Source organism: Streptomyces sp. NPDC043685, assembly GCF_056436585.1.
The window spans coordinates 331,667-373,273 of the sequence record NZ_JBWKCH010000009.1; the positions used below are offsets into that span (position 1 = coordinate 331,667).

A 41,607-nucleotide genomic window follows, 5' to 3' on the forward strand; every position below is an offset into this window, starting at 1 on the left:
GGGCGACGAACTGCGCGGCGAGGGCGCGTACGAGCAGGCCCTCGCCGAGTACGACCGGGCCGTCGCACTGGACCCGGAGTCGGCCGTCGCCCACCGGAACCGGTCGGGCATCCGGGGAGACCTGGGCGACCACGACGGGGCGATCGCCGACCTGGACCGGGCCGTCGCGCTGGAACCCGGCAACGCCTGGTACGTCGCCCTGCGCGGCGAACACCAACGGATCGCCGGACGCGACGCGGAGGCGCTGCGGGACCTGACCGAAGCCGTCCGCCTCGACCCCTCGCTCGCCTTCGCCTGGGCCTCCCGGGGCGCCACCCACGAGCGCGCCGGAGACCACGACCAAGCCCTCGCCGACCTCGGGCGGGCCCTCGACCTCGACCCGGACTACGCCTGGGCGCTCGCCCGCCGCGCCCGGGTCTGGCGCGCCAGGGGAGAGGGCGGTCGTCAACTGGCCGACCTCGACCGCGCCCTCACCCTGCGCCCCGACTGGCCCTGGGCCCGCTGCGAACGGGGCGACGCGCTGCGCGGCGCCGGCCGCGACGAGGAGGCGGTCGCCGACCTGGACATCGCCCTCACCCTGGACCCCGCGTACGCGTCGGCGTACGCGAGCCGGGGCGCGTCCCTGGCCCGCCTCGGCCGCCACGTGGAGGCGCTGGCCGACCTGAACCGGGCGGTGGAGATGCGGCCGGGTTACGTCTGGGCGTTGTGCCGCCGGGCCGTGCTGCACGCGGCCATGGGGCGGCCGCAGGAGGCCCGGGCCGATGAGGAACGCGTGCGGGAACTCGACCCCGGGGCGGCGGCGGCGCTGGTCAGCGAGCTGTCGTGAACTCCAGGAACTCGGACCAGGCGCCGCCGGTGAACGCCAGTCGGGCGCCGTCCTTGTTCTTGGAGTCGCGGATGTGGATGGGGCCCTGAGCGGGGGATATGGCGACCTCGACGCAATCGGGCCCGTCGTTGCTGCTGTAGCTGCTCTTGAACCAGGCGAGTTCAGTGGTCACGTCTCGTCTCCCAGAACTTTCTCAATGAAGGCCAGGGACTCTCGGGGTGAGAGGGCCTGCGCCCGGATCATTCCATAGCGCATGTCGAGGATCTGGGCGTCCCGAGGCTCGCTGATCACGCGGCTGTGCAACTGGGCTTCGGAGTGCCCCAGCACCTTGCCGTCCTGGAATTTCAGGAGCCGAAACGGACCTGCCATGCCCGCGTGGTCCTCCCGATCCGTAGGCATGATCTGGATGGACACGTGCCTCAACCCGGCTACGTCCAAGAGGTGTTGGAGCTGTCGGCGCAGTACCATTCTGCCCCCGACCGGCCGCCGCAGGGTCGTCTCTTCCTGGACAAAGGTGATGAGCGGGCGTGGTACGCGGTCGAAGACGGCCTTCCGCGCCATGCGCGCTGCGACGTGCCGTTCGATCTCGTCCTCCGTGTAGGCGGGACTGCGCATGGCGTACAACGCCTGGGCGTACTCCGGTGTCTGGAGCATCCCGTTGATCTGGTGGGTGTCGTAAGCCCCGAGTTCGAGGGCCTCGTCCTCCAGCTTGGCCAGGTCCCGCACGGTCTTCGGATACCGCGCCCTCTCCACGTCCTCCTTCATCACGGAGATCTTGCCGCCCGCGCCCAGGACCTCATCGGCCTTGTCGAGAAAGTCCGGCTTGGGGATGCGCCGCGCGCGTTCGACGGACGACACCATCTCCTCCCCGTAGCCGATGGCCGAGCCCAGCTCCGCCTGCTTGAGGCCCGCCGCCTCGCGCCACATCTTGATCTGCCGCCCGACCGCCCTGAGTACGGCCGCCGCTTCCTCGTCCTCCACGCCTTCCCCTCCTGACGTACGAGCCGTACGACCCCGTGAGGCGTCCGGACAGTCACGCTCCGTACCGAGGTCGTCGCTGTTCAGAGTAGGGACGGACGGCCACGCTGGGTGACATGAGTCAGAAATCCCTCGCTGAGATCGGCGCCCCCGTACGTCACTTCACGCTCCAGTTGTCCGCCACTCGAAGAGGCGCTCGACTGGCCCGCCTGCTCACCGAACGCCAGCTCGACGAGTGGGGCGAGCCCTGCGACGCCGCCGCGCAGGTGGTGGCGGAGCTGGCGTCGAACGCGGTGCTGCACGGACGCGTCCGGGGCAGGGACTTCCGGCTGGCCCTGAAGCTGCGTGCCGACCGTTCGCTCCGTGTCGAGGTCACCGACGCCCGGGGCGACCGGCCCCCGCGGCTCACCGGCCCGGCCCCGGACGACGCGGACGGCGGGCGCGGGCTGCGGATCGTCTCGGCGTACGCGCAGCGCTGGGGTGTGGTGGAGGCACCGGCGCACGGCAAGACGGTCTGGGCCGAACTGTCGTTGGGAGGGCGGCACTTGCCGGGGCGCGCGGTCTAGGGTGATCCGATGGACGTGGGGGCGGTGGTGATCGCCGTGGCCGGTGTGGCGGGGACGCTCGGGGGCGCCCTGCTCACCCAGCGCGGCGCCGAGAAGGCCAAGCGGCGCGAGCTGGAGATGGCGCGCGACCTTCAGGAGGCGCGGGAGAGCCGCGAGTTGCGGCGGAGCTGCTACACGGCGCTGCATCGCGACGCCCGGCAGTTCTGCACGGCGCTCAGCAGGCACCTCTACGTCCTGCGCGACCGGACGCCCGGCGACGAGGACGTCCAGGCGCTGGAAGTCGCGAAGGACACCTACCGCGACCGCTGGTCCGAGGCCCTGATGATCGCGCCGGACGGTGTGATCGCCCCGGCCCGGGAGGCGAACGGGGCCCTGAACCGGGTCTACGGCCAGGTCAAGCGCCTGGAGCAGGGGAACCCCCGGCCGGGCGAGACCCTGCGGTCGGCGGCCGAGGCGCAGCACGGCGTCTGGCCGCTGATCGGCGCCACGCGTGAGGCGATGCGCCGGGACCTGGGTGTGACGGAGACCTCGGCGGCCGACCCCGCGCCGCGGACGTCCTCCTCCTACAGTGACCTCACCGCCCTGCTCCGCGACTTCGAGGAGCCGGACCGCACCCCGTGACGGAGATCGGCATGAGCGATGAGCGCGAGGCGTACGAGGAGACCGGTGAGGTCCGCGCGTTCTGGGGCCGGCTCGGTCTGCCGGGGCTGATCGACGTCCACACGCACTTCATGCCCGAGCGGGTCCTGCGCAAGGTGTGGGAGTACTTCGACACCAACGGGCCGCTGATCGGCGGGCTCGAGTGGCCGATCACCTACCGGAAGGAGGAGGCCGAGAGGGCCGCGCTGCTGCGGGACTTCGGCGTCCGGGCCTTCACGTCGATGCTCTACCCGCACAAGCCGGGCATGGCCGGGTGGCTGAACGGCTGGGCGGTGGACTTCGCCCGCCGCACCCCCGACTGCCTGCACACCGCCACCCTCTACCCCGAGCCGGAGGTGGAGAGTTACGTGCGCGAGGCCCTGGAAGCGGGGGCGCGCGTGTTCAAGGCGCATGTGCAGGTGGGCGCCTACGATCCGGCCGACGAGCGTCTCGACCCGGCGTGGGGCCTGCTGGCCGAGGCGGGCACCCCGGTGGTGATCCACTGCGGCTCCGGGCCGGCGCCCGGCACGCACACCGGCCCCGAACCCGTCGCGCGGGTGCTGGCACGGCACCCGCGACTGCGGCTGATCGTCGCCCACATGGGCATGCCCGAGTACGAGGAGTTCCTCGACCTCGCGGAGCGGTACGACGAGGTGCGGCTGGACACGACGATGGCGTTCACCGACTTCACCGAGGGCTTCATGCCGTTCCCGCGCCGGGCCCTGCCCCGGTTCGCCGCGCTCGGCGACCGCATCCTGTTCGGCTCCGACTTCCCCAACATTCCCTACCCGTACCTGCACCAGCTCCACGCGCTGGAGCGGCTGGGCCTCGGCGACGACTGGCTCCGGGCCGTGTGCCACGACAACGCGGCCGCTCTGTTCAGCCGGTGAGCCGCTCGCGCACCCACGCCGGATCGGGGTTGGTGTGCGCCCGGCCCGCCACCACGACGGTCGGCACCGTCTCGTCGCCCTGGTTGGCCGCGCGCACCGCCGCGGCCCCGGCCGGATCCCGCCAGATGTCGACCCAGTGCACCCGGCGGGCGTCCCGGCCCAGCCGGACGCGCAGCCGCAGGCAGTACTGGCAGCCCGGCCGCCAGTAGACGACCGGCCGGCCGTCGGCCGCGCTGCGCCGCTGTGCCTCCCGCGCGTCGAGGGACCGGGGGAAGACCAGCGGTGAGTGCGTGCCCGCGAGGAGGAGGAAGAACAGGAGCGTGGCCGCGGACCAGCCGGTGCTCCCCGTGAGGAACAGCCCCGCGGCACCGGCCGCGCCGGAGAGCACCAGCAGCATCGGCAAGGTCCATGCGCGCTTCATGCAAGCGAAGGGTAGCCGCCGGGCGGGTGTCGGCCTCAGCGCAGCCGGTCCACGTACGTGTCCGTGCCCGGCACCGTCGGGACGAACGGGGCCACCAGCTCCACTCTCCCGAGGCCCGGCTCCGCCACCGCCGCGTCGAGGTCCGTGAACCAGGGGTCCCAGCACTCCCGCGGGTCCGTCTGGAGGAACCACAGCAGCGTCAGGCGGGTGCCGACGCCCTCGACCTGTTTCACGTAGGTCATGCGGTCGCCGGGCAGGGGCGTCGGGCTGAAGACCGTCACCAGCGCGGCCGGGGAGCCCGCCAGACGCCCGGGCAGGTGGCGGGTGCGCAGCCACTCCAGGAGCGCGGCGCGCCGCTGCGGGCCGTCCGCCTCGACGACCTGGAGGACCAGGCCCGCGTAGGGGTGGTCGAGGGCGTGGACGTCACGGGGACCGGCCGCCCCGTCGCGGTACACCGTCGCCTCGTGGTGCTGGAACGCCGTGAAGACGTGCGTGCGGTCATGGTAGACGCGGGCGTCCCGGTTGAGGCGCTTGTTGATGGCGACCGTCCAGCGCATGTGGTCGTCGTAGCGGCCCGCGGTGATCCAGTACGTGGAGAGGTAGCAGCCGGCGGTGACCGGCCGGGCGATCGCCGACTTCGCGGGGTAGCGCAGGAGTTGCAGGTCCCGGGTCGCCACCCAGCGGCGGCCCGCGTACATCCAGGGCATGGCCATCGCCCCGGCGTAGTAGTGGTCGTCCTCGTACCAGCGGTTGTACGCGTACTCGTGGCCGGGATGCGGCTCGACCATGGTGATGAGGGCGTGCCCGGGGTGGGTGCCGTAGGGGCCGACGGCGGCCAGTTCGGCGTACAGCTCGCTGCGGGTGTCCTCGCTCATGCCTTCCCCTTCGTCGGCGGCTCGCCCATACTCTGACGCTCCGTCAGATAGAACGCCAGGGTTCCGGTCCGGGGAGGTCCTGCCATGTCACTGCTCGCGGGGAAGACGGTCGTGGTGTCGGGGGTCGGGGCCGGGCTCGGGCGGCAGGTCGCGGCGGCGGTCGTACGGGACGGCGGGCGTGCCGTGCTCGGCGCCCGGACGCGGGCGAGCCTGGCGAAGACGGCCGCCGAGATCGACCCGGGCGGGACGCGCACCGCGTTCCTGGCCACGGACATCTGCGACGAGGCGCAGTGCGAGGCGCTGGCGGAGGAGGCGCGGGAGCGGTTCGGCGGGATCGACGCCGTGGTGCACGTGGCCGCGCTCGACAGTTGCTTCGGCGGTCTCGAGGACGCCGACTTCGCGTCCTGGCGGACCGTGCTGGAGGTGAACCTGCTGGGCACGCTGCGCATGACACGGGCCTGTCTGCCGTCGCTCAAAGTGCGGGGCGGGTCCGTGGTGTTCGTGGGGACGCAGTCGGCGGTGGCGGCCCCCTCGCAGGTGCGGCAGGCGGCGTACGCGGCGTCGAAGGGGGCGCTGACGAGCGCGATGTACTCGCTCGCGCGGGAGCTCGGGCCGTACCGGATCCGGGTCAACACCGTGCTGCCGGGCTGGATGTGGGGGCCGCCGGTGCGGGCGTACGTGCGGTCCGCGGCTCAGTCCGAAGGGGTGCCGGAGGCGACCGTCCTGGAGCGGCTGACCGGGCGGATGGCGCTGCCCGAACTGGCCTCGGATGCCGATGTGGCCGACGCGGCGGTGTTCCTGGCGTCGGACCGGGCGCGGTCGATCACCGGACAGTCGTTGCTGGTCAACGCCGGGGAGCTGATGCGTTGAGTTCATATGGATGAACCAAGGCCATCACGCCGAACATTTTTACCTCCCCTTGACCTTACGCTCACTTGTCGTGTTCACGCGGTAGCGCCCACGATGAGCGCCGGGCTGATCCCTGGGAGGGCGCACATGAACGGTCTCGACTGGGCCGTGCTCATCGGCTACTTCGCCGTGATGGTCGCGATCGGCGTCTGGTCGCACAAACGCGTCGACAACGTCAGCGACTTCTTCACCGCCGGCGGCAAGATGCCCTGGTGGCTCTCCGGCATCTCGCACCACATGTCGGGCTACAGCGCGGTGATGTTCACCGGGTACGCGGGCATCGCCTACACCTACGGCGTCACGTCCTTCGTCACCTGGTCCTTCCCCATCGCCCTCGGCATCGCCATCGGGTCGAAGCTGTTCGCCCCGCGCATCAACCGGCTGCGCTCCCGGCTCCATGTGGCCTCCCCGCTGGAGTACCTGAAGAACCGCTACGACCTCAAGACACAGCAGGCGCTGGCCTGGTCCGGGATGCTGCTGAAGATCGTGGACGTGGGCGCGAAGTGGGCGGCGATCGCCACGCTGCTGTCCGTCTTCACCGGCATCTCCCTCAACCAGGGCATCCTCATCACCGGCGCCATCACGGCGATCTACTGCACGATCGGCGGCCTGTGGGCGGACGCGCTGACCGAACTCGGCCAGTTCGTCATCCAGTTGCTGGCCGGCGTCGCGATGTTCGTCGCGGTCGTCGTACGCCTCGACGACCACGGCGGCTTCTTCGGCGTCTGGGACTCGCCCGAGCTCCAGGGCCACGAGAAACCGCTGGTCGGGCCGTACGGCACGGTGTTCCTGCTCGCCTTCCTCTTCATCAAGCTCTTCGAGTACAACGGCGGCATGCTCAACCAGGCCCAGCGCTACATGGCCACGCCGAACGCCAAGCAGGCCGAGCGGTCGGCCCGGCTGTCGGCGATCCTCTGGCTGGTCTGGCCGCTGGTCCTGTTCTTCCCCATGTGGATGTCGCCGCTGCTGGTCGAGTCACAGAAGCCGGACGGCTCCGACTCCTACGCCCTGATGACCGAACAGCTCCTGCCGCACGGCCTGCTGGGCCTGGTCATCGTCGGCTTCTTCTCGCACACGATGGCCATGTGCTCCTCCGACGCCAACGCCATCGCGGCCGTCTTCACCCGGGACTGCGCGCCGGTGATCTGGGCGCGGGCCCGGACCTGGAACCAGAGCCAGGGCCTGCGGGTCGCCCGGATCGCCACGGTCGTCTTCCTCGGTCTGTCCATGGCGGCGGCCACCCAGGTCAACTCGCCCGCGTTCAAGGACATCATCACGGTCGTCATCAAGTGGGTGGCCGGCCTGATGGGCCCGATGGCGATCCCGATGATGCTGGGCCTGCTGCGCGCGTTCCGCCGCTCCGGCCCGACCGCGGCCCTGGTCAGCTGGTCGATGGGCCTGCTCGCCTTCTGGCTGGTGAACTACCCGATCAACTGGAACGTCGAGGGCGGCGTGCCCCTCCAGTACCAGGTCTCGATCCCGCTGGCGGTCTCACTGGTCCTGTACATCCTCGTCGGCTTCCTCAGGCCGGAGGACACACCGGAGCGGCTGGCGATCATCGAACGCATCAACACCGACGACGACGGATCGGCCGCGGCCAGCATTCCCGCCCCGCCGTCCCCCACGGACGAGGTGGTCCGCACCGCCAAGGACTGACCCCCTGCCACGACCGGGCGGTACACCCCGCACGAGGGGGTGTACCGCCCGGCGCACGCGCGCGTGGGTCCGTCGGGTCAGGCCCTCGGGTAGCGGGCCAGCCAGCCGGGGGAGGAGCCCGCCGGGCCGTGCAGGGCCGGGCCCTGGGTCATCTCCATGGCGAAGTCGTCGGCCAGTTCCAGAATGGTGGGCCGACCCTCCAGCTCGGCCAGCCAGCCCGGCGGCAGGGCCGTCTCGCCGTGCAGGGCACCGAGCAGGCCGCCGGTCAGCGCGGCGGTCGTGGCGGACCGGCCGTCGTGGTTCACCGCGAGACACAGCCCGTGCCGGACGTCGGCCGCGACCAGCGCGCAGTACACCGCGGCGGCGACGAGCCCCTCCGCCGTGCCCGCCCCGGCGAGCTCCGCCACGCGTTCGGGACCGGGCATCCCCTGCCGCACCGCGCCCAGCGCATGCTGCAACGCCTCCGACACCGGCTGGTGCCCCGGCCGCGCGGCCAGCAGCCCGAAGGCCCGCTGCACGGCACCGTCGAGGCTCTCGCCCAGCGCCAGCGCGTGCACGATCACGGCGTACGCGCCCGCCGCGAGAGAGGCCGTGGGATGACCGTGGGTCTGCGCCGCGCACTCGACGGCCAGCTGGGCCACCAGCTGCGGCTCCCAGCCCACGAGCAGCCCGAAGGGAGCGGACCGGGCCGCCGCCTCGGGCCCGGCCTCACCGGGGTTCTTCGGCGCCTCCGGCGTCCCCATGGTCGGATCGCCGAGCCCCAGCAGCAGGGCGCGGCTGGGGTCCCGCCGCGCGTACAGCCACTCCTCCCGCGCCAGCCACCCGTCCTCCTTGCGGCGCTCGTCGGGCCCCCAGTCGCGCTGGGTGGCGGCCCAGCGCAGATACGCCCGGTGCAGATCGGTCGGCGGATGCCAGGCACCGGTGTCCCGCCTGACCTGCGCCCGGATCAGCCCGTCGACGGAGAACAGCGTGAGCTGGGTGAGGTGCGTGATTGCGCCGCGTCTGCCGTAGGCGGGGGCCAGGTCCACCAGGCCCTCCGCCCCGTGCGCCTCCCTGATCCCGTCGAGGGTCAGCCCGTCGACCGGCGCCCCCAGCGCGTCGCCCACGGCCACGCCGAGCAGGGTCCCCCGCACCCGGCTGCGGAAGTCCTGCTGCTCTGTACGGCCCCAGACGGCGCCGGCAGTCGCACCCACCCAGACCTCCCCGGGGACCGTCCATACGTACGACAGCTCAGCACTGTAATCGAACGGGAACGAGGGGTTCGGAGGGGCGCGATCCGGCGGACCGCGCACCGGTCAGCGCAGCTCCTCCGGGCAGGGCGTGCCCCGCGGGAACTGGTACGGCGCCGCCAGGCGATACGTCCCGGCCTTGGGAGCCAGCAGCTCCGTCCACTTGTCGCCCTGCGCGTCCTCCTCCGTCTCCGCCAGGCAGCCGTTGACGTTCACGTACGTCTTCGGCTCGTCCTCGGGACGGTTCGCGGACTCCTCCGTCTCCTGCGGCGGCTTCAGGCTCTTGCCCTCCGCGTCGACGATGCTCAGCCACGGCGAGTACGGGATGCGGACCAGGATCCGGCCCGCCTTCTTCACCTGGAGGACCATCTCGCCCTGCTCGGCCCGCTCGACCACCGCGTTCGGCTCGGCCAGCGGGGTGGGCGCGGTCACCTTGAACAGCTGCCAGGTGTCGTTGCCCCAGATCTGCGTCAGATACGGCAGCCCGCGCCGCACCAGCGCCCGCTCCCGCTGCCCCCCGTCACCGTCGGGCTCGCCCTTCGGCAGCACGACGTAGTGCACGGCCCAGCGCTTCAGCCACTCGTGGTAGTTCGCCGAGTTGAGGGTGTCGTCGTAGAAGAGGGGGTTGCGCTCCATGTCGGCCTGCCGGTTCCAGCCGCGGGCCAGATTGACGTACGGGGCGAGCGCGGAGGCCTCACGGTGGGAACGGGCGGGGACGACCTCGACCCGGCCCTTCTCGGCACCGACCTGCTGCAACTCGTTGACCAGCGGCGCCAGCTCGCGCGACCAGGACGCCGCCGGGGCCGTGTGCACGATGTCGTCGACCGTCTTGAAGCCGATCCACACCCCGAAACCGCACAGCGCCACCACGGCCGCGTACCACTTGCGGCTGCGCGGCACCGTGAACGGCAGCGCGGCGACCAGCGTGACCCCGGCGAACAGCATCGCGAGACGCGTGATGTTCGAACCGATCTGGGAGCTGATCAGCCACACCAGCACGACCCCCAGGCCGTACACCGCGGCCGTGAGCCGGACCGTCTTCCACTCCTGCGGGACCAGCACACAGGTGAGGACCGAGAACGCGAGCGGCAGCAGCACCGAGCCGATCATCATCGGCTGCGTCCCCGAGAACGGGAACAGCCACGCCGACAGCGCCACCACCGCCGTGGGCGCCAGCCCCAGCGCCCACGCGCCCGGCCGCCGCTTCTGCAGGAACAGCGCCACCGCCACCAGGCCCAGGAAGAGGCCCGCGACCGGCGACGCCATGGTGGCCAGCGCGGCCAGCGGCGCCGCGCTCAGGGCCTTCGCCCAGCGCTTGTACCGCCACCGGTAAGGCCAGCAGAACACGACGGCGACCGCGCCGAGCGCGAACATCATGCCGAGACCGAACGTCACCCGCCCGGACACCGCGTTGCAGAAGAGCCCGAACACGCCCGCCAGCGACGCCCACAGCGGATTGCGGACCGAGCGGCTGCGCAGCAGGAGCAGCGTCAGCAGCCCCGCCGAGACCGTCCCCGCGATCATCATCGTCGTCCGCACGCCCAGCACGGACATCAGATACGGCGACACCACGCTGTACGACACCGGGTGCATGCCGCCGTACCAGGCGAGGTTGTACGCCGAGTCCGGATGCCGGCCGACGAACTCCGCCCAGGCGTCCTGCGCGGCCAGATCGCCACCGCTGTTCGCGAACGTGAAGAACCAGAGGATGTGCAGCACCGCGGCGAGGCCCGTGATGGACAGGACCGGGTGCCGCAGCATGCGCTCACGCAGCGCCAGCACGGAGGCGGGCCACTCGAACCGGTCCCCGCCGCCCTCAGGCGTTCCGTCTGTCCCGGGGGTCTCGGCGGTCCCGGTGGTCTCGCCGGTCCCGGTGGTCTCGGGAGTCTCTGCTGTTTCAGATGTCTCAGGCTTTTCGGGCAGGCGTATTCGCGGGCCCGATACCGAGCCCGGATCGGCGTCGTCTGCGCGTGTCGGCTCCGCAGTGGCCACTCGAAGGCACTCCCCGTGTCCCGTCTTCTGTTCTCGGCTTCGCCGCCGCGCCGCCGCGAACGGCGACCTGTCCCGATTCGGGACGCTAGCACGCACCCCGCCGGGCGGCGCCCGGACGGGCCGTTACCGGCGGGGTGCGGTGGTGCGGGCTCGCGCCCCGGGTCAGCCCAGTCGCGTGAGCTTCGCCGTGAACCCGGGCTCCACCAGGTCCTTCTTCAGGGCGACCGGCACCTTGACGGCACTGGTGGTGCCGTCGCCGACGGTGAGCGTGCCCACCTTCGCCCCGGCCTTGGCCGTGTGCGGCAGGTCGTCCCCGGCGAACGTCAGCTTGACGGACAGGCCCGCCCAGCCGACGGCCGTGACGTCCTCGGTGACGGCGACCGGGGTGCGGCCGCCGAGACCGTCGTCGGCGTACCCCACGACGTCGCCCTTCTTCAGGATCGTCGCCGACTCCAGCGCGCCCTGCGCGGCCCGGATCAGCTTGTCGCCCTCGTGCAGCGCGGCGCCCAGGATCGTGTTGTCCGGGCCGCCGGCGGGCTGGCGCACGACCGCGCCGATGATCCGGTGCGTCTCGCCGTTCACGTCCTTCCTGGCCGCGAAGACGAGGTTGCCGAGCGCCGAGGTGGTGGTGCCGGTCTTGATGCCGGTGACGTCGTTGTAACCGACCAGGCGGTTCCAGTTGTCGTGCTTCTTCCCCTTGTAGTCGACGTACGACATCATCGTCGCGACCTCGCGGAAGGCGGGCTGCTGCATGGCGGCCCTGGCGAGCTTCACCTGGTCCACGGCCGTGGAGACGGTCGTGTTGTTCAGGCCCGACGGGTCGGTGTACGTCGTGTTCTTCATGCCGAGGTCCTTGGCGGCGTCGTTCATCTTCTGCACGAACGCCTTCTCGGACCCCGCGTCCCAGCGGGCGAGCAGCCGCGCCACGTTGTTCGCGGACGCGATCAGGATGCTCTCCAGGGCCTCCCGCTGGGTGATCTTGTCGCCCTTGGTGACGTCGACGGTGGACTCCTGTCCGGCGTCGGACTGGTCCTGGGCGGCCTGGTCGATCGGGATCTTCGGACCGTCCTCGCCGCTCTTGAGCGGGTGATCGCGCAGGACGAGGTAGGCGGTCATGACCTTGGCGACGCTCGCGATCGGCACGGGCTTCTGCTCGCCGGAGGACCCGAACGTGCCGATGCCCTGCACGTCCAGCGCGGCCTGGCCCTGGGTGGGCCAGGGGATGTCGACCTTGCCGCCCTTGAAGGTGTAGCTGTCCTCGGCGGTGAGTTCGAGGGTCGGTGAGGGCAGCGGGCGCACACTCTGCACGACCGCGAAGACCACCACGAGCAGCAGCACCAGCGGCGTCCAGATCTTCACCCGCCGGGCCGCCGTCCGCAGCGGGGTCTCCGGGGGCGGCGGGGTGTTCGTCAGCTCGGCCAGCAGGTCCAGCGGCGGCTTCGGCGGCAGCGGCTGCTGCGTCGTCCGCTCGGGGCCGACGGTGGGCACGGGCGCGGTGGCCTCGGCCGGGGCCGGGGCCGGCTTCCTGGCCGCCGGTTCGTCCAAGGGCTTGAGCGCGACGAACTTGCTGGTCCGCTCGGCGTCCTTCTCCGGAACGTCCGTCTTCGGAGCGTCCGTCTTCGGGAGGTCCGACTTGGGGAGATCCTTGGCCCCGGCCCCGAGCTTCAGCATGGTGGTGGGCTGATCGACGGGAGGCCGCAGAGCCTTGAAGACGGCGGTGGGCTGATCGACGGGCCGTTCGGCGGCGGCCTTCGGCGCGCCCTCGGCTTCTTCGGAGGCACCGGCGGCGGCAGACTTCCGCCCGGGCTCGGCACTGCTGGAAGCCCGGGGATCAACCGGCTTGGACGCCTTGGTGGAGGTCTTCGCGTCGGCGTCGGTCGTGGCGGCGGCGCCCTTGGCGGAACGGTCCGCCTCCGGCTCGTCGGCGTCCTTCACGGCCTCCCGGGCCACCTCGGCCCGCCCGACCGCACGGCGCCCCGCAGCACCGCCGTCCTCGCCACCTTCGACGCCCTCACCGCTCCCGGCAGACTCGTCCACCGGCTCGGCGGCCTCGGCGGCCTTCCCGGAGGGGGCGGCCTTCCCTGCCTGGGTGGTCTTCCCGGCTTCGGTGGTCTGCCCGGCGGGGGTGGCTTTCCCGGCCTGGGTGGTCTTCCCGGCCTCGGTGGTCTTCCCGGCCTGGGCGGTCTTGTCGGCCTGCCCGGCGGGCTCGCCGCCCTTGACGGACCCTCCCGCCTCTGCGCCGGTCTTCCGGGCCCGGGCGGGCTCGTCCGCCGCCGCGCCGGTCTTCCCGGCCTCGGCGGGCTCGTCCGCCGCCGCGCCGGTCTTGCCGGTCACGGCGGGTTTGTTCGCCTGTCCGGTGGTCTTCCGGGCCCCCGTGGGCTCGGCTGCCTCCGTGGCGGGCTTTCCGGCCCCGGCGGGCTCGTTCGCCTCCGTGGCGGTCTTGCCGGTCTCGGTGGGCGCGTCCGCCTGCTCGGCGGTCTTGCCGCCCCTGGCGGGCTTCCCCGCCTCTGCGGTGCTCTTGCGGGCCCCTGTGGGCTCGTCTACCTCCGCGGTGGTCTCCCGGGCCCCCTTGGGCTCGTTCGCCGCTGCGGTGGTGGTCTTCCCGGCCTCGGCGGGCTCGTCCGCCTGCCCGGCGCTCTTGCCGGCCCCAGCGGGCTTCCCCGCCTCTGCGGTGCTCTTCCGGACCCCGGTGGGTCCGTCCGCCTCCACGGTCGTCTTCCGGGCCCCCGTGGGCTCGTTCGCCGCTGCGGTGGTCTTCCCGGCCTCGGCGGACTCATTCGCCTGCCCGGCGGTCTTGCCGACCCCCGCGGGCTTCTCCGCCTCTGCGGTGCTCTCCCGGGTCTCGGCGGGCTCCCCCGCCTCCCCGGTCGCGGCCCCGGCCTCGGTGGGCTCGGTGGGCTCGTCCGTGCGCCCGGTGGCCCCCTGGCCGCCCCGGCCGCCCTTGGCGTCCACGTCGGCAGGTTCTCCGTCCGCCGAAGCGACCCACGCGGCCACGGCGTCCCGCAGCCGCCCGTCACCACCCCCCGCGTCGGAGGACCCGGCGTCGGAGGACTCCGCGTCGGAGGACCCCCCGTCGGACGACCCGGCGTCAGCCGCCGCGTCCCCGGGGTCCGAGTCGTCCGCGGAGCGCCCGGTGTTGCCCGGGTCCTTCGCCGAACGGCTGGACAGCACGCGGGTCGCCGTGTCGGCAGCACCCCGCGTCGAGGACTTCTCCGCGTCCCGGGACACCGCGAGCCGCGGGTCGGCGGATTCGCTCCTGGCCTCCGGAACCGGACTCGCGCTCCCCGACGTCCTTCGTGCCGACGACTCGCGCTGCTTCGACCTGTCGGGGGACTCGCCCGCCACCGATGCCTCCTCCTCGCGCCGCACTCCCCGCGTGCGCGTACCGAACCGTGAACCGCCGCCCGTGACACCGCTCGGCGCTGTCCGAACCATGTACCAGTGTCCTGTGTGCGGGCCAAACCCATCCGGTAGACGAGAACGACATACCTACTGGTTCCACTACGAACCGGTCACGCACCCTCGACAGACCAATGTGAGAGGGGTCACCCTGTCTTTCATCCACGCGGGGAGGCATGGATGGGCAGGAGCCGCAGAACACTTCCGGAGGAGCTTCTGCTGCTGGCGTTGGACCCGACCACGGGTACCACCGCACAGCCGCAGTCGCTCGACCTCGGTCTGGCCGGAGCACAGCTAGTAGAGCTGGCGCTGGCCGGACGGATAGCCCCAGACGGGGATCGTATCGCCGTGGTGGCACCACGGCCGACTGGAGATCCGACGTTGGACTGCGCGTTGGAGTTGCTGCGAAGGCGTGGCGCTCCCGTGCGGGCAGTGAACTGGATTGGCGGGCCGCGACTGGGGCTGCGCCAGACCTACCTCTCGCATCTGGAGCGGTGCGGCATGGTGCATGCCGTGGCCGGCCAGATGTGCGGAGTGCTGCCGACGACTCGCTACCAGGCGACGGACACCGAGATCAGCCGGGAGATCAGGGCCCGGCTGGACTCCGCGATCCGCACCGGCGTACCGCCGGACCCGCGGACCGCGGCCCTCGCCGCACTCGCTCACGCGGTCGGTCTCGGCAAGCACCTGTACCCGGGCAACGAGGGGCGTTCCTCTCGATCCCGGCTGCGGGACCTGATCAGGCACGACCCCATGGGCGGTCTCGTCGCGCACGCGGTGATGGACGTCCAGAACGGCGTCGCGGCCCAGCCGCGCCGCAACCCGGCTCCGCCCGGCCGTCAGGCCGCGGGCGGAGCCAGGCCCGCACCGGAACCCGCCCGCGGCGTTCCGATGCAACCGCGCCACGGATCCATGGCGCGCGCCGTGGCCCACTGAGCCGCGCCGCGCCCGCACGGCCCACGACCGGTGCACGCACCACGGGACCCACGAACCCGGTCACGGGAGCCGCTGTCCGAGCGGGGCGAAGAGAGCGCAGACTCTCTTCGCCCCGCTCGGCGTGCCGTGCCCGAACTGGCGTGTACCCGTCGCATATCCACCGTTTCCCAGCGGTAGTAAGCACCTTGGTGGCAGTCTGCTCAACAGCAGATACGCAAAGTAGAGGCACGCAGCCGGAGGTGCACGTCCCGTGGCGTCCAATGTCAATCCCACCGTCAGGCGGCGCCGGCTCGGCCAGGAGCTCCGCAGGCTCCGCGAGCTCAAGGGCATGACGGCCGAAGAGGTGGCCGAGCGGCTGCTGGTGTCGCAGTCGAAGATCAGCCGGCTGGAGAACGGGCGGCGCAGCATCAGCCAGCGCGACGTCCGCGACCTGTGCGGGGTCTACGAGGTCGAGGACCAGCGCATCGTCGACTCGCTGATGCAGATGGCCAAGGACTCCCGGCAACAGGGCTGGTGGCACGCCTTCGGGGACATCCCCTACAGCGTCTACATCGGCCTGGAGACCGACGCCGAGTCGCTCAGAGTGTACGAACCCCAGATCATCACCGGCCTGTTGCAGACCAGGGCGTACGCCGAGGCCATCATCCGCGGCGGTTCGCCCGAGGCGTCGGAGGCGGACAACGACAAGCGCGTCGAGGTCAGGCTGCGCCGGCAGGGACGTATCACCGCCGAGACGGAGCCGCTGCGGCTGTGGGTGGTGCTGGACGAGGCGTCGCTGCACCGGGTCGTCGGCAGCCGCCAGGTGATGCGCGAACAGCTGGAGCACCTCATCGAGATGTCGCAACTGCCCCACATCACCGTGCAGGTGCTGCCGTTCGAGGTCGGCGCGCACGCGGGCATCAACGGCCAGTACTCCATCCTGGAGTTCGCCGACGCGGCCGACTCCAGCGTGGTCTACATCGAGGGCGTCACCAGCGACCTGTACCTGGAGAAGCCGCTCGACGTGCAGAAGTACACGGTGATGTACGAGCACCTGCGCGCCCAGTCGCTGAACGTGGACCAGTCCCGGCAGCTCATCGAGAACGTGGCGAAGGAGTACGCGCGCTGAGCCGCCACCGGAGGACGACCTTCCGCCGGGCAAAACGCGGGATGCTACCCCGTGACACGCCTGGCTGGAAGACTCCCCTGGAATATGCCATCCGGTCGAGTGAATGACTGCTCCGAACGAGGATGTGGGCGAGTAGCGTCGATCACGCCAACCACCAGCACGGGTTGGCGTAAACGCAACTCGCAACGGAGCGATCATGGCAATTCGTCTGGGCGCCACGGAAACGTGGACGACGTCCTCCTACACCAACAACAACGGTGCGTGCGTGATGGTCAGGTCGACCGTCGACGAGGCCCTGGAGCTCGGGGACACCAAGATCCCCGAGGGCCCCAAGCTGGCGTTTCCCGCCGACGCGTGGAGCGCCTTCGTGGCCTCGGTCAAGGCCTGACCACCGACCGACAGCACCACGAGCATCACCGGCAGAGCCCTCTCGACCAGCATCGCCGTCCTTGCCGAGAGGGCTCCGTCTGTGCCCGGAGACAGATTTCCGGGACAGCTCAGCTCACCGGGAACGCCACGTCACACACCGGGTCCTCGGGGCCGGCCGCCGCCCAGTCCGCGAAGTAGAGCTCCCGGCAGGGGCCGGTCGCCGTCAGTCCCCGCGCCGCCATCCACTCCTCCACCGCCTCGAACGCGGCCAGGATCTGCGGGTACGCCACCTGCGCCTTGGTGATCCTGGTGAACGCCAGCCGCCGGGCCGGTTCCACCCGTACCGCCGTCTCCCACGCCCTGCCCCGCCGCTGCGCCCAGGCCCGGGCCGCGGCCTCGTCGGCCACCGGCACGCACGCCTCAGCGGGGCCGTCGCTCTCCATCGACACCTCCGAGTGGTAGGCGACATACGGCACCCCGGTCATGCCTCCGCACTCCCGGGCCGCCTCCTCCAGCCGTCCCAGCGCCGCCCCGATCCACGCCGGCAGCTCGGCCGCCAGCGTGTGCCGCTTCTCGGAGACCACCACGTGGGCGGGCACCTCCACCGTCTCGACCGTGAACGTCCCGTACATCTCGGAGCTCCTCCCCGACAGTCGTCCACGGAGGTATGCGGCGAGCGTCCGCTGTCCCGCCACCCGCGCCTCGACGTCCGCCCAGTACATGCCGAGCAGCTCGGCGGCCGTCGGCCCGTCGCCCGCCGCGACCACCTCGGCGATCCGGGCGAGCGGCATGTCCAACTGCCGCAACAAGGCCACGAGCCGGGCCTGTTCGGCCTGGCCCGCGTGGTAGTAGCGGTAGCCGGTGCTCGCGTCGACGTGCGCCGGGGCCAGCAGGCCCAGCCGGTCGTACAGTCGCAGGGCCTTCGCCGACAGGCGGGCGCGCGCGGCGAACGCCCCGATGGTGAGCAGTTCCAGGTCCCGTTCCGGTCCGTCCACCACGGCATCCTCCGTCACCGGGCGGCTCTTCCGCCCGACGACGAGGACACTCGGGCCTGCCCCAGGGGCAAGGTCAACGCCCCGCAGGCCCCCTTTCAGGCCAGCTGGGCCTCGATCGCCGCGACCACCTCCGCCGCGTCCGGCTCGGTCTGCGGCGAGAAGCGGGCGACCACCTGGCCGTCCCGGCCGATGAGGAACTTCTCGAAGTTCCAGCGGATGTCCCCGCTGTGCCCCTCGGCGTCGGCGAAACCGGTCAGGCGCTGGTACAGCGGGTGCCGCCCCTCGCCGTTGACCTCGACCTTCTCGGTCATCGGGAAGGTCACGCCGTACGTCGCCGAGCAGAACTCGGCGATCTCGTCGGCGCTGCCGGGCTCCTGCCCGAGGAACTGGTTGCAGGGCACGCCGAGGACGGAGAAGCCGCGCCCGGCGTACTGCTCGTGGAGCTTCTCGAGGCCCGTGTACTGCGGGGTCAGGCCGCACTTGGAGGCGACGTTCACCACGAGCACGGCCTTGCCCGCGTACTGGGACAGGTCGGCGGAGCCGCCCTGCAGCGCACCGATCTCGACGTCGAGGGGAGAGGAACCGTTGGTAGTCGTCATGAGCAGACCCTAGCTCCGCCGGGTGCCGGGCCTCCGCGGGGCCTCGGTGGCCTCCACCAGCACCTGCCCCGCCGCCGTCCGCGAGTACAGCACCGACCTGCCCGCCCGCCGCCGCTCCACCAGACCGGCGTCCAGCAGCACCCGCAGATGCCGCCCGACGGAACCGAGGCCCTGCCCGGTCACCGCGACCAGCTGGCTGGTGCTCAGCGGCGAGCCGAGCCGGACCAGCACACCGGCGCGGGCCGTGCCGAGCAGCGCGCCGAGGCTCGCGGGCACCGGCCTGCCGCCGGGGTCGGCCAGCGCCCCGGCGCACGGGTAGACCAGCGCGTACCGGTCCGTGCCCTCCCACGCCACCCAGCCGATGCGCTGCGTCGTGATGGGCACGAACACCAGCTCGGCACCGGACAGCTCGCGCGGCGGGTACTCGTGCGCGTTGACCTGGAGCCGGTTCTCCCCGAGCCACTGCGTCCCCGGCCGCAGCGTGTCCAGCGCCGACGCCCAGCCGCCCCGGCTGACCTGCGCGGTCCGCGCGACCACATCGGCCTCCAGAATGCGCCGGCGCTGGGGCCAGTAGGGCTGGACCGCCGTCGTCCAGACGTACGTCAGGAGGTCGGCGGCGCGCTCCGGGAGGTCGTCGCGGTGCAGCGGAGGCGGGACCGGGCCGCGCAGCGAGACGGTGAGGTCCGTGCGGGCCGCCACCGGGTCGGCCGCCCGCACCCGCGCCACGCCCCGCTCGAAGGTCTCCCCGTCGCGCGGGGCGGGGGACAGGAAGTCGGCCGTCCACTCCCGCCCGATCCCCGCGCTGATCAGCTGCGCGGTCACCGGGTCCCGGGCCAGCCGCCGCCGGTAGGCCGGCAGATGGGCGTCGAGCCACCGCCGCTCGCCGGGGTGCGCCGCCTTCGCCGAGTGCAGCAGGCGCAGACTCGCGAAGGCCTCGGCGAACGGCGAGATCACGAACCGGCTCCGGGCCAGGGTGTCGGCGTTGATCTGCCACCAGCCCACGGAGCACCCCCTCCCCGAGGTTTCGCGCCTGCGCGAAACAATAACCACGCGGGCGTGGGCGTCGAAGACTCCGCCCATGCGCAGTTACCGCGAACTGTTCCGCACACCCGAGTTCACCCCGTTCTTCCTGGCCGCGTCGGCGCAGACGGTCGCCCAGACGATGGGCAACCTGGCCCTGGGCACCCTGGTGTACCGGGCGACCGGGTCACCGCTGCTGTCCGCGGTGAGCATGTTCGGCTCCTCACTGGTGCAGGTGCTGGGCGCGACCTTCCTGCTCTCCGCCGCCGACCGGCTGCCCCCGCGCGCGGCCCTGACGGCCCTGTCCCTGCTCTTCGCCGCGGCCACGGCCGCACTGGCCCTGCCCGGTCTGGACGTCTGGGCGGTCCTCGCGATCGTCGTCGCCAAGGGGCTGGTGGAATCGGTGGGCGGGGGAGTGCGCTGGGGCCTGCTGAACGAGATCGCCTCCACGGACGGCTATCTGCTCGGCCGCTCGGTGTTCAACATGATGAGCGGCCTCATGCAGATCACCGGCTACGCGACCGGCGGCGCGCTCGTGGCCCTGCTGTCCCCCCGGCTGTCCCTGCTGGTGGCCGCCGCCCTCTACGTGACGGCGGCCGCGGTCGTACGCCTCGGACTGACCCGCCGCCCGCCGCGTACGACGGGCCGCCCCTCGGTGTCGGCGACCTGGCGCGCCAACGCCCTGCTCTGGTCCTCCCCGCCCCGACGGCAGGTCTACCTGGCCCTGTGGATCCCCAACGGCCTGGTCGTCGGCTGCGAATCCCTCTACGTCTCCTACGCACCCGCATCCGCCGGCACCCTCTTCGCCTGCGCCGCGTTCGGCATGCTGGCCGGGGACGTACTGGTCGGCCGGGTGCTGCCACCCGGCCCGCGTTCCCGCCTCGGCTTCCCGCTCCTGCTGCTCCTGGCCCTGCCGTACGTGCCGTTCTTCCTGCACCCGGCGCTTCCGCTCGCGGGGGCCGCGGTCAGCCTGGCCTCCGTGGGGTTCGGCGCGGGCCTCGTGCAGCAGGAGCGACTGGTGGCCCTGACGCCCGACGACCTCACGGGCCACGCCCTGGGACTGCACTCGGCCGGGATGCTTACGATGCAGGGGGTGGCGGCGGCACTGGCGGGGTCACTCGCCCAACTGACCTCCCCGGCTTGGGCGATGACGGCGATGGCCGGGGGCTCGGTGGGCGTGACGTTGCTGCTGAGGGGCGCGGCGGGGAGAGCGGAGCTGAAGTCGGTGACTTGCTGAGGGAGTTCCGCGGGCGGCTGCTGCCGGAAGGTCGGGTCGCGAGTCGGCGAGTCGGCGAGTTGGCGAGTCGGTCAGCCGGTCATCCGGTCAGTCGTTCAGCCGGCGCCGGGTCCCGGGCCCCTCGCGGCCTCCACGAACACCTCGGGGACCTCGTTGTCCACCACGACCCGGGACAGCAGGACGGCCAACCGGTCCCGCTCGGCGCCACTCAGCCCGGACGGCAGGGCCTCCATCCGGCGGCAGGTCTCGGCGTAGAACTTCCCGGCGAGCGCGGCCCCTTCGTCGGTCAGCCCGACCCGCACGGCCCGCCCGTCGCGCGGGTCGGGCTCCCGCCGTACCAGTCCGCGCCGGACCGTCCGGTCCACCAGCCCGGTCAGACTCGACTTCGCCAGCCCGAGCGTCTCGCCGAGCTCGCTCATCCCGTACGGCTGTGCCATCAGCACGCACAGCAACTGCCCCTGCTGCGGCGTCAGTCCGTACGCACGGCTGGCCTCCGCGTACACACCGTCGACCAGGAACGCCGCGCGCACCAGCGCGGCGACGACTCCCACCTGCCCGGTTGCCCCGTTCCCCATCGGGTCAGGGTACCGACCGGTCACTCCTCGTCCGGGGCCTCGCCCTCGATGAGGCGTTCGGCGATGTCGTCGGCCCACTCCTGCGCCCAGCGGCGCAGCCCGGGCACGGACGCCGGGTCGAGACCGTGGACGGTGAACGCCCTGTCGTCGAGCCAGTCCGTGCCGGTCAGCCGGGCCTGGAGGTCGGTGAGGTCGAAGGTGCCGGGGGCGTGGCGGCGGCCGAGTTCCTCCAGTTCGGGGTGGCTCCAGCGGGCCGAGGCGGCGTGCACGTCGACCAGGTCGCGTGCCAGTCCGCGGTCGGCCAGGTCCCGCACCCGGGTGCCGATCAGGTCGTCCAGGGCGAGCGCCGGACCGAGCTCCGTCTCCACGGGCGGGCGCCACAGCATCTCCTTGCGGACAGCGACCTCGCACTCCGTGCCGCTCGCCGCGTCCGTCACCAGGAACTGGGCGGTCAGCGGCTCGGTCTCCAGGGTCCGCACGAGCCAGCCGCGCCCCACCAGGCCGGACCGGACGGCACCGGCGATGACGTCCATCGCGGCCGGGTGCTCGGTCGCCACGTCCACGTCCGGCCCGGCCCGCTCGACGAGCCCGTGCGCCAGCACCCCGTAGCCGCCGCCGAGAACGAGAGAGTAGGCCTCACCCACCCCCAACAGATCCCCGAGAAGCCGACCGACGGGCTCGGGCACGGGGGGAGGGACGAACATGCCCCGATTATCCCGTGCCACCGACCCAGATCTCTCGGGACGCGCTCTGTGACGGCCCGCCGGGTCGAGGCTCCTTCTCAGGGGCGCGGGGAACTGCGCGCCCGGCCCCCACGGCGCCGCACGTTCTCGGGGACGCGGGGAGATCGCGTCGGACCGCCGGGTCGAGGCTCCTTCTTGGGGGCGCGGGGAACTGCGCGACCAGCCCCCACGGCGCCGCACCCGCTCAAACAGGGGCGCGGGGAACTGCGCGACCGCTCCCCAAACCCTCCGCACGGGACGACATGCCTACACCTTGCGCCCCACCCCGCAATACGCATCCACGGCGACGCCACCGAAACCGGCCTCACCGGAACCCTCCGGCCGCCACTCGGGAACCCGAACCACACCGGGCTCCACCAGCTCCAGCCCCTCGAAAAACCCGGCGATCTCCGCGACGCCACGGACGTGATACGGCACCGCCCCACTGGAGTTGTACGCCTCGGACGCGGCGATCATGCCCTCACTGGTCGCGGTGCTGTCACTGATCACCAGGTGGCTGCCGGCCGGCAACCCGGCCATGAGCCGCCGCACCAGATCGCGCGCCTGCTCGTAGTCGCCGACATGACCGAGGGTGTTGAGGATCATCAGACCGACCGGCCGGGAGAGGTCGAGCGTGCCGGCGGCGGCCTTCAGGACGGCCTCGGGGTCGTAGAGGTCGGCGTCCAGATACGCGGTCCTGCCCTCGGCGGTACTGGTGAGCAGGGCGTTCGCGTGCGCCAGCACGATGGGGTCGTTGTCGACGTACACGATCCGGGCATCGGGAGCGACGCGCTGCGCGACCTCGTGGGTGTTGTCGGCCGTGGGCAGACCGGTACCGACGTCCAGGAACTGCCGTACCCCCTGCTCACCGGCCAGATACCCGACGGCCCGGCCCAGGAACCGGCGGCTGGTGACCGCCACGTCGACGAGCCCCGGGAAGATCGACTTGATCTGGTCCCCGATCTCGCGGTCGACCTCGTAGTTGTCCTTGCCGCCGACGAAGTAGTTCCAGAAGCGGGCCGAGTGCGGCTTGGAGGTGTCGATACGTGCGCGCAGCCTGTCATCGGACACGGCGTGGCCTCCTGGGGGGTGGGAAGGGCGGACCGGCCCACCAACCTAGGTGAACCCACCGCCGCGCTCGCGGAGTTGGCCTCCCCGCCTCCGGCCTGCCGTGGAGTTTCGGCCACGGCCCGCCCGCTACACCCCGCGGGAGGCGAAACCGCCCAGGTCCGCGCCGCCCTCGTGCCCGTGGTGCCGGGTGACCAGCCAGAACGCCCACGCCAGGGACCACAGCAGCAGCCCGGCGGCGATCGGCGTACCGAAGATGACCAGCAGCCCGGCTCCGATGTTGGCCCCGATGCCCCCCGCGGTCAGGATCCGCCACCCCACCCCGGCCATGAGCCCGAGCACCACCAGCGGCCCGAGCACCCCCCACCACCGCCGGTCCAGCGCCCCCCGCAGCGAGGCCCGCACGAGCACCCCCGCACCGGCCGCCGCAAGCGCCAGCGCGAGCCCCCCGGCGACCGCGGCCACACCGTCCGCGATGTCCCACGGCTGGAACGCGTAGTCCAGCTCACTGGCCGGCAGCCCGTCGTAGTTCTGCTGCCCCATCAACCCCCAGGCGGCCACGGGCACCCCACCGACGAGCGCGACCCCGGCCCCGAACAATCCCCGTTTCGTCATACGTCCAGGATCGACGGTCAGGGGAGGGACGTCATGAGCACGCGTACTCAAGTACGACACGCGCCGACGGCCGACTGTGAACCGTCGGCACCGCGCCCGGCGGCCCGCGCCCGCCGACCCCGCGCCCGTGGCGCGACGGCGGGTGTGCCGTCGCGCCGGGCACTCAGGACGGGGCCACCGCGCGGCCCGTCTGAGGGGAGATCGCTCCCGCGCACAGGCCTCGGGAGGCCAGGCCCTGGGCGATGCGCGGGATGGCCGCCAGGGTGTTGGCCGGCCAGTCGTGCATCAGGATGATCTGCCCGTTGGTGAGGCGGGCGGTGGACTGGACGATCGCGTCGGTGCTCGCGCCGTTCCAGTCCTGGGAGTCGACGTTCCAGATGATCTCGGTCAGGCCGTACCGGGACGCGACCGACTTCACCGTCGCGTTCGTTTCGCCGTACGGGGGCCGGAACAGTTTCGGCGTGCCGCCGCCCGCGTCGGTGATGGCCTGCTGGGTGCGGGAGATCTCGGAGTCGATCTGCGCCTGGCTCAGCCGGGTCAGGTGCGGGTGGGTGTAGCTGTGGTTGGCGACCCACATGCCGGCGCTCACCTGGGCCCGGACCAGGGCCGGGTCGGCGGCCGCGTTGCGGCCCTGGTTGAACATGGTGGCCCGCAGGCCGTTCTGCCGGAGCGCGCCGAGCAGTCGCGTCGTGGTGCCGGACGGGCCGTCGTCGAAGGTAAGTCCGACGTAGCCGGCACCGCAGGCGGCCGCCCGTGCCGGGGTGGCGGTCGAGGCCGTGGTGGCCGTGACCACGAGGGGCCGCGGCCGCCGCGACGACGATCGGCACGCGCTTCGCCGTCACGGCCCCACCCGGATGCTGGAGCTGCCGCTGCTCCGGTATCCCTCGGTCGCCATGATCATGTAGTACTTGAAGTTGCCCAGGGGCATCCCGGCCCGGGCCCACGCGTCGAAGTGGTTGCCGGCGGTGATGGTGCCGCCGGTCCGCTTCGACTGCCGCACGCTCCAGTACTGGTCGAAGGTGCGCACGCCCTCGACGGACGGGGCGTTGTACCGCGTCGTCTTGTAGATGTCGTACGTGCCGCCGTCGCTGGTGACGGTGCCCTTGTACGTGCCCGTGGGCCGGTAGGTGCCCCAGTTGTCGACGATGTAGTACTCGACGAGCGGGTTCGCGGTCCAGCCGTAGAGCGTCAGGTACGCGTTCCCGGACGGGTTGAACGAGCCCGAGTAGGTCACCGTGCGGCGGGCGCCGGTGCTCCAGCCCTTGCCGGCGACGAAGTTCCCGGTGTTGCGCCATGAGGTGCTGTAACTGCCGCCGGAGGACAGGGTCATGGAGACCGTGCCCGGCGCGTCCGTCCAGAACGAGTAGTAGTAGCCGTTGTTGGTGCCCGTCTGGTTCGTGGTGACGACGCTGTCGGCGTGCGCGGTGGCCGGCATCGTGAGGGCCGCGACCGCGACCATCAGCATCGTGAAGACGCCGCTGAGGAGCAGCCGCAAGCGGCCGGATGACTGGTTCATGGGGTGCTTCCTCCATGTCCTCGTGGGGTGGGTCTATGGGGGAGCTCTGTTATCCGGGAGTGTTGGCCTGCCCCTGTCAACTGTCAATGGTTTCGGCATTCATCGCGAAAGGTTCGGCGCCGTCCGGGAGAGCTGAAAGGCGAATAGCCGCTGCTCACGCGGTAGTTGCCGTCTCGATGTCGTCAGGCATCCAACGTCTTCGGACTCCGTAGGGGCGGAGGGCCAGGCTCCGCTCGTCGAATGTTTCGGTGGTCTTCCGGAGCGAGACTGCTCCCCGGACGGGCCGGGTCCCGGGCCGAGTAGGCAGACCCTCCCCGCCCCGGGACCCTTCCGGTCAGCCCCCGGTCCGCGGCAGAAGGGAGACGATCGTCCTGCCGTTCCGCACGTTCAGCACGTCCTGGTAGGCGAGGAGTTGGGGGCGAGTCCACGACGCCGGGCCCGGGCTCGCCGAGGTCGGCCTGGAAGGGCTGGAGAAGTACCTGGCGGCGGCCGTGTCCCTTGCCGCCGCCTGCCTTGCCGCGACCAGGACCAACCGGCCCTTCGAGGTGCCGAGAAGCTGCCGCCTGCCGGAGAGGGTCGTGACCTTCGGAACTACCCGTCTAGGGCAGGTCGCGGCGGACCAAGGCCCGGGCGAAGGGTTCTCCGGTGGCCCGCGCGTAGGCCATCCGCTCGCGCACCTCGACGAGGGTGCGAGGGCGGTAACCGGGGCCGCCGCAGCAGCTCTTGTGGAAGCGCACACCGGCGTGCAGCAGCACCGAGAGGGTCCGCCAGGCGGCGGTGTCCCGCCTCCTGGGTGCCGCGAAGGCGGAGCCCACGTGGATCAGCGGTCCGGCGCAGCGCGGACAGACCCGGCCGGAGTCGTGCCGGCCGGGGTGGGGCTGCTTGTACGAGGCCCGGCAGGGCAGGCAGACGTACGAGGTCTTTCCATGGGCCATGCGGCAAGGGTAGAGCCGCAGCGGCGCCGGGCTCGACGCATTTCCGGCGGTCAGGCCCCTGCCGACGGCGCACCCACCCCCAGGACGTCGAGCATCGCCCGGGTGGCCGGGCTGGGGTTGAAGCGGCTCCACACCAGGTACTCGGTCCGACGCGGTCCGTCGGCCACCGGGACCAGCGCCAGCCCGGGGTCTCCGGCGGCCCGGGGCCGGATGAACGCCGACGGCAGAAGCGCGATGCCGAGCCCGCGCGTGATCAACTGGGTGATCAGCTCGACGACTCCGGCCTCGTACGCGACCTCACGTGCCAGGCCCGCCGCGGCGAAGGCCTGATCGGACTGGGCCCGGGCGGGCGTACCGCTCACGAAGTCCACGAACGTCTCCTCGGCGATGTCCCCCAGCGTGACCCGGCCGGATTCCGCCAGCCGGTGCCCGGCCGGCACCACCAGCACATGCTGGTCGTGACCGAGCACGACGGCCTCCACACCGACCGGCGGTTCGCCCTCCGGCACGCCGAGGAAGGCGATGTCGAGCTCGCCCCCGCGGACCGCCGCCGCCAGGTCGTCACTGCGTCCGGACCGGAGGGCGACGCGGACGTCCGGATGCCGCGCGCGGTACCGCTGAAGCAGCTCGGGCACGTCGACGGCGGCCGTCGTCACGATCACCCCGACGGCGAGCCGGCCGCGCACCACGCCGGTCGCGGCGGCGGCGTCGGCGGCCGCGCGGTCGGCGGCGGCCAGACACTCGCGTGCGCCGGCGACGAACGCCGTCCCGGCGGGCGTCAGTTCGACTCGTCGGCTGGACCGGGCGAACAGCTTGACCCCGAGCTCCCGTTCGAGGGCGGCGATCCGGTGACTGAGCGACGACTGCACCACGAAGCAGCGTTCCGCAGCGCGGGTGAAGTTGCGGGTTTCGGCCACGGCGACGACGTAGCGCATCTGCTGGAGGTCCACCCATCCATCGTTCTGGCTCATGGCTGCGATGACAAGCATGTGTTGGACACATGGAAGGGTGTTTCTGAGACTTCATCACATGCAGACCCCGCCCACGTCGACCGCGCCGGTGCCCGGCAGCCCGGGCACCTCCCACGCCCCGCGGCCGGCCACCACCGCCGCCCTGACCGCGCTCACCGCGCTCGCCCCCGCGTCCTGGGGCACCACGTACGTCGTCACCACGCAACTGCTCCCGCCGGGCCATCCGCTCTTCGCGGGGATGCTCCGCGCCCTGCCCGGCGGGCTGCTCGCGCTGGCGATCACCCGCGTTCTCCCGCGTGGCTCCTGGTGGTGGAAGGCCGCCGTCCTCGGCGCGCTCAACATCGGCGCCCTGTACCCCCTCCTGTTCGTCGCGGCCGAACGCCTTCCCGGCGGTGTCGCCGCCACCCTCAGCGCGACCCAGCCGCTGATGGTCGCCGGGCTGGCCGTGGCGCTGCTCCAGGTCCGGCCGACGGTCTGGCGCCTGACCTGGGGTGTCCTCGGCGTGGTCGGCGTGGGACTCGTCGTGCTGGGGCCACAGGCCCGGCTGGACGCGGTCGGCGTCCTGGCGGGCCTCGGCGGTACGGCCGCCATGGCCGCCGGGATCGTCCTCACCAAGCGGTGGGGACTCCCCGCCGGGGTCGGTCCGCTCACCCTGACCGGCTGGCAACTGACCGCGGGAGGGCTGCTGTTGCTTCCCCTCGTCGCGATCGAAGGGAAGCCGCCGCACATCGACGCCGGAGCCGCCGGCGGATACCTGTGGCTCGGCAGCGTGGGCGGACTGATCGCCTCCACGCTGTGGTTCCGCGGTGTCGGACGACTGCCCGTCGGCGCCTCCGCACCGCTGGTGCTGCTGTCCCCGCTGGTCGCGGCGGTGATCGGCGCGGCGCTGGGCGAGTCACTGAGCCCTCCCCAGGCCCTCGGCTTCGTCCTCGCCCTGGCCGCGTTGCTCGCGGCGCAACTCGATTCACCACGCCTGCCGGGCCGCACGGCACGCCCGGGGCGGAGAGAACCACAACCCCGGAACACCGGCTCGCACCACGACCGCACACGAGAGGGACGGACCCGATGAGGACAACGACAGACCACGGCATGACGATCGCCGTGGTGGGCGCCACCGGCATGGTCGGCAGCCGGGTGACCGACGAGGCCGGCGCCCGGGGACACCGGGTGCTAGCCCTGTCCCGGAAACCGGCGGACACGCCCACGGGGAACGCGAACGTGACGCCGCTCGCGGTGGACACGACCGACGCTGACGCGTTGCACGAGGCACTCGCGGGCTCCGCTTCCCACCGTGCCGCGGACGCCGTCGTCCTGGCGGTGCGCACCGTGCCGGCCGACGAGCGGTTCCTGGTCGGCGCCACCCGAACGGTGCTGGACACGGCGGCGCGGCTCGGCATCCGCGTCCTGGTCGTCGGCGGCGCCGGCGCACTGCGCAGCCCCGACGACCGCGACCTGCTGGTGGCGGACAACCCGGCGTACGTGCCGCCCGACATCAAGGCCGTAGCCGCCGCCGGGGTCGCCCAGCTGCGGACCTGCCGTTCCCACACCGACGCCGACCACGTCTACCTGAGCCCACCGGCCCTGCTGGAACCCGGCATACGAACGGGCCGCTACCGACGCGGCACCGACACCCTGCTCCTCGCCGCGGACGGCCGCTCCTGGATCAGCGCCGAGGACCTGGCGGTGGCGGTGATCGACGAACTCGAGACCCCGGGTGCCGACCTCTTGATCACGGTCGTCCACGACGGTCGACGCGGTCCGGCATGAACGGGGCGGGGCGTCGGACACGGCCCGGCCGGGCCGACTCGGAGAGGGCCGGGCAAGCGGCGTGCCCTGGTACGCGGCAGTTCCGGTGACAGAGCTGCTCGCTAGCCTGTTCGCGTGACCCCTACCGATGATCGGGAGTTCCCCGAGGCCCTCGCCGCCGCTCTGGCACTTCCCTTCGACTACGGCGACGGTGACGGCGTCGACTTCGAGGCGTTTCCGGCCTTCCTGTCCGCCGAGGAGACCACCGACTGGTTCCGCGCCTGGACGGGCAACGGCGAACTGGACGGCGACAGCTTCCGCGTGTTCGGCCAGGACGGGTCGGGGGGTCATGCGGCGTTCTGGCTCGTCCACGCCGACCGCCCGCTCGTCGAGCAGCCTGTGGTCTTCCTCGGTTCCGAGGGCGAGACCGGGGTCCTGGCGCGCGACCTGGGGGCGTTCCTGTGGCTGCTGGCCGGCGGATACGGGCCCTGGGAGGCGGCCACCTCGTACGAGCCCGACTGGACTCCGCACCCCGACCAACGGCTGACGGCCGTAGCCGAACGGTTCGCCGCCGACCACAGACAGTCGGTGGCTGACGTCATCGAAGAGGCGACCCGGGAGTACCCGGACTTCGACGACACCATCATGGAGCTCTGCCGCTGAAAGGGTCCCCGCCGCCCGCGCGGACCCGCTCTGCTCAGCAGACCCGCTCTGCTCGGCCTTCGGGCCGCCGCCGGGACGGCACTGCGTCGGACTGCCGTCCCGGGGGTGCCCTCGGCGCGCCGCTGGCTAGTCTGCACACGTGATGACCGAGTTGGCCTTGCTGTCCCAAGTCGCCTGGCACGGGCGGGAGATCACCGCGCCGCGGCTGCGGGGACTGTTGGCGTTGCTCGCCGAGGATCTGCGCGCCGGCTGTAGCACCGGCCGGCTGGTGGAAGGGCTGTGGGCCGACGAGCTGCCCGAGCGGCCGGGCAAGGCGGTGCAGGTCCTGGTGTCGCGGCTCCGGGCCCAGCTGGGTGCCGATCTGGTCGTGAGCACGCCGACGGGGTACCGGCTGGTCCTGGACGAGGCGCAGGTCGACAGTTCCGCGTTGCTGCTGCGCGAGGCCGCCAGTGCCGAGCGCGCGCGGGCGGGCGATCACGAAGGCGCCTTGCGGCAGGCCGAGTCGGGCCTGGCCCTGTGGGACGGGAGCGTGGGCGCCGCCGCGGGAGAGGACCTGCGCGATCCCGTGGTGGCCCTGCGCACCGCTCGGGTACGGGCGTTCCGCTCGCTGGTCCGCTCCCGGGCCCTCGCACTCGCCCGGCTGGGGCGGCGGGAGGAGGCAGCGGCACCGCTGGCCGAGCTGGCCGGTGAACTGCCGCGCGACGAGGAGGTGCTGGCGGAGCTGTTGCGCTGTGAGGCCACCACGACGGGGCGGGCCGCCGCGCTGACCCGCTACGACACCTATCGCCGCGAACTGCGCGACGAGCTGGGCACCGATCCGGGCCCCAGGCTCAGATCCGTGTACCAGGAGTTGCTGCGCGCGGACGTGCCGCCGGTCCGTCACGGCGTCACACACGAGCCGAACCCCCTGCTGGGCCGGGACGCCGACATCGCTGCCGTGGCCGCGCTGCTGCGTGACGCCCGGGTGGTCACCGTCGTCGGTCCCGGCGGGCTGGGCAAGACCCGCCTCGCCCATGCGGTGAGCCGCGCGGCCGAGCAGCCGGTGGTCCACTTCGTCACGCTGGCCGGTGTCATCGCCGGCGACGACGTGGCCGGTGAGGTGGCCTCCGCCGTCGGCACCGCGGAAGGGAGGCAGTTCGCCGGCGGCGGGGACGCGGTGAGCGGCATCGTCGCCGCGCTGGGATCGGGGCCGGTCCTGCTCGTCCTGGACAACTGCGAGCAGGTGATCCAGGGCGTGGCCGATCTCGTACAGGCGCTGGTGTCGCGGTCGAAGGGGCTGCGGATCCTGGCCACCAGCCGGGCCCCGCTGGGGCTGACCTCGGAGTCCGTGTACGCGCTGCCGGAGCTTTCCCTGGCGACCTCGGTCGAGTTGTTCGAGCAGCGCGCCCGGGCGGCCAGACCCGGCGTGGAACTGCCCACCGGCCCGGTCACCGAGATCTGCCGCCACCTGGACGGGCTGCCGCTGGCCGTGGAACTCGCCGCCGCCCGGGTGCGGGTGCTGTCCGTGACCGACATCGCACGTCGGCTGCACAACCGCTTCACGCTCCTGCGCGGCGGCGCCCGCGACGCTCCCGAGCGGCATCGCACGCTGCGGTCGGTGGTCGAGTGGAGCTGGAACCTGCTGGAGCCCGACGGCAGGGCGGCGATGCGGGCGCTGTCGGTGTTCCCGGGCGGCTTCACCGAGGAGTCGGCGCAGTACGTGCTCGGCGAGACCGGCGACGAGGACGCGCTGGCCCTGCTGGAGCAACTGGCCGACCAGTCCCTGATCAAGGTCGGCGACAGCCCGTCCGGAGCGCGCTTCTCCATGCTGGAGACGCTGCGGGAGTTCAGCGCCGGCCGACGGGCGGAGGCGGGCGAGGAGGAGGCGGTGACCGGCCGGTTCCTGACCTGGGCCCGCGATTTCGGCCGCGCCCACCACGATGTGCTGTTCGGCGGCGACCCGTTGCCCGCCTGGCGCCGGATGCGGGCCGAGCAGGACAACCTCGCCCTGGCCCTGCGGCACGCGCTGGACCGTGGCGACGGGCCGGCCATCGCGGCCGTCACCGCCGTGCTGGCCTCGCTGTGGGCCACCGACTCCCACTTCGCCCGGCTCGCCGCCCTCGCCGCCGACACCGCCGGGCCGCTGTCCCATTTCCGCCCCGGACCCGACAACCCCGAGGACGTGGAACCGGCCCGCAGCGCGGCGGCCGTGTGCGCCGCCAGTCTCTTCATGGGCTTCGGCCCGCACGCCCTGCGTCAGCTCGTCACGCTGCGCCGGCTGCCGCCCGCCCGCCCGGACACCCTGCCCCGGGCGATGGCGGTCGTGCTGTGCGCCGTCCCCGGCATACGCCCGCCCGACTACGCGCGGCTGCAGGAACTCTGCGACGCCGACGAGCCCATGCTGGCGGGCATCGCGGCCGGTGTCGCCAGCTATGTATGGGAATCCGAGCACCGGACCGAGCGCGCGCTGGAATGCGCCCGGCGGATGCTCGGCGCGCTGGAACCGCTCGGCAATCCGGCCATGCGGCTGCTCGGGCACGGCCGGATCAGCGAGTTGTGCCTGCAGTCCGGGCGGGGCGCGGAGGCGTACGACCATCTGCGGGCCGCGCGGGACGAACTCAGCGAGTTCGGCGCCTGGTTCGATCTGGCCGGCATCGGCTGGGGGCTGGTGCTGGCCTGTCTGCACCGCGGGGAGTTGGACGAGGCGGAGTACTGGCTCGGCCTCACGGCCGCGGACCAGCAGCCGGAGGCCGCCCGGGCGTACACGCCCGACCATCCGGCCCGGGCGGAGATCGCGCTGGCCAGAGGGCTGACCGAGGTCGGGCTGGGGCTGTGGCGGCAGGCCGTGGAGGGGGTGCGGGAGGCCGGCTTGCTGTATGCCGACGATCCGTTCATGGAGCCGTGGCTGCTTCAGGTGCAGTCGGCCGCGGTGGCGGCGCACGCGCAGCACGGACGCCTGGAGCCGGTGGCGAAGCTGGCCGCGGAGTTGCGGGAGCGGCTGCTGGAGATGCTGTCCGGCCCGTCGGGCCCTTCCGGTGACCGGGCGCCGGTGGAACTGCCGGTGTACGGCACGGTCCTGCTCGCCCTCGGTTTCGCCGGGCTCGCCCGCGGCGATACGGCCGCCGTGCGGCTGGTGGCGCTGGCGGAACGGATGCCGGTGGTACGGGAGTTCCCCACCCTCTCCCTGGCCCGGTCCCGGCAGGCGGCCGAGAACGCCGACAGGGCGGCGTACGCCGACGCGGAGTCGGAGTACGCCGCCCTGGGGCGGGAGGAACTGCGGGCAGCCGCGCTGCGCGAACTCAACTCCGCGGCTCGCGGTTGAACAGGGACCGGGACCACCAGTAGCCCAGCAGGCTCAGAACCAGGCACCAGGCGACGGCGAGGACGGCGTTCTTGGTGCCGATCCCAGTGCCCAGGAGGAGGCCGCGCAGGGTCTCGATGGCGGGCGAGAAGGGCTGGTACTCGGCGAACCAGCGCAGCCAGCCCGGCATGGCGTCCACCGGCACGAACGCGCTGCCCAGCAGCGGCAGGATCATCAGGGGCTGGGCGAGGTTGCTGGCCCCCTCGGCGTTGGGGGACGCCAGGCCCATGCCGACCGCGAGCCAGACCAGCGCCACGCTGACCAGCGTCAGCAGGCCCCCCGCCGCGAGCCACTCGAGCGGCGTCGCGTCGGGCCGGAAGCCGATGGCCACCCCCACGCCCAGCACCACGGCCAGGGCCAGCAGCGACTGGATCACACTGCCGGCCACATGGCCGATCAGCACGGAGGTACGGGAGATGGCCATGGTGCGGAACCGGGCGATGACGCCCTCGCTCATGTCCATGGCCACGGACACGGCGGTGCCGATCGCGATCCCGCCGATGGTCATGAGCAGGATGCCGGGGACGACGTAGGCGATGTACTCGGAGCGGTCCGCGGTGCCGCCGTTGATGCCGGCGCTCATCACATTGCCGAAGACGTACACGAAGAGCAGCAGCAGGATGACCGGGGTGAGGAGGAGGTTGAGCGTGAGGGAGGGGTAGCGACGGGCGTGCAGGAGGTTGCGCCGCAGCATGGTGAGGTTGTCGCGGAAGGTGTGAGTGACGGCGCTCATCGGACGCTCTCCTTGGGGGTGGCCTGCGGGGACGGGGCGGGGGCGGAGCTGCCGGTCAGGGCGAAGAACACGTCGTCCAGGTCCGGGGTGTGCACGGACAGTTCGTCGGCCTCGATGCCGGCGGAGTCCAGCCAGTCGAGGATCGCGCGCAGCTCGCGCTGGCTTCCGCCACTGGGGATCTGGAGGCTGAGCGTCTCGTCGTCGCGGGTGGTCTCGCGCAGCGCGGTCGCCGCCCGTTCGTAGGCCACCGGGTCGGAGAAGCGCAGCCGTACGTGACCGCCGGGGACGAGCCGCTTGAGCTCCTCGGCGCTGCCCTCGGCGACGAGCTTGCCGCCGTTGAGCACGGCGATGCGGTCGGCGAGTTCGTCGGCCTCCTCCAGGTACTGCGTCGTGAGGAAGACGGTGACGCCGTCGGAGACGAGTTCGCGGATGATCTGCCACATGGTGTGACGGCTGCGCGGGTCGAGTCCGGTGGTCGGCTCGTCGAGGAAGATGATCCGCGGGTCGCCGACCAGGGTCATGGCGATGTCGAGGCGGCGCTTCATGCCGCCGGAGTAGGTCGAGGCGGGTTTCTTCGCGGCCTCGACGAGGTCGAACCGCTCCAGCAGCTCGGCGGTGACCCGGCGCCCCTCGCCGCGGGAGAGGTGGTGCAGGTCGGCCATCAGGAGCATGTTCTCCTCGCCGGTGATCAGACCGTCCACGGCGGAGAACTGGCCGGTGACCCCGATCGAGGCCCGCACCGCCTGGGCCTCGGCGGTGAGGTCGTGCCCCGCGATCCGCGCCTGCCCGCCGTCGGCGGAGATCAGCGTGGACAGGATGTTGACCGCGGTGGTCTTGCCCGCGCCGTTCGGCCCGAGGAGGGAGAACACCGTACCGGCGGGCACCTGGATGTCGATGCCGTCGAGGACGGTCTTGTCCCCGTAGGACTTGCGCAACCCGGTGGCTGCGATGGCGAGTTCGTGACCTGTCGTCGTCATGCCGCAGAGCTTGCGGCCGAGGCGGTTCAGTACGGCCTCAACGGGGTTTCAGTCCACGGGCGAGGGGTTTCAGGTCCCTGAAACCCGCAGGTCAGACGGCATGCCGGGGGCATCGCGATCCTGGGCACGACCGCGTCGATGCGGGGTCCTGCCGGCCACTGACAGCCCGCCTGCGCCAGGCGGCTGGACACGCCATCGAGCAACGCGTGGTGGTGCCCCGGCACAGCGGGGCTTGCTTCAGGAGCTTCGAATGCCTGAGAGGCGAGGCATGGCGGTCACGTCAGATGTGCGTATCAGGCTCGCCGAGGCACGATCTTCACGGCCCGGTAGTCGTAGCCGTCCTGCTTGAAGCCAGGGGCTTCCCATTGCAGATCTACACGTTGCCCCGGCGACAGCGTGTGGAAGCCCTTCGTCTGGATGTCGGCGTAGTGACCCCAACAACCCCCGGGCGTCTCGGGAGAGTCGAGGACCCCCCACCCTTCTTCGTCGTACCACTCACGGACAGTCGCAGTCACCATGCGGCGACTTTACGGGGGGCCGGCTGAGCCGACGTGGCGGGGCCCTCAGCTTGGAAAGTGGCGTCCTGCCCGTTGTGATCTGCGTACCAGACGACCTCGCCGGCGACTGATGGCCTCGGGCAGCGCCAGCCTGAGCACGGTTCGCGCGGCGGCCGGCCCGCCAGTGCCCTTTGCTGCCGTGACATCCGCTTCTGGCCCCACTGGGCCGTGTCGAGCGGGTTGTGTCAGCGTGTTCCACGTGCGTGCCGGAGCGGGGCTCCGGCGCGGTGGAGACTGGCGAGGGCCAACCGGTAGGAGGCGATCAACCCGGTTTCCACGTAGTCCACACCCAGTTCCTCGCAGTGGCGCCGCACGATTGTCCGGGCCCTGCGCAGGTTGGGGGTGGGCATGCTGGGGAACAGGTGGTGCTCGATCTGGTGGTTCAGCCCGCCCAGTGCGATGTCGGTGAGCCTGCCGCCGCGCACGTTGCGTGAGGTGAGCACCTGGCGACGGAGGAAGTCCGGGCGGTCCTCGCCTGTCAGGATCGGCATGCCCTTGTGGTTGGGCGCGAAGAGGGAGCCCAGGTAGACGCCGAACAGGCACTGGTGGACGGCGAGGAAGGCGATCGCCGTACCGGGCGGCAGCAGCCACAGCAGCACGGTCAGGTAGAGCACGAAGTGCGCGAACAGCAGGACGCCGTCGAGCGTGCGGTGCTTGAGCGAACGATTGACCAGTGCCTTCACGCTCGACACGTGCAGGTTGAAGCCCTCCAGGGTGAGGAGCGGGAAGAACAGGAACGCCTGCCAGCGGCCGATCAGGCGGGGGAGCCCCTTGGCGGCCCGCGCCTGGTCCTGGGACCAGACCAGCAGATCGGGGTCGAGGTCGGGGTCGAGTTCCTCGTGGTTCGGGTTGGCGTGGTGGCGGGTGTGCTTGTCCTGCCACCAGCCGTAACTCATCCCGATACCGGCACCGGCGATCCGTCCGGACACCTCGCTGGCCCGGCGTCGGCTGAACACCTGGCGGTGTGCCGCGTCATGGGCGAGCAGGGCGACCTGGCCGAAGACGACAGCAAGGAAGGCGGCGACCGCCAGAGTCCACCAACTGTCGCCGATGAGCACGACGGCGGCCCACCCACTGACGTAGAGCCCGGCCACCACCGTGGTCCGCAGCGCGTAGTAGCCGGGACGGCGCCCCAGCAGCCCGGCGGCGGTGATCTTTCTGGACAGGCGGGCGAAGTCACTGCCGGACGCCTCCGAGGGCGGGGGGCGGACCGTGGTGTTACTGGTCATGATGGTGAGACTCTTTCCGAAGAAGGCGGGTTGCTCGGCGCCGCCCCGGGAGCCGCTGGGACCGGGCCGCGGGCAGAGCCTTTCGTCCTCCGTGGTTGCGGACACGTCACGCGAGACCACGGAGCTGGGAAGGCGTCTGCTTCGTCCGTCAGCGGCTGCTGCGCAGGCCCTCTGTTTTCGCGGGTACCCCGCCGCGGGCATCTCACACCGTGTCAGACGGGGCCTCCGGAGCGGTCCGCGAGCATGTCGGCAGAACCGGCTCCGGCCGGTGAAGCGGATCCGCTGATCGCTGATGAGCTGCTCGACGCCTGGCCGGTCAAGCGGCGGTCTCGGTGATGAGGACGGCAACGGTGACCGGGCCCGGGGCGTCGGTGGCCGCCGCGTCGGACACGGCGGCCCGGACGGCGCGCGCGACGTCCAGGGGATGGTGTCCAGGGGCGACCGCGAGGTGGACCTCGACGCGCCGGCCGGGTGGGTCGGCATGGTCCTCCATCCTGACCGGGCGGCTCCCCAGCATGGTGGTGAGGCCGGCGACGCCCGGGACACCCGTTGCGACGGCCGCCAGATCCCCGACGGGCCCTCGCGGGGAGCCCGCTCCGGCCCCGGGGAACGAGCTGCGTGCGGCTGCGGCCGTCGCTGCGGCTGTGCTGTGCGGCGTGAGCGTCATGGATCTCGCAACGGTCCGCGCCTCCGTACCCGTCTGCGGGACCTCATGGAGATCCGTGACGCGCAGGTCGGCTGTCACGGTACCCAGGCCGAGCCGTCGAGCGGCCGCGTCCAGCAGTCTGCTCCTCAACTGGTCGGCGGTTTCGGGCAGTGGTTCCTCGAGTGATGCCGAAAAGGCGGCTTCGATCCTGAGCGGGCCCGGCGGCATCGCGCCGGCCGGCGGACGGACGGCCGGCTCGGACACGGATTCGAGCGGCGCCGGCCCGATGCGCAGAGACTCCAGCCACACCCCGGGAATCTCGTTCACGGCCCGCCCGAGGGCCTGGACGGCCGCTTGCTCGGTGATCCATGTCCCGTCGGCGGGCCCGCCCAGCGGGAGCAGCCGGCCCTGGGTGAACTGGTGCCGTACCGCCTGCGTCCCTGCTTCGGTCTCCACCGGCCTCGCACCCTCTCTCAGACGACTTGTCCGACCCCTAATACCTTGCAGTGTTTATGTCCGGCAATACGCCTTAATGAGAATATAATCGTAAAAAAGAGGGTCAGGTGGGCCTCCGAGAGAGGAATATCCCGATGACCGAGATCACCGGCGCAATGCGCAGTGGCGCTCCCGCTTCTCGTGGCCGGACGACGGTCGCCGATGTGGTGGTGGAGAAGATCGCCGGAATGGCGGTCCGCGACGTGCGCGGCGTCCATGCCCTGGGCAGTGGACTCGCGCGCTCGATGGGATCCATGCGGGAGCGGATGCCCGGTGCCGGCAGTGGCAGGTCCGCCACGCGTGGGGTCAGTGTCGAGGTCGGAGAGAAGCAGGCGGCCATCGATCTGGAGATCGTCGTCGACTACGGCGTCTCCATCACGGACGTGGCCGGTGAGGTGCGGGAGAACGTGATCTCCGCGGTGGAGCGGATGGCGGGTCGCGAAGTCGTCGAAGTCAACATCATGGTCAGCGATGTGAAGCTCCCCGACGAGGAGGACGAAGGGGAAGAGCGGCAGCGGATCCAGTAGCCGGGGCGGCGCAGTCCGCTTGAGTGAAGGAGCGCGTGATGAGCAGGACTGTGGTGGGCCTGATGGCAGGGATGGCGCTGGGTTTCGCCGCGTATTTCGGTGACTTCTGGGCTTTCCTGCTGGTTCTCGGGCTGGGCGTCGTCGGACTCGGGGTCGGGCGGTTCCTCGAAGGTGATTTCGAGCCGGGTGACTTCGTTCGCCGCCGGGACCGGCAGGAGCGGATCCGCGATGACCGGCGACGGGTTCGGGGAGACTGGCGGCAGTGACCGGTGGAGCCGATCGGCGTCCGCGCATCGCCGGCGGGGAGCGCGGTGCGATCACCATCGCCGACCGGGTCGTCGCGAAGATCGCTTCCCACGTGGCGCGCGAGGCGCTGAGCCGGTTCCCCGAGTCGGTCGGCCACGTACCGCCGGGCCGACGGACGCCACGCGTGACCACCTCAGTGCGGCGGGCACCGGAGCGGGACACCGCAGGACGAGACGCCGAGTCCGCCGCCGGACGGCAGGCGGCGCTCGGCGAGGCGCGACTACGCATCACCGTCGAGCTCGGCTATCCGTCCGACATCGGGGCGCAGTGCACCGCGGTGCGCCGGGAGGTTACCGACCGGCTCAGGACATGGGCCGGCATGGAGGTGTCCGACCTTGCCGTGTCGGTCGAGAGGCTGCACTCGGTGCATACACGGCACACGGACCAGGAGAGGGTGACATGAGCGCCGACACCTGGCGGCAGCCGACCGGAGACAGCGACCTTCCCCCCGAACCCGGACAGGCAGCTCCGTCCGCCGATGGCACCCCGGGGGCGGGCTCCGGCGCGACGGCGGCGATCGATGAACGAGGCCGGTCGGCGCGCCGTTTCTGGTCGCCGCGGCGGATTCCCGCGGCCGTGGTGGCCCTGTTGTCCGCCGCGGTCACCGGACTGCTCCTGTACGACGTGGTCTCGGTCCGGGCAGGTCGGTCCGCGATGCGCTGGCGGCGGCGGCTCGCCGAGGAACTGGCCACACGGCCACTGGACGACGTCTGGATGATCGTCGGGGCCGCGGTGGCGATGGCCCTCGGCCTGTGGCTTTTCCTGCTGGCGGTGACGCCGGGACTGCGCAGGCTGCTGCCCATGCGGCAGCCCGCCGGCATCCCCGGGAAAGGGGAGGTCCGCGCCGGGCTCGACCGCCGCGCGGCCGGCCTGATTCTGCGCGACCGGGCCGTGCAGGTCACCGGTGTCCAGTCGGCGCAGGTCGCCGTCGGCCGCCGGAAGGTCAAGGCCCGGGCCCGCGCCCATTTCCGCGATCTCGAGGAGGTCCGCACGGACTTGGACGCCACGCTGGGCGAAGCCGTGACGTTCCTGGGGCTCGCCCGGCAGCCCACGCTGACCGTGCGCGTCCGTCGCCCGAAGAAGGGCTGAGGTGATCCTGATGCTGAGGACGGTGAACCGGGTCCTGCTGGGGCTTCTCGGCCTCGGACTGTTCGCCCTGGGCGGCGGCGTGCTGCTGGGCGGGCTGGACCTGCCGCGCCGCTGGGACTTCGGCATACCGGGCTGGTGGCCCTTCCGCGGACCCGACGACGTGGTGCTGGGCACCGAGGGACGCACCCGGTGGCGGGCGGAAGACTGGTGGTGGCCGACCGTCATCGCGGTGCTCGTCGTGCTGCTGGCGCTGCTGTTGTGGTGGCTCCTCGCCCAGCGCAGACACCGCCTGGGCGGCGTCCTCGTCGACAGCCGGGACGGCACGGCGGCCCGGATCGACGGCGGCACACTGGAGGACGTGATCGAGGAAGAGGCGCAGGCCCTGGACGGGGTCGCGCGGGCTCATGTACGGCTGACGGGACGAAGCGCCGCTCCAGCTGCGCGCGTGCGGCTGTTGCTGGAGCCTCATGCGGATCCAGCGCGGACTCTGGGGCGACTGAGCCGGGAAACACTCGCGCACGCGCGGGACTCGGCAGGCCTGGACCGCCTCCCCTCGAAGGTCCGACTCAAAGAAGTCCGCCACCACGGACGACGCGTCGGCTGAGATGAGCAATCGTCAATACCTGTAGATCAGGTGTTCTAGGCTCTCGGGATGACCAACGAGCTTCTGCGCCTCACGGTGCTGGGGTCTGCGACGCCATATCCGAGCGTGGACAACCCGTGCTCTGGCTATCTGGTGTCCAGCGAAGACACCCACGTGTGGGTGGACGCGGGCACCGGAACGCTGGGGCCGCTGCAACGTCACGTTCAGCTGGATGAGTTGGACGCGATCTGGATCTCGCACCTGCACGCCGATCACAGTGCCGATCTACTCACCGCCTATTACGGCGCTCTGTACGCAGACGTCCGCCTCACCGCGCCGATCCCCCTCTACGGCCCGCCGGGGATCGCCGACCGGCTTGCGGCCTTCCTCACCAACACCCCGGCCCGCAGCCCGATCGAATCCGCGTTCACGGTCATCGAGCTGCACGACGGGCACGAGGCGGCCGTCGGCCCGCTCAAGCTGACCAGCCGGGCCGTGGCACATGGCATCCCGGCCTTCGCCCTGCGCGTTGAGGCCGCGGGCCGGACACTGGTCTACTCCGGGGACACGGCCCCCTGCACCGGCCTGACGAGTCTGGCCGACGGATGCGACGTACTGCTGTGTGAGGCCGAGAGCGCGCAGGTGCCCGTCGAGGGCGACCAGGCGCACCACACCCCCGAGGACGCGGGCGACACTGCCAGCGCGGCCCGGGCGGGCCGACTGATCGTCACCCATGTCGGCCGATTCCTCACGCCGGAGGAAGCGGTGGCCCGAGCCTCAACCCGCTTCGGCGGCCCCGTCGAGTACGCGGCACCGGGTTCGACCTTCGAGATCGGTCAGGCCGCCGATGCCCGGGGGCGTTCGATGAGCTGACCGCGTCAGAAGCGGGCTCCGCGCGCACGAGGGCGACGAGGTGGGGTGCGTTCACGGCTCGCCAGCGGGCCTGGGCGGACTCGACGAGCTGTTGCTCTATCTGGCGGGCCCGCTCCCTGTGGCGCTCCCCTCGGCGCCCGGCCCGCTGAAGCCGCGCCCCTCCCGGTCTCATCGCAGGAGCCCGGTCTCATCGCAGGAGCAGACGAGCGGAGCCCGTGTCCGCGAGCAGTCGTGCGGTCTGCGGGGACGGGTAGTGCAGCCGCAGGGACGCGTGGGTCTCGGTGGCGTGCCGTGACGCGTCGAGGAAGACGCGCAGGCCGCTCCTGTCGCAGCGGTCGACGGTGGTCAGATCGACGTCGATGATGGTCATGCCGTCATGCAGGCACCGCTCCAGAGCGGCGCGCACCTGGGGCGCGGTGGCGGGGTCGATCACGCCGGCCAGGGTGACCAGTGCCCGCCTGCCCCGGTCGTGCCGGTAGATGTTCAGCTGCGGAAGAGTCATGACGCCTCGGTTCGGATGTTGCCCCGGATGCCTCGGTCCACGGGTCCCGGCCGCTCCTCGCGCTGCCCGGGTCGCGTGTACGCCCTGGGCATGCGTCGCCGCGGACTGAGCCGAAGTTCAGATGCGCGGCCGGGTGGCCGGTGGGGCGCCCGGATGATCACCCTTGGTGCGTCGTGTGTGGGGCGGCTGCGGCGCGCGGTGGCCGCGGCGGCCGGGCCGGGGGGCGCTGTAATGGTGCGCGGCGATTCTGTCGGCGTGCTGGAGGTTGAGCCGGTGGATCACGTACGCCGCCGCT

At 72.0% G+C, this 41,607-nt stretch carries 44 protein-coding genes (1 of these 44 running past the window's edge); 20 read left to right on the forward strand and 24 right to left on the reverse strand.

Translation table 11 applies throughout. The features are described 5' to 3' along the window. Window positions 1–826, forward strand: partial view of a tetratricopeptide repeat protein gene (locus tag AC0665_RS29205; protein ID WP_478706098.1) — the final stretch only. It extends 1,646 nt beyond the left edge of the window; only the last 826 of its 2,472 coding nucleotides appear in the window; the start codon falls outside the window, past its left edge; the stop codon is at window positions 824–826. Here the strand turns inward: AC0665_RS29205 and AC0665_RS29210 are convergent. Continuing rightward, a complete protein-coding gene (locus AC0665_RS29210; RefSeq protein WP_478706099.1) occupies window positions 810–998 on the reverse strand; it encodes a DUF397 domain-containing protein in 189 nt (62 codons plus the stop codon). The two genes, AC0665_RS29205 and AC0665_RS29210, sit on opposite strands and share 17 nt — an antisense overlap. Further along, complete coding sequence (locus tag AC0665_RS29215) at window positions 995–1,807, reverse strand: helix-turn-helix domain-containing protein (RefSeq protein WP_468636359.1); 813 nt, start codon at window positions 1,805–1,807, stop codon at window positions 995–997. The genes AC0665_RS29210 and AC0665_RS29215 overlap by 4 nt, the downstream gene beginning before the upstream one ends. A gap of 113 nt (window positions 1,808–1,920) precedes the next feature. On the opposite strand from AC0665_RS29215, the gene AC0665_RS29220 reads away from it, so the two are divergent. The 3 genes from AC0665_RS29220 to AC0665_RS29230 are packed head-to-tail and all read left to right on the forward strand — an operon-like array spanning window position 1,921 to window position 3,899. Beyond that, on the forward strand, window positions 1,921–2,370 hold the full coding sequence (locus tag AC0665_RS29220) for an ATP-binding protein (RefSeq protein WP_478706100.1): 450 nt from the start codon (window positions 1,921–1,923) through the stop codon (window positions 2,368–2,370). A 9-nt stretch (window positions 2,371–2,379) separates the two neighbouring features. Beyond that, window positions 2,380–2,991, forward strand: coding sequence for a hypothetical protein (locus AC0665_RS29225; RefSeq protein WP_468411563.1), 612 nt, complete (start codon window positions 2,380–2,382; stop codon window positions 2,989–2,991). Window positions 2,992–3,002: 11 nt separating this feature from the next. Beyond that, the gene (locus AC0665_RS29230; protein WP_468411561.1) at window positions 3,003–3,899 is read left to right on the forward strand and encodes an amidohydrolase family protein; all 897 of its coding nucleotides are present in this window, start codon (window positions 3,003–3,005) and stop codon (window positions 3,897–3,899) included. Here the strand turns inward: AC0665_RS29230 and AC0665_RS29235 are convergent. Beyond that, window positions 3,889–4,320, reverse strand: coding sequence for a glutaredoxin domain-containing protein (locus tag AC0665_RS29235; RefSeq protein WP_478706101.1), 432 nt, complete (start codon window positions 4,318–4,320; stop codon window positions 3,889–3,891). The genes AC0665_RS29230 and AC0665_RS29235 overlap by 11 nt on opposite strands. Window positions 4,321–4,355: 35 nt before the next feature. Next, the gene (locus AC0665_RS29240) at window positions 4,356–5,195 is read right to left on the reverse strand and encodes a hypothetical protein (RefSeq protein ID WP_478607852.1); all 840 of its coding nucleotides are present in this window, start codon (window positions 5,193–5,195) and stop codon (window positions 4,356–4,358) included. A gap of 84 nt (window positions 5,196–5,279) precedes the next feature. Here AC0665_RS29240 and AC0665_RS29245 point away from each other — a divergent pair, with 84 nt between their 5' ends. Further along, the gene (locus AC0665_RS29245; RefSeq protein WP_468636369.1) at window positions 5,280–6,065 is read left to right on the forward strand and encodes an SDR family oxidoreductase; all 786 of its coding nucleotides are present in this window, start codon (window positions 5,280–5,282) and stop codon (window positions 6,063–6,065) included. Between the two features lie 126 nt (window positions 6,066–6,191). Then, window positions 6,192–7,760: a sodium:solute symporter family protein gene (locus tag AC0665_RS29250; protein WP_478706102.1), complete on the forward strand. Its 1,569-nt coding sequence runs from the start codon at window positions 6,192–6,194 to the stop codon at window positions 7,758–7,760. 77 nt (window positions 7,761–7,837) lie between these two features. Here AC0665_RS29250 and AC0665_RS29255 read toward each other — a convergent pair whose 3' ends face one another. The 3 genes from AC0665_RS29255 to AC0665_RS29265 form a co-directional block, all read right to left on the reverse strand. Next, window positions 7,838–8,953, reverse strand: a complete 1,116-nt coding sequence (locus tag AC0665_RS29255) for an ADP-ribosylglycohydrolase family protein (RefSeq protein ID WP_468411551.1) — start codon at window positions 8,951–8,953, stop codon at window positions 7,838–7,840. A 102-nt stretch (window positions 8,954–9,055) separates the two neighbouring features. Continuing rightward, window positions 9,056–10,981, reverse strand: coding sequence for an MFS transporter (locus tag AC0665_RS29260; RefSeq protein ID WP_478706103.1), 1,926 nt, complete (start codon window positions 10,979–10,981; stop codon window positions 9,056–9,058). 162 nt (window positions 10,982–11,143) lie between these two features. Continuing rightward, a complete protein-coding gene (locus AC0665_RS29265) occupies window positions 11,144–14,326 on the reverse strand; it encodes a D-alanyl-D-alanine carboxypeptidase (protein ID WP_478706104.1) in 3,183 nt (1,060 codons plus the stop codon). 234 nt (window positions 14,327–14,560) lie between these two features. On the opposite strand from AC0665_RS29265, the gene AC0665_RS29270 reads away from it, so the two are divergent. The 3 genes from AC0665_RS29270 (at window position 14,561) to AC0665_RS29280 (ending at window position 16,812) form a co-directional block, all read left to right on the forward strand. Next, entirely contained in the window at window positions 14,561–15,316 is a 756-nt protein-coding gene (locus AC0665_RS29270; protein ID WP_363119270.1) for a GOLPH3/VPS74 family protein, read from the forward strand. A 250-nt stretch (window positions 15,317–15,566) separates the two neighbouring features. Next, window positions 15,567–16,424 (forward strand): helix-turn-helix domain-containing protein, encoded by an 858-nt coding sequence (locus AC0665_RS29275; RefSeq protein WP_363119271.1) that lies wholly within the window; start codon window positions 15,567–15,569, stop codon window positions 16,422–16,424. A 196-nt stretch (window positions 16,425–16,620) separates the two neighbouring features. Beyond that, a complete protein-coding gene (locus AC0665_RS29280) occupies window positions 16,621–16,812 on the forward strand; it encodes a DUF397 domain-containing protein (protein ID WP_102912542.1) in 192 nt (63 codons plus the stop codon). A 109-nt stretch (window positions 16,813–16,921) separates the two neighbouring features. On the opposite strand, the gene AC0665_RS29285 is transcribed toward AC0665_RS29280, so the two are convergent. The 3 genes from AC0665_RS29285 to AC0665_RS29295 all read right to left on the reverse strand — a co-directional run bounded on the left by AC0665_RS29285 (window position 16,922) and on the right by AC0665_RS29295 (window position 19,389). Then, complete coding sequence (locus AC0665_RS29285) at window positions 16,922–17,806, reverse strand: MerR family transcriptional regulator (RefSeq protein WP_478706105.1); 885 nt, start codon at window positions 17,804–17,806, stop codon at window positions 16,922–16,924. 77 nt (window positions 17,807–17,883) lie between these two features. After that, the gene (locus AC0665_RS29290) at window positions 17,884–18,387 is read right to left on the reverse strand and encodes a glutathione peroxidase (RefSeq protein ID WP_468636380.1); all 504 of its coding nucleotides are present in this window, start codon (window positions 18,385–18,387) and stop codon (window positions 17,884–17,886) included. A gap of 9 nt (window positions 18,388–18,396) precedes the next feature. Beyond that, window positions 18,397–19,389 carry an ArsR/SmtB family transcription factor gene (locus AC0665_RS29295; protein WP_468411541.1) on the reverse strand — a complete coding sequence of 331 codons (993 nt, stop codon included), beginning with the start codon at window positions 19,387–19,389 and terminating at the stop codon, window positions 18,397–18,399. A 76-nt stretch (window positions 19,390–19,465) separates the two neighbouring features. On the opposite strand from AC0665_RS29295, the gene AC0665_RS29300 reads away from it, so the two are divergent. Then, the gene (locus tag AC0665_RS29300) at window positions 19,466–20,644 is read left to right on the forward strand and encodes an MFS transporter (RefSeq protein WP_478706106.1); all 1,179 of its coding nucleotides are present in this window, start codon (window positions 19,466–19,468) and stop codon (window positions 20,642–20,644) included. A gap of 95 nt (window positions 20,645–20,739) precedes the next feature. Here the strand turns inward: AC0665_RS29300 and AC0665_RS29305 are convergent, their stop codons facing one another. The 8 genes from AC0665_RS29305 to AC0665_RS29340 form a co-directional block, all read right to left on the reverse strand. Then, on the reverse strand, window positions 20,740–21,219 hold the full coding sequence (locus AC0665_RS29305) for a MarR family winged helix-turn-helix transcriptional regulator (protein ID WP_468636386.1): 480 nt from the start codon (window positions 21,217–21,219) through the stop codon (window positions 20,740–20,742). Window positions 21,220–21,239: 20 nt separating this feature from the next. Beyond that, entirely contained in the window at window positions 21,240–21,923 is a 684-nt protein-coding gene (locus tag AC0665_RS29310; protein WP_478706107.1) for a hypothetical protein, read from the reverse strand. Window positions 21,924–22,208: 285 nt separating this feature from the next. Continuing rightward, window positions 22,209–23,012, reverse strand: a complete 804-nt coding sequence (locus AC0665_RS29315) for an SAM-dependent methyltransferase (RefSeq protein ID WP_478509504.1) — start codon at window positions 23,010–23,012, stop codon at window positions 22,209–22,211. A 126-nt stretch (window positions 23,013–23,138) separates the two neighbouring features. Beyond that, entirely contained in the window at window positions 23,139–23,624 is a 486-nt protein-coding gene (locus AC0665_RS29320; protein ID WP_478706108.1) for a hypothetical protein, read from the reverse strand. A gap of 163 nt (window positions 23,625–23,787) precedes the next feature. Further along, the gene (locus AC0665_RS29325) at window positions 23,788–24,417 is read right to left on the reverse strand and encodes a polysaccharide deacetylase family protein (protein ID WP_478706109.1); all 630 of its coding nucleotides are present in this window, start codon (window positions 24,415–24,417) and stop codon (window positions 23,788–23,790) included. A gap of 45 nt (window positions 24,418–24,462) precedes the next feature. Next, window positions 24,463–25,140 (reverse strand): glycoside hydrolase family 11 protein, encoded by a 678-nt coding sequence (locus AC0665_RS29330; protein ID WP_478607872.1) that lies wholly within the window; start codon window positions 25,138–25,140, stop codon window positions 24,463–24,465. Window positions 25,141–25,739: 599 nt separating this feature from the next. Then, window positions 25,740–26,075 (reverse strand): deoxyxylulose-5-phosphate synthase, encoded by a 336-nt coding sequence (locus AC0665_RS29335; protein WP_478509500.1) that lies wholly within the window; start codon window positions 26,073–26,075, stop codon window positions 25,740–25,742. A 50-nt stretch (window positions 26,076–26,125) separates the two neighbouring features. Further along, window positions 26,126–27,025, reverse strand: a complete 900-nt coding sequence (locus AC0665_RS29340) for a LysR family transcriptional regulator (RefSeq protein WP_478706121.1) — start codon at window positions 27,023–27,025, stop codon at window positions 26,126–26,128. A gap of 79 nt (window positions 27,026–27,104) precedes the next feature. Here AC0665_RS29340 and AC0665_RS29345 point away from each other — a divergent pair, with 79 nt between their 5' ends. The 4 genes from AC0665_RS29345 (at window position 27,105) to AC0665_RS29360 (ending at window position 32,756) form a co-directional block, all read left to right on the forward strand. Then, window positions 27,105–28,115: an EamA family transporter gene (locus tag AC0665_RS29345; protein ID WP_478706110.1), complete on the forward strand. Its 1,011-nt coding sequence runs from the start codon at window positions 27,105–27,107 to the stop codon at window positions 28,113–28,115. Next, on the forward strand, window positions 28,112–28,813 hold the full coding sequence (locus tag AC0665_RS29350) for an NAD(P)-dependent oxidoreductase (RefSeq protein WP_478706111.1): 702 nt from the start codon (window positions 28,112–28,114) through the stop codon (window positions 28,811–28,813). Before AC0665_RS29345 ends, AC0665_RS29350 begins: the two co-directional genes overlap by 4 nt. 114 nt (window positions 28,814–28,927) lie before the next feature. Next, a complete protein-coding gene (locus tag AC0665_RS29355) occupies window positions 28,928–29,455 on the forward strand; it encodes an SMI1/KNR4 family protein (protein WP_478706112.1) in 528 nt (175 codons plus the stop codon). A gap of 139 nt (window positions 29,456–29,594) precedes the next feature. Further along, complete coding sequence (locus tag AC0665_RS29360; RefSeq protein WP_478706113.1) at window positions 29,595–32,756, forward strand: ATP-binding protein; 3,162 nt, start codon at window positions 29,595–29,597, stop codon at window positions 32,754–32,756. Here the strand turns inward: AC0665_RS29360 and AC0665_RS29365 are convergent. From AC0665_RS29365 to AC0665_RS29385, 5 genes are all read right to left on the reverse strand, one after another. Further along, window positions 32,734–33,528, reverse strand: coding sequence for an ABC transporter permease (locus tag AC0665_RS29365; protein WP_468411511.1), 795 nt, complete (start codon window positions 33,526–33,528; stop codon window positions 32,734–32,736). The two genes, AC0665_RS29360 and AC0665_RS29365, sit on opposite strands and share 23 nt — an antisense overlap. Then, on the reverse strand, window positions 33,525–34,505 hold the full coding sequence (locus tag AC0665_RS29370) for an ATP-binding cassette domain-containing protein (RefSeq protein WP_478706114.1): 981 nt from the start codon (window positions 34,503–34,505) through the stop codon (window positions 33,525–33,527). The genes AC0665_RS29365 and AC0665_RS29370 overlap by 4 nt, the downstream gene beginning before the upstream one ends. A 293-nt stretch (window positions 34,506–34,798) precedes the next feature. Beyond that, the gene (locus AC0665_RS29375) at window positions 34,799–35,023 is read right to left on the reverse strand and encodes a cold shock domain-containing protein (protein ID WP_478607888.1); all 225 of its coding nucleotides are present in this window, start codon (window positions 35,021–35,023) and stop codon (window positions 34,799–34,801) included. Between the two features lie 224 nt (window positions 35,024–35,247). Then, window positions 35,248–36,291, reverse strand: coding sequence for a fatty acid desaturase family protein (locus tag AC0665_RS29380; RefSeq protein WP_478607891.1), 1,044 nt, complete (start codon window positions 36,289–36,291; stop codon window positions 35,248–35,250). A gap of 316 nt (window positions 36,292–36,607) precedes the next feature. Then, window positions 36,608–37,393 (reverse strand): hypothetical protein, encoded by a 786-nt coding sequence (locus AC0665_RS29385; RefSeq protein ID WP_478706115.1) that lies wholly within the window; start codon window positions 37,391–37,393, stop codon window positions 36,608–36,610. A 134-nt stretch (window positions 37,394–37,527) separates the two neighbouring features. On the opposite strand from AC0665_RS29385, the gene AC0665_RS29390 reads away from it, so the two are divergent. From AC0665_RS29390 to AC0665_RS29415, 6 genes are read left to right on the forward strand one after another with little or no spacing between them, the layout of a single operon-like run. Continuing rightward, complete coding sequence (locus AC0665_RS29390; protein ID WP_478607897.1) at window positions 37,528–37,959, forward strand: Asp23/Gls24 family envelope stress response protein; 432 nt, start codon at window positions 37,528–37,530, stop codon at window positions 37,957–37,959. 38 nt (window positions 37,960–37,997) lie between these two features. Then, on the forward strand, window positions 37,998–38,225 hold the full coding sequence (locus AC0665_RS29395) for a hypothetical protein (protein WP_468411500.1): 228 nt from the start codon (window positions 37,998–38,000) through the stop codon (window positions 38,223–38,225). Next, entirely contained in the window at window positions 38,222–38,668 is a 447-nt protein-coding gene (locus AC0665_RS29400) for an Asp23/Gls24 family envelope stress response protein (RefSeq protein WP_478607900.1), read from the forward strand. The genes AC0665_RS29395 and AC0665_RS29400 overlap by 4 nt, the downstream gene beginning before the upstream one ends. Continuing rightward, complete coding sequence (locus AC0665_RS29405) at window positions 38,665–39,354, forward strand: DUF6286 domain-containing protein (protein WP_478607903.1); 690 nt, start codon at window positions 38,665–38,667, stop codon at window positions 39,352–39,354. The genes AC0665_RS29400 and AC0665_RS29405 overlap by 4 nt, the downstream gene beginning before the upstream one ends. Window positions 39,355–39,364: 10 nt before the next feature. Continuing rightward, a complete protein-coding gene (amaP, locus tag AC0665_RS29410) occupies window positions 39,365–39,958 on the forward strand; it encodes an alkaline shock response membrane anchor protein AmaP (protein ID WP_468636415.1) in 594 nt (197 codons plus the stop codon). Between the two features lie 48 nt (window positions 39,959–40,006). Continuing rightward, the gene (locus tag AC0665_RS29415) at window positions 40,007–40,810 is read left to right on the forward strand and encodes an MBL fold metallo-hydrolase (protein WP_468411492.1); all 804 of its coding nucleotides are present in this window, start codon (window positions 40,007–40,009) and stop codon (window positions 40,808–40,810) included. Window positions 40,811–40,997: 187 nt separating this feature from the next. On the opposite strand, the gene AC0665_RS29420 is transcribed toward AC0665_RS29415, so the two are convergent. Continuing rightward, window positions 40,998–41,312: an STAS domain-containing protein gene (locus tag AC0665_RS29420; protein WP_478607907.1), complete on the reverse strand. Its 315-nt coding sequence runs from the start codon at window positions 41,310–41,312 to the stop codon at window positions 40,998–41,000. Between the last annotated feature and the right edge of the window lie 295 nt (window positions 41,313–41,607).

Excerpts from the sequence above, each read along its gene's own strand:
- AC0665_RS29415 (WP_468411492.1), top strand. The coding sequence starts at position 40,007 with ATGACCAACGAGCTTCTGCGCCTCACGGTGCTGGGGTCTGCGACGCCA.
- AC0665_RS29250 (WP_478706102.1), top strand. The coding sequence starts at position 6,192 with ATGAACGGTCTCGACTGGGCCGTGCTCATCGGCTACTTCGCCGTGATG.
- AC0665_RS29320 (WP_478706108.1), bottom strand. The coding sequence starts at position 23,624 with ATGACGAAACGGGGATTGTTCGGGGCCGGGGTCGCGCTCGTCGGTGGG.
- AC0665_RS29235 (WP_478706101.1), bottom strand. The coding sequence starts at position 4,320 with ATGAAGCGCGCATGGACCTTGCCGATGCTGCTGGTGCTCTCCGGCGCG.
- AC0665_RS29330 (WP_478607872.1), bottom strand. The coding sequence starts at position 25,140 with ATGAACCAGTCATCCGGCCGCTTGCGGCTGCTCCTCAGCGGCGTCTTC.
- AC0665_RS29225 (WP_468411563.1), top strand. The coding sequence starts at position 2,380 with ATGGACGTGGGGGCGGTGGTGATCGCCGTGGCCGGTGTGGCGGGGACG.
- AC0665_RS29245 (WP_468636369.1), top strand. The coding sequence starts at position 5,280 with ATGTCACTGCTCGCGGGGAAGACGGTCGTGGTGTCGGGGGTCGGGGCC.
- AC0665_RS29310 (WP_478706107.1), bottom strand. The coding sequence starts at position 21,923 with ATGTTCGTCCCTCCCCCCGTGCCCGAGCCCGTCGGTCGGCTTCTCGGG.
- AC0665_RS29290 (WP_468636380.1), bottom strand. The coding sequence starts at position 18,387 with ATGACGACTACCAACGGTTCCTCTCCCCTCGACGTCGAGATCGGTGCG.
- AC0665_RS29380 (WP_478607891.1), bottom strand. The coding sequence starts at position 36,291 with ATGACCAGTAACACCACGGTCCGCCCCCCGCCCTCGGAGGCGTCCGGC.
- AC0665_RS29375 (WP_478607888.1), bottom strand. The coding sequence starts at position 35,023 with ATGGTGACTGCGACTGTCCGTGAGTGGTACGACGAAGAAGGGTGGGGG.
- AC0665_RS29335 (WP_478509500.1), bottom strand. The coding sequence starts at position 26,075 with ATGGCCCATGGAAAGACCTCGTACGTCTGCCTGCCCTGCCGGGCCTCG.
- AC0665_RS29345 (WP_478706110.1), top strand. The coding sequence starts at position 27,105 with ATGCAGACCCCGCCCACGTCGACCGCGCCGGTGCCCGGCAGCCCGGGC.
- AC0665_RS29300 (WP_478706106.1), top strand. The coding sequence starts at position 19,466 with ATGCGCAGTTACCGCGAACTGTTCCGCACACCCGAGTTCACCCCGTTC.
- AC0665_RS29350 (WP_478706111.1), top strand. The coding sequence starts at position 28,112 with ATGAGGACAACGACAGACCACGGCATGACGATCGCCGTGGTGGGCGCC.
- AC0665_RS29270 (WP_363119270.1), top strand. The coding sequence starts at position 14,561 with ATGGGCAGGAGCCGCAGAACACTTCCGGAGGAGCTTCTGCTGCTGGCG.
- AC0665_RS29365 (WP_468411511.1), bottom strand. The coding sequence starts at position 33,528 with ATGAGCGCCGTCACTCACACCTTCCGCGACAACCTCACCATGCTGCGG.
- AC0665_RS29305 (WP_468636386.1), bottom strand. The coding sequence starts at position 21,219 with ATGGGGAACGGGGCAACCGGGCAGGTGGGAGTCGTCGCCGCGCTGGTG.
- AC0665_RS29280 (WP_102912542.1), top strand. The coding sequence starts at position 16,621 with ATGGCAATTCGTCTGGGCGCCACGGAAACGTGGACGACGTCCTCCTAC.
- AC0665_RS29420 (WP_478607907.1), bottom strand. The coding sequence starts at position 41,312 with ATGACTCTTCCGCAGCTGAACATCTACCGGCACGACCGGGGCAGGCGG.
- AC0665_RS29370 (WP_478706114.1), bottom strand. The coding sequence starts at position 34,505 with ATGACGACGACAGGTCACGAACTCGCCATCGCAGCCACCGGGTTGCGC.
- AC0665_RS29405 (WP_478607903.1), top strand. The coding sequence starts at position 38,665 with ATGAGCGCCGACACCTGGCGGCAGCCGACCGGAGACAGCGACCTTCCC.
- AC0665_RS29390 (WP_478607897.1), top strand. The coding sequence starts at position 37,528 with ATGACCGAGATCACCGGCGCAATGCGCAGTGGCGCTCCCGCTTCTCGT.
- AC0665_RS29220 (WP_478706100.1), top strand. The coding sequence starts at position 1,921 with ATGAGTCAGAAATCCCTCGCTGAGATCGGCGCCCCCGTACGTCACTTC.
- AC0665_RS29240 (WP_478607852.1), bottom strand. The coding sequence starts at position 5,195 with ATGAGCGAGGACACCCGCAGCGAGCTGTACGCCGAACTGGCCGCCGTC.
- AC0665_RS29230 (WP_468411561.1), top strand. The coding sequence starts at position 3,003 with ATGAGCGATGAGCGCGAGGCGTACGAGGAGACCGGTGAGGTCCGCGCG.
- AC0665_RS29395 (WP_468411500.1), top strand. The coding sequence starts at position 37,998 with ATGAGCAGGACTGTGGTGGGCCTGATGGCAGGGATGGCGCTGGGTTTC.
- amaP (WP_468636415.1), top strand. The coding sequence starts at position 39,365 with ATGCTGAGGACGGTGAACCGGGTCCTGCTGGGGCTTCTCGGCCTCGGA.